We start from the raw sequence: 57,671 nt of genomic DNA on the forward strand, positions 1-57,671 counted from the left end.
CAGTTCGGCCAGCCGGTCCGCGACCGCCTCCAGGTCGCCGTCGGTGCGTAGGCCGACCATCGCCTGCCGGTTGAAGCCGAGCTGGAGCGGATCGGTCACCGCCACGATCTGCATCACGCCGGAGTCGAGCAGTCGCTGCACCCGCTGGCGGACCGCCGCCTCGGACAGCCCCACCGCCTTGCCGATCGTCGCGTACGGGCGGCGGCCGTCCTCCTGGAGCTGCTCGATGATCTGCTTGGCCACGTCATCCAGCAGAGCGTGATTGGCGCCTTCACGGACAGCGACGCGTCGACCGCCGTTGCTGTTCTCGTGCTGCCGGTTTGTCATTGACCGCTCCCCATGTCCCGAATCGTGATGTCGCGCGTGTATCCCCGCGTAGTCTGGCGTATTTCGTCGTACATCGCTATTCCCGCAACGGAATCCCTTGTAAGGGAGGTCACCTCATGTCAGGATCAGTCGTCCGTGGCACTTGACCCTCCCGACATTCCCGCCGGCGTGCCTCCCCCGTCCCGCCCGCCGACGATGACCCCTAGGAGTCGTCATGCGTACTCCCCTCCGGCCCCTCTCCCGGCGTGGACTGCTCACCGGCACTCTCGGTTCGGCCGCCCTGCTCACCATGGGCGGCAGCCTCGCGGGCTGCGGCACCAAGGGCGCACAGCAGACCGAGGCTGGTTGCGTCAGCGAGGACCTCTCCGGCACCGAGAAGAAACTCGCCTTCGCCAACTGGCCGCAGTACATGGACGTTGACGACGCTGACGAGTCCAAGCGGCCGAGCCTCGACGAGTTCATCACGAAGACCGGCATCCAGGTGACCTACACCGAGGACATCAACGACAACAACGAGTTCTTCGGCAAGGTACAGAACCAGCTTGCCGCCTGTCAGAGCACCGACCGCGACATCATCGTGCTGACCGACTGGATGGCGGCCCGGATGATCCGGCTCGGCTGGATCCAGAAGCTCGACCCGGCGAAGATCCCGAACGTGCAGGCCAACCTGCTTCCGTCGCTGCTCAACCGCCCCTTCGACACCGAGAACCGGATCTCCATCCCGTGGCAGTCCGGCCTCGCGGGCCTGGCGTACAACGGCAACGTCACGAAGGAACTGCGGACCGTCGACGAACTGCTCACCCGCGCCGACCTCAAGGGCAAGGTGACCGCGCTCAGCGAGATGCGCGACACCATGGGCCTGCTGCTCGGGTCGAACGGGCACGACCCGGCCAACTTCACCGCCGCCCAGTTCGACGACGCCCTCAACAAGCTCAAGAAGGCAGTCGACTCCGGGCAGATCCGCAAGTTCACCGGCAACGACTACGCGCCCGACCTGGCCAAGGGCGACATCGCCGCGTGCATCGGCTGGTCCGGTGACGTCATCCAACTGTCCGGTGAGGACGAGAAGGTGCGGTTCGTCGCGCCGGACTCGGGCGTGATGCTCTACAGCGACAACATGATGGTCCCCAACAAGGCCACCCACAAGGGCAACGCCGAAGCGCTGATCAACTACTACTACGAGCCGGCGGTCGCGGCGAAGCTCGCCGCGTACGTCAACTACATCTGCCCGGTCAAGGGCGCTCAGGCCGAGATGGAGAAGATCGACCCCGAGCTGGCCGCCAACCCGCTGATCTTTCCGGACGAGGCGCTGCTGTCGAAGTCCAAGGTGTTCATGGCCCTGGACGAGAAGCAGGAGAAGGAGTACGAGGGCAAGTTCCAACAGGTCATCGGGGCGTGATGAGGATGGCCCGCGAGACACCCGCCGGCGACCTGCGCCTGGCCGACCTCACCAAACGGTTCGGCGTCTTCACCGCCGTCGACGACCTGAGCCTGACCGTCGAGCAGGGCTCGTTCTTCGCGCTGCTCGGCGCGTCCGGCTGCGGCAAGACCACCACGTTGCGGATGATCGCCGGCCTGGAGGAGCCGACCAGCGGCCAGGTGCTGCTCGGTGACACCGACATCGCCCGACTGCGGCCGTACAAGCGGCCGGTGAACACCGTCTTCCAGAGCTACGCGCTCTTCCCGCACCTCAGCATCTTCGAGAACGTGGCCTTCGGGCTGCGCCGACGCGGCATCCGCTCGGTCGACGACGAGGTTGCCCGGATGCTGTCGCTGGTGCAGCTCGACGGCTATGGCAACCGCCGCCCGGCCCAGCTGTCCGGGGGTCAGCAGCAGCGGGTCGCGCTTGCCCGCGCCCTGATCAACCGGCCGCAGGTGCTGCTGCTCGACGAGCCGCTGGGCGCACTCGACCTCAAGCTGCGCCGACAGATGCAGATCGAGCTGAAGCGTATCCAGACCGAGGTCGGCATCACCTTCGTACACGTCACCCACGACCAGGAGGAGGCCATGACCATGGCCGACACCGTCGCGGTGATGAACGCCGGCCGGATCGAGCAGTTGGGTGCCCCGGCCGACATCTACGAGTTTCCCGCCACCGCCTTCGTGGCGAACTTCCTCGGCCAGTCCAATCTGCTCGCCGGCGAGGCCACCGGCGTCAGCGGCGGCGACGTCGCGGTGACGGCACACGGCACTCGCTTCTCCGTGCCCGTCGGCCGGGCACGGGCCGAGAGCGGTCCGGTCCACCTGGGGGTACGCCCGGAGAAGCTGATTCTGGTCGGCTCCGCCGACCAGGTGCCCGCCGGGCATCAGCACGTCACCGGGGTGGTCACCGACGCCTCCTACGTCGGAGTCAGCACGCAGTACCTGCTGCGTACCGGCTGGGGCACCGAGGTGTCGGTCTTCGCCGCCAACAGCGGGACGTCGACGACCGTGGCGGTCGGCGGCGAGGCCGTGGCGTACTGGGATCCACGGCACGCGTTTCTGTTGCCCCGCGCCGCCGCCGACACCGACCGGACCGCACCGGTGCTGGACGAGCCGGTGGGTGCGTCGTCGTGACCCTGCTGGCGCCCACCGGGTCGGGGCACCCGCCGCCCGCGCCACCGGCAGCCCGGTCGGGGCGACGCCGACTCCTGCCGTACCTCCTGTTGTTGCCGGGCGCGGCCTGGCTGCTCATCTTCTTCGGTGTGCCGCTCGTGCAGTTGGCGGCGGCCAGCCTGTACGACCCCAGCGGCTCGCTCTCCACCGGGTACGCGATGACCTGGGCGGTCGGCAACTACCCGGACGTGCTCCAGGCGTACTGGCCGCAGTTCCTGCGTTCGTTCGGCTACGCCGGGCTGGGCCTGGTGCTGGCGTTGCTGCTGGGCTACCCGCTGGCGTACGCCATCGCGCAGAAGGCCGGCCGCTGGAAGAATCTACTGCTGGTGTGCGTCGTCGCGCCGATGTTCACCAGCTTCCTGGTCCGCACGTTGGCCTGGAAGACGATCCTGTCGGACAACGGCGCGCTCGTCGGCCTGCTGCGCGACGTGAACCTGCTCGCCCCGGACGGTCGGCTGCTGGCCACCCCGTTCGCTGTGGTGCTCGGCCTGACGTACAACTTCCTGCCGTTTCTGGTGCTGCCGCTGTACGCGAGCCTGGAGCGGCTCGACCCCCGGTTGCTGGAGGCGGCCACCGACCTGTACGCGAGCCCGGTACAGGCGTTCCGTCGGGTGACGCTGCCGCTGTCCATGCCCGGTCTGGTCGCCGGCACGCTGCTGTTCTTCATCCCGGCCAGCGGCGACTACATCAACGCGGAGCTGCTCGGCACCCCGAACGAATACATGATCGGCAACGTCATCGACTCGGCGTTCCTGGTCCGACTGGACTACCCGCAGGGCGCCGCGCTGTCGTTCCTGCTGATGGCGGCGATCCTCGCGGTGGTCTTCGGCTACCTCCGTCGAGCCGGCACGGAGGAGGTCCTATGAGGGTGTCGCGCTGGTTGGCGGACCGCTGGGTGATGATCGTGGCGTTGCTGGTGCTCGGTTACCTGGCGCTGCCGATCCTGGTGGTGGCGGGACTGTCGTTCAACCGTCCGTCGAGCCGGCTGTCGTACGACTTCAACGAGTTCACTCTGGACAACTGGCGGCAGCCGTGCGCCACCTCAGACATGTGCGACGCGGTGGTCCGCAGCGTGCAGATCGGCTTTCTCGCCACTGTGGTCGCCACGGTGCTCGGCACCCTGATGGCGTTCGCGCTGGTCCGGCACCGCTTTCGCGGCCGGTCCGGGATCAACGTGCTGATCTTCCTGCCGATGGCCACCCCGGAACTGGTGATGGGCACGTCGCTGCTGGCCCTGTTCGTGTCGGCGGGAGTACCGCAGGGTTTCTGGACCGTCGTGATCGCGCATGTGATGTTCTGCGTGTCGTTCGTGGTGGTCACCGTGAAGGCGCGGCTCGCCGGCATGGACCGGCGGCTGGAGGAGGCCGCCATGGACCTCTACGCCAACGAGTGGCAGACCTTCCGGCGGATCACCCTGCCGCTGGTGCTGCCCGGCATCGGGGCCGCCGCCTTGCTGGCCTTCTCGCTGAGCTTCGACGACTTCATCATCACCAACTTCAACGCCGGCACCACCGTCACCTTCCCGATGTACGTCTGGGGCGCTGCCCAGCGTGGCATTCCACCGCAGGTCAACGTGATCGGCACGGCGATGTTCGGGCTCGCGCTGCTGCTCGTGGGCCTCAGCTCGCTGCGCGGTCGACGGGCCCGCCGCGCCAACCTGCTGGTCGGGTCGACACCGCAGGCGCGGCGGCCGTCATGACCACAGCCCGCCGCGCCGGTCGGGGAGGCCGTCCTACGGGTCACCCGCCCCGCGTGTGGGGTCTGCCCTCATGACGCCCGCGCATGCCGGCCGGGCTCTGGCCGACGCGGCACCCGTGCCGTACTGGCTCGACCGCCCGGACCGCCCGGACCCGCTACCGCCGCTGAGCGGTCGGCACTCCGCCGACCTGCTGGTGATCGGCGGCGGTTACAGCGGACTGTGGGCCGCGCTGTTGGCGAAACAGGCGGACCCGGACCGGGACGTGCTGCTCGTCGACGCCGGGACCTGCGGTTGGGCGGCTTCCGGGCGCAACGGCGGTTTCTGCGCGGCCTCGCTGACCCACGGCCTCGCCAACGGCGTCGACCGGTTCCCCGACGAGGTGGGCGAGTTGGAACGCCTCGGGCGCGACAACCTGGACGCCATCGCCGCCACCGTCGAGACGTTCGACATCGACTGCGACTTCGAGCGCACCGGTGAGCTGGCCGTCGCCGTCGAGCCGTACCAACTCGACGGGCTGGCCGCCGACGCGGACCTGGCCCGCCGGTACGGCCACCGGGTGCGGTTGCTCGACCGGGACGAGGTGCGCGCCGAGGTGCGCTCGCCGACGTACCTGGGTGGGATGTTCGACGCCGACCGGGTCGCCATGGTGGACCCGGCGAAGCTGGCCTGGGGGCTGCGCCGCGCCTGCCTCGACCTCGGCGTACGCGTGCACGAGCACACCCGGGTCACCGGACTGCGCGCCGACGGCGCGGCCCTGCACGCCGGCACCCGGGGCGCTGGCCCCGCCGCCCACCCGGCCGACAGTGGCCGGGCCGACACCATCGCCACCGGCCTGCCCGGCTCGATCCGGGCGCGCCGGGTCGTGCTGGCCACCAACGCCTTCCCGCCGCTGCTACGCCGGCTGCGGGCGTACCTGGTGCCGGTCTACGACCACGTGCTGATGACCGAGCCGCTCACCCCCGCCCAGCGCGACGCCATCGGGTGGCGCAACCGCCAGGGGCTCGCGGACACCGCCAACCAGTTCCACTACTACCGGATCACCACCGACGGACGGATCCTCTTCGGCGGCTACGACGCCGTCTACCACTACGGCAACCGGGTCGCGCCCGAGCTGGAACAACGACAGGCCACCTTCACCACCCTCGCCCGCCACTTCTTCACCACGTTCCCGCAGCTCGCCGACGTGCGGTTCAGCCACCGCTGGGGCGGGGTCATCGACACCTGCACCCGGTTCTGCCCGTTCTTCGGCACCGCCTACAACGGTCGGCTGGCGTACGCGGCCGGCTACACCGGCCTCGGCGTCGGGGCCACCCGCTTCGGGGCCCGGGTGCTGCTCGACCTGCTCGACGGCGGGAACACCCCGCTGACCCGGCTCGACCTGGTTCGCCGCAAGCCGCTGCCGTTCCCACCGGAACCCGTCCGCGCGGTCGGCATCAATCTCACCCGCTGGTCACTGGCCCGCGCCGACGCGCGCGAGGGCCGGCGCGACCTCTGGCTCCGTACTCTCGATCGTTTCGGTTTGGGGTTTGATTCCTGATGCGTGTCCTCCTCGTCGGCGCCGGTGGCGTCGGCTCCGCCGCCGTAGCCATCGCCGCCCGACGGACCTTCTTCGAGACCATCGTGGTGGCCGACCACGACCCCGTTCGGGCCCAACGGGCGGTCGCCGGGCACGACGACCGTTTCGTCGCCGCCCAGGTCGACGCCGCCTCGGCCGACGCGGTCACCGCACTGTGCCGGGAGCACCGGATCACACACGTGCTGAACGCCGTCGACCCGCGGTTCGTCATGCCGATCTTCGACGGCGCGTTCGCGGCCGGCGCGGACTACCTGGACATGGCGATGTCGCTGTCGCACGTCGAAACCGGCGTGAAGCTCGGCGACGAACAGTTCGCGGTGGCCGACACCTGGTCGGCGGCCGGTCGGCTGGCGCTGTGCGGCATCGGGGTCGAGCCCGGCCTCTCCGACGTCTTCGCCCGTTACGCCGCCGACGAACTGTTCAGTGAGATCGACGAGATCGGAGTCCGGGACGGGGCGAACCTCACCGTCGACGGGTACGACTTCGCGCCCTCGTTCTCCATCTGGACCACCATCGAGGAGTGCCTCAATCCGCCGGTCGTCTGGGAACGGGACCGGGGCTGGTTCACCACCGAACCGTTCTCCGAGCCGGAGGTCTTCCACTTCCCGGAGGGGATCGGGCCGGTCGAGTGCGTCAACGTGGAGCACGAGGAGGTGCTGCTCATCCCGCGCTGGGTCAAGGCCCGGCGGGTCACCTTCAAGTACGGCCTGGGCGACGAGTTCATCGAGGTGCTCAAGACGCTGCACAAGCTCGGTCTGGACGCCGTCTCCCCGGTGCGGGTACGCGGCGTCGACGTCTCCCCGCGCGACGTGGTGGCCGCGAGCCTGCCCGACCCGGCCACGCTCGGCGCCCGGATGCGCGGCAAGACCTGCGCCGGCACCTGGGTACGCGGCCTCGGCCCGGACGGGCAACCCCGCGAGGTCTACCTGTACCACGTGGTCGACAACGAGTGGTCGATGCGGGAGTACGGGCACCAGGCGGTGGTCTGGCAGACCGCCGTCAACCCGGTCGTCGCGTTGGAGTTGCTGGCCAGCGGCGCGTGGGCCGGCGTTGGGGTGCTCGGACCGGAGGCGTTACCCCCGACGCCCTTCCTCGACCTGCTGAACGGTTACGGCTCACCATGGGCGATGGAGGAGCGGTGAGCCCGCCCCGGTGACGGCATCGCGACAGTTCCGTCATGGTCGTTCGCTCTCCGACCGCTGTCGACGCGGTGCGTCAGGATCTGCGGCTTTTGTTGGTGCTGCTACCCGCACGATCGGCCCTGCCCGCCAGCCCGCAGGTTTGCCGCACCTGCCGACTCGTCGCCCGCCCACACGCCCACCGATCTTTCCCGCGAAGCGAAAGGCGCAGGTGACGAACGCGACGGGGGATATTGCACGCTGTGTTTGCGACGACACTCATCGCCGTGACGATGCAACCACCACAGCACCCGGGGCCGCCGTACCCGCCGTCGTTCGGCCAGACGCCCCGACCGAACTGGTTCCGCCGGGCCACTCCCGCCAGCCGCGTCGCCTGATCCTCGGCTCGGTGACGCTGTCGATCCTGCTGCTCTGCTGCGCCGGAACCGCCATCGTCGGCGCGTTGACCGGCGAGCCGGAGCCGACCAGGACCGGCACCGCGGCCGAGCAACCGCAACAGCCGATCCTGGCCGCACCCGGCGAGCCGACCGAGCAGGCCCCAACCCAGGAGGAGTCGCCGACCGACACGCCCTCCACGGTGTCCTCGTCGGCCCCGTCATCGGTCGCGCCCAGCCCGCCCAGCGCGGCGGCCGTGCCGGTGGTGCAGGTGACGACCGTGACGGAGAAGGCCACCATCCGGTACGGCGAGCGGACCGTCAAAGACTCGTCACTGGCCGAGGGCAAGCGGGTCGTCCGGACCAAGGGCGTCAACGGCGTCCGGACCATGACCTACGAGGTGACCACCACCGACGGCGTGCGGACGGCCAAGAAGCTGGTCAAATCCGCAGTGACGAAGCAGCCGGTGACTCAGGTCGTGGCCGTCGGCACGAAGAAGCCGCAGTCGTCGAAGTGCGACCCGAACTACAGCGGCTGCGTCCCGATCGCCAGCGACGTCGACTGCGCGGGTGGCAGTGGCAACGGCCCCGCCTACGTCAGAGGGCCGATCAGGGTCATCGGCGACGACATCTACGACCTGGACCGAGACGGCGACGGAATAGCCTGCGACTAACCCCGCCCCGCCCCGCCCCCGCGCCCCACCCCCACCCCCTCCCTCCCGCGATCTTGCACTTTCTGCGGTCATTTATGCCTCCTATCGGGCATATCGTCGACAGGAAGTGCAAGATCGCGGGAGCGAGGGGGTGCGCGAGGGGGTGGTGCTAGCACGGGTGAGGGGGGTTGTGGGGGTTGTCCACAGGGGGGTTGGTTTTCCACAGGTCGTTGTTGCGGGGTAGTGGCGGAGGCCCGGGTCGGTCAGCCTCCCCGCATGGCAACTCAGTTATGGCGTACGGACGCGCTGATGCGGCAGCTCACCGTTGGACGGATACGGACTCGGCTCGATCGCGAGGAGATCCTGCGTGTGCGCAGAGGGGTCTACGCCGACAAGCCATGCGACGACGACGACGAACTACGCGCCCTTATGCTCCGGCTGCCCGACGGAGCGATGTTGGCGAGGCAGAGTGCCGCCCGCCGATACGGCTTCGGGGTCCTGCGCGACGATCTGATCCACATCCAGTTGCCCGCCGAGGTGCCAAAGCCCCGTCTGCCCGGGGTGGTTGTTCACCGGACGGTTCTGCACGCGCGGCCGGTCTTCGTCGCAGGCCTGCCCTGTGTGCCGCCGGCGCGCTGCGCAGTCGACCTTGCGCGCGCCGCTCGTCGGGTCGACGCACTCCCAGTGCTCGACGCCGCCCTGCGATCCGGCTTGGTCACCCAGGATGACCTGCTGGCCGAGGTTGCGGCCCACAACGCGTTGCGGGGTGTCCGCCAGGCCCGCCAACTTGTACCGCTGGCAGACGCCAGGGCGGAGTGCCGGCAGGAAAGTCAGTTGCGACTGATCCTGATCGACGGAGGCCTGCCCCCGCCGGAGCCGCAACTATGGGTGACCGACCGCCACGGCATCCCTCAATACCGCCTCGATCTGGGCTACCGCGAACGCCGAATCGGCATCGAGTACGACGGACTGTCGCACCTGGACCGCGATCGACTCAGGCACGACCGTGAGCGGATCAACTGGCTGGCCGCAGCGGGTTGGCGGATGCGCTACTTCACCGACCGCGACCTCTACCGCCGCCCCGAACACATCAAAGCCACAATCCGCGCCGCCCTCTCCTAACCACCCCCCTGCCGAGCCCCGTACCCCCCGCCCTCGCTCACGCCCTCGCCCTCGCCCCCGCCGATCTTGCACTTTCTGCTCCGACAAAAAACGCCTTACGCCTATTTCGACAACACAAAGTGCAAGATCGACGGGCCGGGCCGGGGCGGGCCGGGGCGGGCCGGGGCGGGCCGGGCCGGGCCGGGCTGGGGCCGGGCTGGGGCGGGCGCGGGTGGGGTTGGGGTTGGGGGTCTTGTGGCGCGGGTCACTGTTGGGTGCCTGGGTGCGGGGGGCTTCGGGGACGGGGGGCTCAGGGGGCCCGACACGGGGACGAAGGGGGCGGGGGGCTGGGTTGTGGTGGTTTGCCTGCTGGACAGGCGCGTGGAGGATGGCTGCGGCGGGTGCTTACAGAACCCTTAACCCGGGCCTGCGACGGTATGCCGGGCAAGCCGAACTGGGGGAGCGGGAAACGTGCGGGTGCTGGTGGCGGACGACGAGCGGTTGTTGGCGGACACGGTGGCCGAAGGGCTGCGCCGCCTCTCGATGGCCGTGGACGTCTGCTACGACGGTGACGGTGCGCTGGAGCGGGTCGGGGTGAACCGGTACGACGTGGCGGTGCTGGACCGGGACATGCCTGGACACACCGGCGACGAGGTGTGCCGCAGCATCGCCGACTCGCATCTCGGCACCCGGGTGCTGCTGCTCACCGCAGCGGCGGGCATCCGGGACCGGGTGGAGGGCCTCGGCCTCGGCGCGGACGACTATCTGACCAAGCCGTTCGCCTTCGCCGAGTTGGTGGCTCGGGTGCAGGCCCTCGGGCGGCGGTCCACTCCGGCGCTGCCACCGGTGCTCGCTCAGGACGGCCTGACTTTGGACGTGGGTCGGCACCTGGCCGCCCGGGATGGTCGCCCCCTCGCGTTGAGTCCCAAGGAGTTCGCGGTGCTGCACGTGCTGCTGCGCGCGGACGGCCAGGTGGTCAGCGCCGAGGAGTTGCTGGAGCAGGCCTGGGACGAGTTCGCCGACCCCTTCACCAACGCCGTACGGGTCACCGTGATGACGCTGCGCAAGAAGCTCGGCGATCCCGCGATCATTCACACCGTTCCGAAGGCCGGCTACCGCATCGGTGGCACGGCGTGAGCTGGACGCCCCGACGCCGGGTGCTGCTGGTGGGGCTGTTGGCGCTGCTGGCCGGCCCGGTGCTGCCGGCGATGGGCAAGTTGCTGTCGCAGGTGACCTGGAACTGGGGGCAGCGGTTCTGTGACCTGCCCGTGCCGGGCATGTCGGCGGTGTGCCGCACGGTCCGGCCGGGGGGTTTCCTGCTGCCCCTGGTGGCTGTCCTGCTCGTGACCCTGGCTGTCCTGGTGGGGCTCTGGTTCGCCGCGGCGTGGTGCCTGCGTCCGGTCGCTGACCTGGCCGGGCCGATCGGGCAGCTCGGCCCGCAGAACCTCGGTCACCGGATCCGGCCCCGGGGCGGCGACGAGTTGGCCCGGCTGTCGAGGGCGATCGACGAGATGATGGAACGCGTCTCTGCCGGGTACGAGGGGCAGCGGCGGTTCGCCGCGAACGCCTCGCACGAGCTGCGTACACCCCTCGCCGTGCAGCGGACGCTCATCGAGGTCGGCATGGCCAGGGCGCTCACCGGCGAGCAGTTGGAGCTGCTGACCAATCAGCTGCTGGAGACCAACGAGCGCAACGAACGACTGATCGAGGGCCTGCTCGCGCTCAGCGAGAGCGACCAGGGTCTCCGTTCGCGGATACCGCAGCGGTTGGACGCGATCGTCGAGGCGGTGCTGGCGGGTTACCTGGACCGGGCCCGGGAGGCCGGCGTCACCGTGGAGACCCATCTCGAACCCCGGATGGTCGTCGGCGAGCGGGTGCTGCTGGAACGCCTGGTCACCAACCTGGTGGAGAACGGGATCAAGTACAACCGGCCGGGCGGTTCGCTGACCGTCGTGGTGGGCGGCGTGCCCGCGCTGTCAGTGGTCAACACCGGCCAGCCCGTGCCGGCCGAGGCGGTCGCCGGTCTGTTCGAGCCGTTCCGCCGACTCGCCCGGGACCGGACCTCGCAGGGCGGTGGGGCCGGGCTGGGCCTGGCCATCGCCCGTTCGATCACCCAGGCCCACGACGGCATCATCGCGGCCCGGCCCGCCGAGTACGGCGGCCTGCGGGTCGACGTCCAGCTACCCACCTTGAACTGACACTTCCACCCACGGTCACCGGGGTCCGCGTACCGCTGGACCCTGCCTGTGGCGTGCCCGAGAAGGAGAGACGATGACAGGCACAGTTGGTCAGGTCCGGGCCGACGTCGAGGAGGCCGGCCGCTGGCTGACCCGTCGCGTGGTCCGGACCCCCGTGCTGCGCTCCCCGGTGATCGACGAGCTTGCCGGGGCGCGGGTGCTGCTCAAGGCGGAGAACCTCCAGCACGGCGGCTCGTACAAGATGCGGGGTGCGCTGCGCGCGGTCGGCCGCCTCGCGATGGCCGGCCACACCGGGGTGATCGCGCAGAGCACCGGCAACCATGCGGTGGCGGTGGCGTTGGCGGCCCGGCAGCACGGGCTCGCGGCGACAGTGGTGCTGCCGGTCGACGCCGCGTCGACGAAGGTCGACCGGGCGCGCGCGGCGGGGGCGCGGGTGGTGTTCGCCGGCACCAGCGTCGAGGAGCGGGTGGCGGTGGCCAACGGGCTCAGCGACGAGAGCGGTCACCCCGTCGTCGACGCGTACGACCACCCGGACGTGATCGCCGGGCAGGGCACCGCGAGCCTGGAACTGATCGAGGACGCCGAGCGCGCGGGGACGCCGTTGGACGCGCTGGTCGTACCGGTGGGTGGTGGTGGCGGGGTTGCCGGCGCGTGCCTGGCCGCCGCCGGCTCCGGCATCGAGGTGTACGGCGTGGAGCCGGTGGGTTGCGACTCGCTCGCCCGCAGCCTGGCGGCGGGTGTACGCGTGCCGGTGGCGCCGACGCCCACCATCGCGGACGGGCTGCGGCCGTCCTGCGTGGGGGAGCTGCCGTTCGCCATCGTGCGGGACACGCTGCGGGGGGTCGTCCGGGTCGACGACGACGAGATCGCGGCGGCGTTCCGGCTGATCCTGACGGAGCTCAAGGTGCTCGCCGAGCCCTCCGGGGCGGCGGGCCTGGCCGGCGCCCTCCGGCTCCCACCGGCCGGCGCAAGCCGGAGGCTTCCACCGGCCGGCGGAGGCCGGAGCGCGTCGGCGATCGACCGGCAGCGCACGGTCGGCGTGGTGCTGACCGGCGGGAACGTGGAGGCGGCGCTGGTGGCCCGGTTGATGGCCTCGCGATCGGCCGACCTGGCGGAGGAAGGGGTGGCGGCGTGAGCGCACCATTTCGGATCGGCATCCTGTTCGGTGGGCCGTCGGCCGAGCACGAGGTCTCCTGTGCCTCCGCGCTCGGGGTGGCCCGGGCGCTCGCTGGCGGCGGCTATCGCACGGTGGCCATCGGTGTCACCCGCGGCGGCGGCTTCCGGCTGATGCCCGACGCGCTGCTGGCCGAGTTGCGCGACCGACCGGCCGGCGAGCGGGCCATCGACGACCAGTTGGTGGTCACCGGGCCGGCCGTCGAGTTGCGGGCCGGTCCGCGTCCGGGTGTCGTGCAGGTGTCCGCCGGCAACGCCCCCGGCGCGGTGCACGCCGAGCTGGACGTGGTCTTCCCGGTGCTGCACGGCCCGTACGGAGAGGACGGTGTGGTGCAGGGGCTGCTGGAGTCACTGAACGTGCCGTACGTCGGGTGCGGCATCCTCGCCTCGGCGGTCGGCATGAACAAGGTGGCGATGAAGCGGGCGCTGCGCGCCGAGGGCATCCCCGTCACCCCGTACGTGTCGTTCGACGCGCACACCTACCGGGAGGTCGACGACCCGGAGAAGTTGGTGACCGGACTGAGCCGGCCACTGTTCGTCAAGCCGGCCAGCATGGGCTCGTCGATTGGCATCTCCCGCGTCGACGAGGGCGACGACCTGGCTGCCGCCGTGGAGGAGGCGCTCCGCCACGACCAGCTCGTCCTGGTCGAGCAGGGGGTCGTCGGCCGGGAGTTGGAGTGCGCGGTGCTCGGTGGCTGGTGTCCCGAGGCGTCGGCGGTGGGCGAGGTGCAGGTCAGCGGCGGCTGGTTCGACTACCAGCAGAAGTACTTCGGCGACGCCGACCCGATGATCGTTCCCGCCGTGCTGCCGGACGAGGTGACCGCGCGGGTCCGCGAGCTGTCGCTGCGCGCGTTCGCCGCGATCGGCGGTTGGGGTCTGGCCCGGGTCGACTTCTTCTTTGACGAGGCGGCCGGCGAGCTGTACGTCAACGAGCTGAACACGATGCCCGGCTTCACCGCGCACTCGATGTACCCGAAGGTGTGGGCCGCCGTCGGGGTCGGCTACCGGGAGGTGGTGGACCGACTCGTCGAGCTGGCCCGGGTGCGGCACGCGGAACGGCCCACGGGCACCGTGGGGAGCGCCCGATGATCCTGCTCTCCGACCCTCGGGTGGCGGCGGTGCCCAGCGCGGACGACGGCGAGGAGTTCGTCGACCTGCGTGAGCTGCCGGAGTTGCGGCTCGACGGCCGGGCGGCCGACCCCGCCGGGGCGTACGCCCGGTTGCGGGCCGGTGTCGTGGACCGACTGTTGGCCGCGCAGCGTGCCCTGCCCGGTGGGCTGCGGTTGCTGGTGGTCGAGGGTTACCGGCCGTACCAGGCGCAACTGGCCATCTTCACCGGCTACCGCGACGAGCTGCGCCGACGGCACCCGGACTGGTCGCCGCAGCGGCTGCACCGGGAGACCACGAAGTTCGTGTCGCCGGTCGAGGTGGCCCCGCACAGCACGGGTGGCGCTGTGGACCTGACGCTCTGCACCGACGACGGTGTGGAGCTGGACCTGGGCACGGCCATCGACGCCACCCCGGAGGACAGCGCCGACGCCTGCTTCACCGACGCGCCGACGATCGGGGGCGCCGCGCGCCGGCACCGGCAGATCATGGTGGACGCCCTCGGCGGCGTGGGGATGGTCAACTACCCGACCGAGTGGTGGCACTGGTCGTACGGCGACCGTTACTGGGCGCTGATCACCGGAGCCCCGAGCGCCCGGTACGGGCCGGTCGACCTGGTCGCCACACGATCGATACCCGTGCCGGCTGAACGGTAGGACGCTCCGGTCCGTACCGGTGGGTGAACAAACACCACCGAGGACGGGAGTGACGGCGATGAGGGTGCAGCGCAGGCACGTGCTGGCAGCGAGTGTGGCGGTGCTCGCCGCGGTGGGCGTGTCGGTGGGGACCAGCTTCGGGTTCGCCGACACGTCCCCCGCACGGTCCTCGGTCTGCTCCGGCTCGGTCACCTTCTCGGCGGAGGGCGGGGCACCGGCGGCGACCAGCGACCGGTTCCCGGTGGGCACCCGGCTTCGGGTGACCAACCTGGACAACAACCGGGCGGCCACCGTGACGGTGACCGGCCCGTCGGGCAGTTGCGTGCTGCTCAACGCGGCGGCCATGGAGCTGGTCCGCGAGCCGGGCAAGAACGTCATCCGCCGCAACGTGGTGGAACGCGTCGACGGTGCGGCCCCGCCCGCCGGCGCTCCGGCCCCCGGCACCGTCCGTCCCGGTGCCGCGTCTCCCGGCGCGCCCGGCCCGGCGCCCCAGTCGGTGTGCTCCGGGGCGATCACCTTCTTCGAGGAGGCGGCCGGACCGGCGGCGACCAGTGGGCAGTTCCCGGTGGGCACCCGGCTTCGGGTGACCAACCTGGACAACAACCGGGCGACCACGGTGACGGTGACCGGCCCGTCGGGCAGCTGCGTGCTGCTCAACTCCGCCGCCATGGAGCAGATCCGCGAGCCGGGCAAGAACCTGGTGCGCCGCAACACCGTCGAGGTGCTCCGCTGACATCGGGGCAGGGGCCCGCACACCGGGCCCCTGCCCGCTCGGTCACGGCGTGCCCCTGCCCGCTCAGCCGAAGGCGGCGTCGAGGATGTCCGCCCCCCGGTTGAGCTGCTCGTCGGAGATCACCAGCGGGGGCAGGAAGCGCAGCACGTTGCCGTACGTGCCGCAGGTCAGGGTGAGCAGGCCGGCGGCGTGACAGGCCGCCGAGATCGCCGCCGTGGCCACCGGGTCGGGGGTGAGGGTGCCCGGCAGCACCAGCTCCACGGCGAGCATCGCGCCCCGGCCGCGTACCTCGGCGACCCGGGGGTCCCGCTCGGCGATGGCCCGCAGCCGGGGGACCAGCACCGACTCGATCCGTCGGGCCGCACCGGCCAGGTCCAGCTCGTGCATGGTCTCGATGGTGGCCAGCGCGGCGGCGCAGGCGATCGGGTTGCCGCCGTACGTGCCGCCGAGCCCACCGACGTGCACCGCGTCCATCAGCTCGGCCCGACCGGTCACCGCGGCCAGCGGCAGACCACCGGCGATGCCCTTGGCCAGGGTCACCAGGTCGGGTTCGACGCCCTCGTGCTGACAGGCGAACCAGTCACCGGTACGGCAGAAACCGGTCTGGATCTCGTCGGCGACGAAGACCACCCCGGCCGCCGTCGCCCACGCGCGCAGCGCGGGCAGGAAACCCGGCGCGGGTACGACGAAGCCACCCTCGCCCTGAATGGGCTCGATGAGCAGCGCGGCGACGTTCTCCGCGCCAACCTGCTTCTCGATCATCTCGATCGCCCGACCCGCCGCCTCCGCGCCGGAGAGCCCGCCGTCACGCAGCGGGTACGACATCGGCACCCGGTAGATCTCCCCGGCGAACGGCCCGAACCGGTGCTTGTACGGCATGTTCTTCGCGGTCAACGCCATGGTCAGGTTGGTCCGGCCGTGGTACGCGTGGTCGAACACCACGACCGCCGGCCGCCCGGTGGCGTGCCGGGCGACCTTGACGGCGTTCTCCACCGCCTCCGCGCCGGAGTTGAACAACGCCGAGCGCTTCGCGAACCCGCCGGGCGTCACCGCGTTGAGCTGCTCGCAGACCGCCACGTACGACTCGTACGGCGCGACCATGAAGCAGGTGTGGGTGAACCGCTCCACCTGCGCCCGGACCGCCTCGACCACCCTCGGGGCCGAGTTGCCCACGCTGGTCACGGCGATGCCGGCGGCGAAGTCGATCCACTCCCGGCCGTCCACGTCGGTGATCGTGCCGCCGGACGCGCTGTCCACGTAGGACGGGATCACACTGCCGACCCCCCGGGCCACGGCATTGCCGCGCCGCCTGTGCAGCTCCTCGGACGTTGGCGCGGCACCGCTCTCCGTTCGCGGCTGCGGGGCTCGCAGACCCGGCTCACTCCTCGCGCTCACCGCGCCGCCTTTCGTTCGCGGCTGCGGGGCTCGCAGACCCGGCTCACTCCTCGCGCTCACTGCGCCGCCTTTCGTTCGCGGCTGCGGGGCTCGCAGACCCGGCTCACTCCTCGCGCTCACCGGTCAGCCCTCGATGTTGTGCATGACGTGCTTGATCCGGGTGTAGTCCTCCAGGCTGTAGACCGAGAGGTCCTTGCCGTGACCGGAGTGCTTGAAGCCGCCGTGCGGCATCTCGGAGACGAACGGGATGTGCGTGTTGACCCAGACGCAGCCGAAGTCGAGTCGACGGGTCATCCGCATGGCCCGACCGTGGTCGCGCGTCCAGACCGACGCGGACAGGCCGTAGTCGACGCCGTTGGCCCAGCGCACCGCCTCGTCCTCGTCGGAGAAGCGCTGCACGGTGATGACCGGCCCGAACACCTCGTCCTGGATGATCTCGTCGGCCTGACGCAGCCCGGAGACCACCGTCGGAGCGTAGAAGTAGCCGCGTGCGCCCTGCCGGGACCCACCGGTCTGGATCGCCGCGTGGTCCGGCAGGCGGTCCACGAAGCCGCTGACCTGGGTGAGCTGGTTGGCGTTGTTCAGGGGGCCGTAGAGCACGTCGGCGTCGTCCGGTGCCCCGGTCTTCGTGGTGCGGGCCTGCTCGGTGAGCGCCGCCACGAAGTCGTCGTGGACGCCGGGGCCGGCCAGCACCCGGGTGGCCGCAGTGCAGTCCTGCCCGGCGTTGAAGTAGCCGCCCATCGCGATCGCCTCGGCGGCCGCCGCCACGTCCGCGTCGTCGAAGACCACCACCGGGGCCTTGCCGCCCAACTCCAGGTGGGTGCGCTTCAGGTCGGGGGCCGCCGCGGCGGCCACCTCCATGCCCGCGCGGGTCGAGCCGGTGATCGACACCAGCTGCGGGGTGGGGTGTGACACGAGGGTACGACCGGTGTCCCGATCGCCGCAGACCACGTTGAACACTCCCGGTGGGAAGAACTCGGCGGCGATCTCGGCCAGCAGCAGCGTCGACACCGGGGTGGTGTCCGACGGCTTGAGCACCACGGTGTTGCCGGCGGCGAGCGCGGGGGCGATCTTCCAGACCGCCATCATCAGCGGGTAGTTCCAGGGGGTGACCTGGGCGCAGACGCCGATCGGCTCACGCCGCACGTAGGAGGTGTGCCCGGCCAGGTACTCCCCGGCCGACCGCCCCTCCAACATCCGGGCGGCACCGGCGAAGAACCGGAACTGGTCCACCGCTGGGGGAAGCTCCTCCTCGGCGGTGAGCTGGCGGGGCTTGCCGGTGTTGCGTACCTCGGCGTCGACCAGCTCGGCGGCGCGCGCCTCCACGGCGTCGGCGAGCTTGAGCAGTGCCCGCTGCCGCTCGGCCGGGGTGACCTCCCGCCAGCTCTCGAAGGCGGTGGCGGCGGCGTTCAACGCCGCGTCCACGTCGGCGGCGCCGGAGACCGGGGCCTGGGCGAACACCTCACCCGTGCAGGGGTCGACCAGATCGGCGTAGCCGCCGTCGGACGGGTCGACATAGGAGCCGTTGACGAAGTTGCGCAGCTGCTGGTGGTCACTCATGAGGGATCACTCCGAGGGGGCCGGGGGCGCGGTTCTGCGGCGGTTATCGCAATCTCTCTGCCATCTTGGCTACTGAATTCGCGGCAGACAAGGGTTGTCGCGACTGTTTCCGTCGACCAGATGCTCGGCTGCTCTGCTCGCCACGGAGCCCGCGCCCTTCTTCGTCGCGTCCCGTCCCGGCGGCTCGGCGAGCGCGCGGGCGAGGTCGCTGCCCTGATCAGCGCCGAGAACGGCAAGGCGCTCGCGTGGGCCCGCGCCGAGGTCGGGCGTGCGGTGTCGAAGGGCGGTCGGCTCGTCCTTATGAACAGCCTCAGCTGGGGTCGGCCGGCCAGGTGCCGTCGTCGCGCACCCGGGCGGGTGCGCGGCCGAGCAGCAGGGTGGTCAGGGCGGCGTCGATGGTGTCGCCGAGGAACCAGTCGCCGGCCTGGTCGAGCGCGAAGACCCGGCCGCGTTCGTCCACCGCCAGGATGCTGTCCTGCTGCTCGGTGCCGATCGGGAAGAGGCGTACGCCCAGCACCGCGCCGAAGTCCGCGAGGGTGTCGGCGGTGTGCGCGATGGCGTGCGGGCGGATGTCGAAACGGGAGATCCACACCTGCTCGCCCCGGCCGCGTCGCGCACCGACCAGGCTGGGGAACGCGGTGAGCGCCTCCACCGCGGCGGGGAAGACCTCGTGCCGATGGTTGCGCCCCGGCACCGACGTGACATCCCGGACGGCGGCGGCGGCCATGATCTGATCCCCTATGTGCGGCTCCCAACCGGCCGCGACCAGCGCGTTCGCGACCTCCGCCGGGAACCGCCCAGGATCGGGGTCGGGTGCCTCCGGCGCGTTCCACGTCTCGGTCCAGGCGCGAGTCGACTCCGGCAGGACGTTCGCCCGGACGAGGAAGGAGATGCACGAGTCACAAGGCCGTTCGGCGGGCCCGCCGGCGGGGTCGCCCGGCTCACGGACCCGGAAGATCTCGAAGCGGGCCCCCTCCAGCAGCGCCGCCGCCTCGGCCCGCCCCATCGGCGCGATGCCCTCGGCGGCGCGGCGGTGGTCGTACTCGTGCAGGACGTCGGAGACCACGATCAGCTCGGCGTGCGCCGCCCCGCCGCGAACCAACTCACCGGGCGGCAGCTGGGCGAGATAGTCGCGGACCAGCGGGTGGTGGTTGAGTGGCACGTCGGCCTTCGTGCCCTGGGCCGTCCAGATCCGTCCGTCGATGGTCAGGTGCGCGGCGGTGTTCGGGGTGGCACCCCGATGGATCTCCCGGACCAGCAGGCTCGACGGGTCGAGGGTGCGGGGGGCTGTCGGCCCGGAGGGCCGGCTACGCCGGTAGAGCTCCGCCACCACAGTGCTCGGCACCCGGGGCCAGGTGGTGACAGTGCCGGTCTGCTTGTCGATGACTGTCGTCGGCAGGTCACCCGGCACCGTACGCACCTCGGTGGGCACGACGGACGTGACGACCCACCCCAGGTCGAACTCGTCGACCATCGCTGTGCACTCGTGGCCGAGACGCTGCGAGTCACGGCGGGCCCAGGTGGCGGCGAGCTGCTCGGCCTGTCGACGGTCGATCACGCTATGAAACTACCGGACTACGCGGATCGATGGCGGCCGGTATTGTTTCGCTCTACCGACGGTGACGGGAGGGCGGCGGTGGACGAACAGGCGGACCGGAGCGTCAATCGCGAGCTACGGGCCCGATTCGACGACGTCTATGGGCAATACCAGCAGCTCAGATCCAGTTTGGACACTCTCCAAACGCGACTCGCGGCGCTGCGGGTGACCCGCCGATCGGCCGACGGGCAGGTGACGGCGACCGTTGGCGCGCAGGGCCAGCTGATCGAGGTCGAGCTGACGCCGGCCATCTACCGGGACCGCGACGCCGACGCGCTCGGCCGAAAGGTCACCGAGACGATTCGGGCCGCCGCGACCGCCGCCGCCGACGCCACCCGCGACCTCGTCGCCGAGAGCATGCCGGGCGACTCCGGGGCGACGGACTTCCTCAAGACCGGCGACTACGCGACGCTGCTCGGTCGGGCCGACGCCGTCCTCGGCACAGGTGAGGCGAAGCCATGACCGACGGGCAGCTCTGGCTTGATCCGTCCCGAGCCCGCCGGGGCGGTGCCGATCTGGCGCTCGCCGGCGAGGCCGTGACGGCCCGCCGTGCGGCCGAGGGGGGCGCGATCGAGGCCGCCAGCGGTGCCCGGCCCTGGGGCCGCGACGACATCGGCGCCGCCTTCGAGCGCAACTACCGCGGGTTCGAGCAGACCGTGCTGCGGGCCTGGGCCGGCGTCGGGCACCGGCTCACCGAGCTGGGCGGCGACGTGGTCGAGGCCGTCGACGCGAGCGTGCAGACCGACGGGGCCAACGCCGCCCGGGTCGGTCGGACCGCCGACCGGCGCTGACGGCCGACGATCGAGATGAGCGTGCTGCCGAGCCCCATTCCGCACCCCCTGGACCTCGCCCCGTGGGACGTGCCCGGCTGGATCTACGAGGCTCTCGACTGGGTGGTCGGCGTGCAGTGGCCGGAGGGCAACGAGCGGGCCGTCTGGGACGTCGCCGACCAGTGGTACGCGGTCGCCTCCGTGCTGGCCGGGCCGCACGCCGACGCCGCCACGGCCGCTGTGGAGGTGCACAACGGGTACGGCGGTGTCGGAGCTGTCGACGCGGCGTTCGAGGCGGCCTGGCGGGGGATAGCCGAGGGCGCCGACGCCCCGCTGCCTGTGCTGCTCGCGGTCACGGCCGACCTGGGCCGACTGGTCGAGGAGTGCGGTTGCGACATCGAGGGCGCCAAGCTGGAAGTCTGGATCGAGCTGGGCATCCTGGTCATCGAGTTGCTCACCGTCGCGGTGGCGGCGGTGCTGACCGCCGGGGCGGCAACCCCGGCCGCCGGGGCGGCGATCACCGCAACCCGGCTGCTGGTTCAACAGATCTTCAAGCGGCTGATGGGCCAGCTGGCCAGCAAGTCCCTCAAGCACGGGCTCAAGGAGGCCGGCGAGCGGGCCGCCAAGGAGGTCGCCCGAGGTGGCGCACGCGGGCTCGCCAAGCGGGCCGCCCGGGGTGGGCTGGAGGAGGCCACCGAGGAGGCCGGGGTCACCCTGGCCACCCAGACGTACCAGAACTCCACCGGGCGGGCACACGGCCTGGACCTGACCGATCTCGGCGCGTCGGCGGTGGGCGGGTTGGCCGGCGGGGCGGTGGCACCGCTGGCCGGCCTGGGCCGGCACGCCACCGGGCGGGCGGCGAAGGTCGGCGAGCACCTGGGGCGGGAGATGACCGGGGAGGTGCTCGCCGACAGCGCGGCGAGCCTGGCCACCGGTCAGGGCCTGACCTCGATGGAGGACGTGGCGCGCGCCGCCGCGTCCGGAGCCACGGGTTCGGCGACCGCGCAGACCGACCACGCGCTACGCGCCCGGCTCGACGCGCAGGCCAACGCCCTCGCCGGAGCATCGTTCACGGGCCCGTCCCTTCCGCCCGTGTCGCCTGTCGCGGGGAGCGCTGCCTCCTCGGGGGTGTCCGCCTCCTCGGCGGCCGCGTCTGCTGCGGCCGCGTCTGCCGCGGTCCCGTCTGCGGCGGGGGCGGCTGGGGCGGCCGGTGGTGTGGCTTCGGGTGGTCTGGTCACGGCTGCGGGCATTCCGGTGCAGGCCACGGAGGCCGTCGCCGCGTCGAACCAGTTGGCTGCGCCGACGTCACCGGTTGTCGAGCAGTCGCGGGGCACCGGGCCGGCGACTCCGGTCGCGCCCGACGTGCACACCTCCTCGCCGACGTCGGTTGCTGCGGTGCCCGACATGGACTCAGCGGTGGGCGCTTCCGAGACCACACCGTCGACGGGCGGGCAGTTCTGGGACAGAGCGGCCGTACCGCACCCGGTCACGGCCGACCCCACGCTCCCGACGACCACCGACCCGGCCACGTCGGCGCCGGCTGCTGAACCGGGCCGGCCTGTGGTGGGTGCCGACCCGAGGCTGTCGTCGGCGTCCGCGCCCGTGGTCGGTCCCCTCGAATCCGGCAGCGGGCCGGCTGCCACCGGTGCACCGCCGACCCACTCCGGCAGTTCCCCGCACGTCACCACCTCCGGACCGACCGCCTGGTCTCCGGCGACCGGCCCCTCCGCGCCGACGACCGCCCCCGGCCCGGCGGCACCGATGACCTTCGGCGTCCCGACGACCACCAACGGGCCGCTGCCGGTCGCCTCCACCCCACCGGCGGTGGGTCGGTTCACCGTGCCGGCACGTGTCCCGACCCGGCAGACGCCCGCACCCGTGCGCGCCCCCGACCATCCCGCCCGGGGAAGGGCGTCGATCCCCGTCGACGTCGCCGCGTTCGGTGCCCCGTCGGTGCGCGAGCCCGAGACCAACGACGCGTACGCGGCGCAGTGGGCCGCAGCGGCGGAAGCCGCCGAGCGGCGGCGCTACCAGGACCACTACGAATCGCTGCGGATCGGGTTGGAGAACAACCGCCGCCAGGCCGAGGCCGCCCGACTGCGCACCCGTGCCGTGGAGCACGATCGCCGAGCCGTCGAGTACGCCACCTACGCCCGCCAACTGCACCAGGCCGGCAACCGGCAGTGGGCCGACGGCTGGCAGCGCGCCGCGAACGAGGAAGCTCGCGCGTACTCCCAATGGCGTGACCTGGCAGACGCGGTGCTGGCCGGCACCACGGCCCCGCCCGTCGTGGACATCAGCGCCACCTTTGAGCACGCCAACCGGGACGTGGGCGCGCTCGCGCTCGGCGCGGTGGAGACCACCGGCCCGTCCAGGCTCACCGGCGACGACGATCCGCCGCCGATCGACGACTCCCGGCCGTACGGGCAGCCCGGAGGACTCCGGCCACCGCTCGCCCTGCACCAGGTCGACGTCGAACGACAGATGCCCCGCGGACCCGACGGCACCGTCATCCGCACCGCCGACCCCCGACACGGGGGCTGGTTCGGGCTGCTCAACGACGGCGGTCCCGCGGCCGACGCCACCCGGGGCATCAACTGCCTGGACTGCACACTGTCGCTGTTCGAGACGTGGGTGCACGGGCGTCCCCGCGTGTCGGCACCGCGAACCTTCGACGGCTACCTCGACGGCGACATCCGGCGCCCCATCCGTGGCGAGGCGGGCGGCCCCGGCCGGGTGGAGGACGTGACCGGCGGGCGCTTCCAGAAACTCCTCGCCCCCGCGCCCGGCCAACAAACGGACTCCGCGCAGGCGCGGCAGGCCGCCGACCGGGGCTACCGCAACCTGCACGACCAACTGCTGCTGGGCGGGCACGGCAGCTACTCGTTCCTGGTCACCGAGTGGGCGCACGGCGGCTCACACGCCTGGGTGGCGCTCAACCAGAACGGCACAGTGCTCTACGTGGACCCGCAGAACGGCGTGGTCCGGGACCGGCCGCTCTACCCCGACGTGGTCGGCATCGACGCGCTGGTGCTCAGCGGAGACGGCCGACCGATGCCGCTCGGCGGACTGCCCCGGGGCCGGTTCAGCGAACGGCCCGACCTGCCGGATCACCCTCCGACGCGCGACGACGGCGGCCACGGCGACCCGTACATCAACCGGATGTACCTGCTCCTCGACGGCCCGGGCTCGGCCCCGCCGTCGTCGCCCGACGCTGACGTTCCAGCGAGCGCCACACCGGATGGCGGCAGTGCCCGCGCCGTTCTGTCGGCCAACAGCCTGGACGACGTCTTCGTGGCGGGGGTGACTCCCGTTGAGTTCGCGACGGCGGTCGACAGCCCCACCCTTCGTCGGCTGGTTCCGGGCCTGGACGAAGCGTCGGCACGGGATCTCGTGCGACTGTTCTCCGACGACCGGGTCCGGGACATGCTCGACGCCGCCCGACGAGAGCCGCCCCCGAACGAGCCCGACCTGGCCGAGCAGTTGGTGCGGCAGTTGGTGCAGCAGCCGGACCTGGCGCGCATGATCCAGTCCACGCCTGAACTCGCGGCGTCGCTGACGTCCCGTCCGCTGACCCTGTATCACCTGGCCAGCCATCAGCAGGCAATCGACGTCCTCGCCGAGGTACTGAACGACGTCGCCCAACAGGAGGCGACGCGACAGGATCCGGACCGCCGGGAAGTGCCCCCACCAGAGCCGACACCCCTCACCAGCGAGCAGTTGACGATCAGCGCAAGCATCCAGGTGCGTCGAGGGCCGGTGGCGCAGGCAGGGTTTGACGAGGCCAGACGTAACGACGCTGGCTACCGGAAGCGCTACCTCGACGGTCTCTATTCGGCGGCGGTAGAAGCGCAGGTCGATCTGAATCAGCTTGCGGTATCCCTAGCCCAGGTCGATGGTCTCCGTGTCGGTGAGCCCGGCTGGCGTCCTCAGCCCAAGGATCGTCGTCGAGCTGAGGACAAGGTGGCCAAACACCAGGGCGATGCGTCCAAGCTGCTGGACCTGGCCGCCGCGAAGGTCGAGTTCCGCAACCTCGACGACCTCTACGCAGCCCTCGGGCGGATACGTAGCCACCCTGACGTCATGATCGTGAGTTGCCAGGACCGGTTCGTGTCTCCCGAGGACAGCGGCTACCGCGATGTGCAGCTCGTACTGCGGACCCGGAACGGGCACCTCGCGGAGTTTCGCCTGCACCTGGCGGCACTCGACGAGATCGCGGTCTGGGAACATGCGCTGTATGAGGTGCGCCGCGATGTGGACGCCTTGGCCCGGATCGCAGGTCGAGCGTTGACGAGGCGCGAGGGAGCGATTGCCGACGGGATCCTCCGTCGCGAACAACAGCTGTTTTGGCAAGCGCTGCAGTCGACTTACGAGGGGAACGCTTGATGGCCCAAATGCCAGGTCTGGTGCTCCCGTCCTACTACCTGTACTACCAGTCGCCGGTGAAAATCGTGGAGACGCCCGACGGCGGCGCCAGGGTTTGGCGTGTCGCGATCGATACTGGCGCTTGGCAGGAGAAGAACGACTTGTTCAGCGAAATCGTCTTCGATGTCGGAGGTGACATATTCCGGCGCACCGCAGAGGACTTCGTGCAGGAGGTCGAGGCGTTCCGGGCGCACTATCTCAAGGGTGAAGGGCCGATCTTCGCGCTCTACGAGACGGTGCGTTCGATCGAGCTTCTGGCGGACGCTGAGGCGCGTCACGAGACGCCGAAGGAGCAGGCGCTCATTCGTGGGATTCGGCAGCGGACGTTTGTCATGTTCGAGGAGCAGCTTCGCGCGGCCGGTGATCCTGGCGCAGACCCCGACATCGGGAGAGCGAAGTAGGCGTGGGCTTGCCTGAGCGTCGGAGCGATCGGCGGGGCCTTGGCGGGGCCGCATAAGATCGACACATGGCGAAATCTGGTACGCAGGGCGTCAGGTCCACTCTCTGGGCCTGGCCGGTCGGCCTCCTGATCGGTCTGGCGATCGGCATTCCCGTGTTCGGTGCGAAGGGTGGCGTTGCCTTCGGTATCGCCTTCTGCACTGCCGTCGCCCTCGGCCTGGGTGCGATCAGGGGCCGGGCCGACGGTGGTCCTGCCCGGGGTGGCCAGGATGGCGGGGCCGCCGGGGATGGCCTCGGTGCCTCGGGTCGCGGGTGATCGGCTCCGGTTCATTGATGTCGGGGCATCCGGGGCGGTGGGACCGCCCGACTTCCGTGAAGTCGAGTGGATCACGGACGCGCGCCGCGCGCGCTGATTGGCTGGTCAGCCCGGCCGTCGGGAGGGGCGGTAAACCGTAACGCCGCACACATGCGGGGCGCTCTATGACCGGTGGGACAGGTGGGCCGGTAGTAGCCTGGCCGGCGGACCCCACCCGGGGAGAACGGCGAGGTAATCATGACAGTGCGTCGACGCGCGGCACGGCTCGCGGCGGTCTGCGGTCTTGCGGGCGGCCTGGTGATGCTCGGTGCGTCACCGGCGCTGGCCGATCAGGACTCGGTCCGGGTGGGCGCGGCCAGCAGCTTCGCCGCCGGTGGTTCCGCGCAGGGGGTGAACGTCGCGGTGCGCAAGCGCACCGACGGCTGCGTTCTGCTGCGTACCGCGCTGGGTTTCAGTCTGACGGGTCTCCAGCCGAACCAGGTGTCGGTCGAGGTCAACGCGGGCGGACGCTGGTTCCCGGTGGCCGTCACCGGCGGCACCGGCACCGTGTCGACCGCGCAGACGTCACCCGCGAAGCCGACGCTGTGCAAGGGCAAGGGCATCACGGTGCGCTACCGGGTGGCGTTCGCGGCGGGCTCGCCGGGCGGCCGTCTCGTGGTCACGGGCGCGGGCATCAGCGCCTCCGGCCAGACGCTGGGTCATGCCACCGACGCGGCGCGGCTGACCGGAGCGCGGGTCACTCCGTCGCCGACTCCGTCGCGGTCGAAGACGCCGTCGCCGACTCCGAGCCCGACCGAGGCCGCGACAGTCGACGAGGCGGTGAACCCGGCGGCGCAGACCGGCGTCTCCGCGGCGCCGAACACCACGGCGGCCGCCGCCGAGTCGTCCGGAGGAGGATCGCCGATCATGTACTTCGGCATCGTGCTGGTGGCGGTCGGACTGCTGCTCATCGTGCTGCTGTTCCGTCGCTCCCGGCAGGACCGCAAGCCCTCCGACGAGGCGCCCGAGACCCTGCCGGGCAACCCCGGCGGCACCACCTACCGGGCCGGGGGTGGGTTGCCGGCCGCGCCCGGTCGCCCCGGTCAGGTGTACGGCCAGCAGCCGCCGCCCGCCACCTGGGGTGGCGCGGTGCCGGCACCGCGTCCCGCCACCGGCGGTGTGTACGGTGCCCGCCCGGACACCCCCGCCCCGGAGGCCACCCAGCCGATGCCGGGCCGGCCCGACGGTCGCCCGAAGCCCGGTGACCCGCCCGCCGACGGTGACGGTCACACCGTGTTCATTCCCCGCCTCCCCGGCTGAGCGGAGGACGGCCCGGCCCTCCGTTAGGCTCAGGATCGGTGTCTAACCTGCGGCCAAGGAGTGGAACACGTGTCTGATCTGTCCCAGATTGTGAAGGCCTACGACGTCCGCGGGACGGTGCCGGACCAGTGGGACGAACGGGCCGCCGAGGCACTGGGCGCCGCCTTCACCCAACTGCTCAACTCCACCGACGAGCCGGGCGACGCCGTCGTCGTCGGGCACGACATGCGGGCCACCTCGCCCGGCCTGGCCGGCGCGTTCGCCGCCGGCGTACGCGCCGAGGGCCGCTCGGTGATCGAGATCGGCCTCGCCTCCACCGACCTGCTCTACTACGCGTCCGGCTCGCTCGACCTGCCCGGCGCGATGTTCACCGCCAGCCACAATCCCGCGCAGTACAACGGCATCAAGATGTGCCGCTCCGGCGCGCGCCCGATCGGCCAGGAGAGCGGTCTGACCGAGATCCGGGAGCGGGCCCAGGCCCTCCTGGACTCGGGCGACAGCCGTCCCGCCGGAGAGCCGACCCGGCCCGCCGAGCGGCGCGACCTGCTCCCCGATTACGCCGGCTACCTGCGCAAGCTGGTCGACCTCTCCGGCATCCGGCCGTTGAAGGTGGTCGTCGACGCCGGCAACGGCATGGGTGGCTTCACCGTTCCGACGGTGCTGGGCGACGCGGCCCTGTCGCCGCTGCCGCTGGAGATCGTTCCGCTCTACTTCGAGTTGGACGGCAGCTTCCCCAACCACGAGGCCAACCCACTCGACCCGGCGAACCTGGTCGACCTCCAGCGCGCCGTGGTCGAGCACGGGGCGGACATCGGGTTGGCCTTCGACGGTGACGCCGACCGGTGCTTCGTGGTGGACGAGCGCGGCGAACCGGTCTCACCGTCGGCGATCACCGCCCTCGTCGCCGCACGTGAGCTGGCCAAGCACCCGGGTTCCACGGTGATCCACGGCCTGATCACCTCCAGCGCCGTCGCGGAGATCATCCGGGAGCACGGTGGAAAGCCGGTCGTCGCCCGGGTGGGACACTCCTTCATCAAGGCGGAGATGGCCCGCACCAACGCCGTCTTCGGCGGGGAGCACTCCGCGCACTACTACTTCCGGGACTTCTGGTTCGCCGACACCGGGATGCTCGCGGCGATGCACACGTTGGCCGCGCTGGGTGAGCAGTCGCTGCCGCTGTCCGTGCTGGCCGGTGAGTACGAGCGCTACATCGCCTCCGGCGAGATCAACTCGACGGTGACCGACCAGGCGGCGGCGGTGGCCGAGGTGCGGGCCGCGTACCCCGATGCTGTCGCTGACGAGATGGACGGACTCACCCTGCGTTTCCCCGACGGCGCCTGGTTCAACCTGCGCGCCTCCAACACCGAGCCGCTGCTGCGGCTCAACGTCGAGGCGCCCACCCGGGATCGGATGGTCTCGCTCCGGGACGACGTGCTCGGCCGCGTTCGCCGATAAGATCACCTGCGCCGGTCGGCACCGCCGTCGGTCAAGCCGTACACGTGGAAGGAGCCGTGCCATGGCCCTGGATCCGCAGTTGCTGGAGATCCTTGCCTGTCCGGACACGCACCACGCCCCGCTCACCTATGACGCCGAGGCGCAGACGTTGACCTGCACGGAGTGCGGCCGGATCTTCGAGGTCCGCGACGACGTGCCGGTGCTGCTGCTCGACGAGGCGCGCGGCGGCCCCGGGCAGTCCTCATGATCGACGGTACGGCCGGGGTCAGCGGGCGTCGTGACGCCGACGAGGCCCTGCTCGACAACCCGCAGGCGTTGGCCGAGGCCGACCCGGGCGGCATGCTCCGGCACACGGCGTCGGCCGGTGCGCAGGTTCGCGAGAGCGCCGCGCTGGCGGCCGAGGCGAACCTCGCGGTGCTCGCCGACGACGGGCGGCCCCGGGCCGTCGTGATCGCCGGCATCGGCACCGCCGGGCGTACCGGGGACGTGCTGGCCACTGTCGCCGGGCCCCGCTGCCCGGTCCCGATCATCGGGCACCGATCCGCCGGCGTGCCCGGTTGGGTGGGCGCGGCCGACGTGGTGATCGCGGTGAGCGCGTCCGGACGTAGCCCGGAGGCACTCGGCGCCGCCGAGGCGGCCCACCGCCGTGGTGCCCGGCTCGTCGCCGTGGGTGCCCCGGACTCGCGGTTGCAGTCGATCGCCGAGCAGGCCCGGGCGCCGTTCATCCCGGTGCCCCGGCGTGCCCCGGCCCGGGCCAGTCTCTGGGCGCTCACGGTGCCGGTCCTGCTGGCCGCCCGTTCCCTCGGGCTCGTGAAGGTCAACGAGGCGGACCTGGCCGAGACCGCGGCCCGGCTCGACGCGGACGCCGACCGCTGCCGATCGGCGGCCGAGTCCTTCGTCAACCCGGCGAAGTCACTGGCGCTGGGCCTGGCCGGCTCGATCCCCATCGTCTGGGGTTCGTCCCCGCTGGCCACGGTGGCGGCCCGCCGGTTCGGCGACACCCTGTCGGCGAACGCCCGCTACCCGGTGGTCACCGGAGCGCTGGGTGAGGCCGGGCGGGGTCGGGTCGGGCTGCTCGACGGCGTGTTCGGTGGCCTGGCCGAGGGGGAGCGGGACATCTTCGCCGACCCGGCCGAGGACGACGGCGAGGGCACCCGGCTGCGGCTGGTGCTGCTGCGCGACGGCGGTCTCAACGCCGAGGACGACACCGACGAGCCGCTCGCCGTCGAGGAGCGCCGTGCGGACGCGGTGCAGACCCTCGCGGAGCGCCGTGGCGTGCGGTGCGACGTGGTGACCGCCGAGGGCGGCTCCGCTCTGGAGCGGCTGGCGTCGCTGATCGCCGTTCCGGACTTCGCCTCGATCTACCTTGCTCTGGCACACGGGTTGGACCCGATGGCCGTTCCGGCCATCACCGAGATGAAGGAACTGTCGAACCAGTGAACGAACGTAGGGGGCGGCGCGTCATGCGCAAACCGGTCGGCTTCGCGGGGCGAAGCGGAGCGGTGGCATGAGCGCCAACGGTGGGACGAAGGCGATCATCGCCGCCCTCCTGGCCAACATCGGCATCGCCGTCACCAAGTTCGTCGCGTTCCTGCTCTCCGGCTCGTCGTCGATGTTGGCCGAGGCGGTCCACTCGGTCGCCGACTCCGGTAACCAGGGCCTGCTGCTGCTCGGCGGCAAGCGGGCCAAGCGCGCGGCCACCCCGGAACACCCGTTCGGGTACGGCCGGGAGCGCTACATCTACGCGTTCATCGTGTCCATCGTGCTGTTCAGCATCGGTGGCCTGTTCGCGCTGTACGAGGCGTACCACAAGTGGGATCACGCGGAGGGCATCACGTCCTGGCACTGGCTGCCGGTCGTGGTCCTGGTGGTGGCGATCGTCCTGGAGTCGTTCTCGTTCCGGACCGCCATCAAGGAGTCCAACCACAGTCGGGGCACGCAGTCCTGGGTGCGTTTCATCCGTCGGGCCAAGGCCCCGGAGCTGCCGGTGGTGCTCCTGGAGGACTTCGGCGCGCTGATCGGTCTGGTGTTCGCGCTCTTCGGTGTCAGCATGACGCTGATCACCGGCAACGGCCGGTGGGACGCCGCCGGCACCGCGATGATCGGCATCCTGCTGGTGGTCATCGCCATCGTGCTGGCCATCGAGACGAAGAGCCTGCTGCTCGGTGAGGGTGCCGAGGCGTCCGAGTTGGCCGCCATCGAGCGGGCCGTCACCGACGGCCCCGAGGTGGAGCGGATCATCCACATGAAGACGCTCTACCTGGGCCCGGAAGAGCTGATGGTGGCCGCCAAGATCGGTGTTCCGGAGTGGGAGAGCGCCCACGACCTGGCCCGTGGCATCAACGCCGTCGAGGCCCGGATCCGCGCCGCGGTGCCGATCGCCCGGGTGATCTATCTGGAGCCGGACGTCTACAGCACCGCTGCCGCCGAGGCCGGCACCGGTGCCGCGGCCGACACCGCGGTGCCGCAGCCGCAGGACACGTCGGGCGACCCGGCCGGGCGGCCCGGGGGCTGACGGGTGGAGCCACTGTACGGTCCGATCCGGGACTACGCCTGGGGCTCGCGCTCAGCCATCGCCCTCCTGCAGGGGCGAGCGGTGCCGAGCGCGGGCCCGGAGGCGGAGCTGTGGTTGGGGGCCCACCCGGGCGCCCCGGCCCACGTGGATCGTGCCGGTCTGCGGGTCAGCCTCTGTGACCTGGTGCGGGACGAACCAGGGCAGTGGCTCGGTCAGCGGGTGTCCGAGCGGTTCGGCAACCGGCTGCCGTTCCTGCTCAAGGTGCTCGCGGCCGACGCTCCGCTGAGCCTGCAGGCCCACCCGGACGCCGAGCAGGCGCAGGCCGGCTACGCCGCGGAGGCGGGACGCACCGACGGGCATCGGAACTACTCCGACCCGCACCACAAGCCGGAGTTGCTGGTCGCGCTCACCCCGTTCGAGGCGCTGTGCGGTTTCCGGGATCCGGCGGAGTCGGCCGAGGCGCTCGCGGCGTTCGGCGTACCGGCGTTGGCGCCTGTGGTCGCCGCGTTGCGGTCCGGGCCGGCGGGGTTGCGGACGGCGGTGCGGACGCTGCTCGGCTGGCCGGTCGCCAGGCGTCACGACCTGCTGGCCGCTGTCGTGGCGGCGCCGGTCGACGGCCCGGACGCGGAGCTGACCCGTCGACTGGCCACGGCGTACCCGGGGGATCCGGGTGCGCTGGTCGCGCTGCTGTTGCACCACCTGCGGTTGGAGGCGGGGGAGGCGATCTGGATGCCCGCCGGCAACCTGCACGCCTACCTGAGCGGCTGCGGCGTGGAGATCATGGCGGCCAGCGACAACGTGCTGCGCGGCGGTCTGACCCCGAAGCGGGTGGACGTCGACGAGTTGTTGCGGGTGCTGCGCTTCGAGGTGCTCGCCGATCCGGTCCGGGCCGCGGAGCCGGTCGGCCCGGGGGTGGACTGGTGGCCGGTGCCGGTGGACGATTTCGCGCTGCACCGGGTCCGGGTCGACGCGGCGGTGCCGTCGGTGACCCTGTCGCTGCCCGGCCCCCGGGTGGTGCTCTGCGCTGGGGGTTCGATCACCGTGGACGACGGTGCCGGCACGTTGACGCTGGCCTCCGGCGAGGCGGCCATCGGTACGGCGTTGGAAGCGCCGCTGCGGATCGACGGCGCCGGTGTGGCGTTCGTGGCGACGTCCGGGCTGCGCTGACCCTGACCCGGGCCAACGACACAAGTCCGACTTTCCCGGAATAGCTTGACGTTGCCCTGCCTCAGTGTGACTCTATGAGTACGCAGCGTTATCGCGACGACGGTCCGAGAACGTGCGGGGGAACCAAACCGGGGGGATGCACGGGGCGGGCGGGACGTGGGCGGGAAGGTCCGTTCATCACCGACCGCCCCGTGCGCTGTCCGCCGACCGTGCCCGATGCCCGTCGCCGACACGCGTAAGGTGGAAGGTCGGCGCAGACATCGTTCGACAGGAGCTTTCATGACCAGCACCCTCCCGGCGTCCGCCAGCGGCACGCCGTCCGAGGCCCGGCCGAGCACGCTCGCCGACGGCGACTTCAAGGTGGCGGATCTGTCGCTCGCCGAGTTCGGGCGTAAGGAGATCCAGCTCGCCGAGCACGAGATGCCCGGCCTGATGGCGATCCGTCGCGAGTTCGCCGAGGCGCAGCCGCTCGCCGGCGCGCGGATCACCGGCTCTCTGCACATGACCATCCAGACCGCCGTCCTGATCGAGACGTTGGTCGCGCTCGGCGCGCAGGTGCGCTGGGCGTCCTGCAACATCTTCTCCACCCAGGACCACGCCGCCGCGGCGATCGTCGTCGGCCCGGACGGCACCCCCGAGGCTCCGGCCGGGGTTCCGGTGTACGCCTGGAAGGGCGAGACCCTTCCGGAGTACTGGTGGTGCACCGAGCAGGTGCTCGCCTGGCCGGACGGGCAGGGCCCCAACATGATCCTCGACGACGGCGGCGACGCCACCCTGCTGGTGCACAAGGGCGCCGAGTTCGAGAAGGCCGGGGTGGTTCCGCCGGTCGAGTCGGCCGACTCCGAGGAGTACGCGGTCATCCTCGAGCTGCTGCACCGCTCGCTCGGCGAGGACGGCCAGCGGTGGACCCGGATCGCCGGCGGCATCAAGGGCGTGACCGAGGAGACCACCACCGGCGTGCACCGGCTCTACGAGATGCACCGGGCCGGCACCCTGCTCTTCCCGGCCATCAACGTCAACGACTCGGTGACCAAGAGCAAGTTCGACAACAAGTACGGCTGCCGGCACTCGCTCATCGACGGCATCAACCGCGCCACCGACGTGCTGATCGGCGGCAAGATGGCGGTCGTCCTGGGCTACGGCGACGTGGGCAAGGGCTGCGCCGAGTCGCTGCGCGGCCAGGGTGCCCGGGTCGTGGTGACCGAGGTGGACCCGATCTGCGCGTTGCAGGCCGCCATGGACGGCTACCAGGTCGCCACCCTGGACGACGTTGTCGAGCAGGCCGACATCTTCATCACCGCCACCGGCTGCTTCGACGTCATCACCAACGAGCACATGGCCCGGATGAAGCACCAGGCCATCGTCGGCAACATCGGCCACTTCGACAACGAGATCGACATGGCCGGGCTGGCCAAGCGGTCCGACGTCGAGCGGATCAACATCAAGCCGCAGGTCGACCTGTGGCGCTTCACCGACGGGCACGCCATCATCGTGCTCTCCGAGGGTCGCCTGCTGAACCTGGGCAACGCGACCGGGCACCCGAGCTTCGTCATGTCGAACTCGTTCGCCAACCAGACGATCGCCCAGATCGAGCTCTTCACCAAGACCGAGGAGTACCCGATCGGCGTCTACGTGCTGCCCAAGCACCTGGACGAGAAGGTGGCCCGACTGCACCTCGGCGCACTCGGCGCCAAGCTGAGCACGCTGACCAAGGAGCAGGCCGCCTACCTCGGCGTCTCCACGGAGGGTCCGTTCAAGCCGGATCACTACCGCTACTGATCGACATCTCCGAACCGGGCCGGCTGTTCACAGCCGGCCCGGTTCGTCGTCCCCGCCCTGCCCCGCCCTGCCCCGCCCCGCCCTGCCCCGCCCCGCCCTGCCCCGCCCTGCGCTCCCGCGATCTTGCACTTTCGGTTGGAGATTCACGGCTTTAGGTGCGATATGTCGCCGCAGAAAGTGCAAGATCGCGGGGCGCGGGGTGCGGGGTGCGGGGTGCGGGGTGCGGGGCGCGGGGCGCGGGGCCGGGGTGGGGGTTGGTTAGGGGCGGCGGGTGGGGCGGAACCAGGTCCAGATGCACCAGGCCAGCCAGCCGAGCGAGACGATGGTGGCCAGTGCCCGTAGGCGTAGTGCGCTGAGCAGCAGCACCACGGCCAGAACCGTCAACCACGGCAGGAATCCCCTCACGGCGCGATCTTCGCACAGTGGAGTTCGCCGGAGACAGAGTGAGCTTGTCGTGAACGACTTGACGACGGCTCTGACCAGGAGGAAGGTGAGCCTGCCCTAAGCCAGCCAAGGCGTGCCTAACCTACTCGGAGCCCGGATGTTCGCCACCTACCTGATCGGTCTGCGGGAAGGGCTGGAAGCCACCCTGGTGGTCAGCATCCTGGTCGCCTTCCTGGTGAAATCGCAGCGGCGAGACCGGCTGCCGCAGGTGTGGGCGGGCGTCGGCCTGGCCGTGGCGCTCTCGGTGCTCTTCGGTTGGCTGATCGAGTACACGTCGACCTCGCTGCTGTCCCGATCCGAGGATCGGGAGTTGTTCGAGGCGATCACCTCGGTGGCCGCCGTCGTCTTCGTGACCTGGATGATCTTCTGGATGCGCCGGGCTGCCCGGACCATCGCCGGCGAGCTGCGGGGCAAGCTCACCGAGGCGCTGGCGGTCGGGTCTCTCGCCGTCGCCGGGATGGCGTTCCTCGCGGTGATCCGCGAGGGTCTGGAGACGGCGCTGATCTTCTACTCGGCCGCCCAGGGCGCGGCCGGCGACAGTGGCCCGCTGCTCGCGTTGACCGGCGGCATCGTCACCGCCGTGGTCCTCGGCGTGCTGCTCTACGCCAGCGCCCTGCGGATCAACCTCAGCAAGTTCTTCACCTGGACCGGCGCGCTGCTGATCCTGGTCGCCGCCGGCATCCTCAAGTACGGCGTGCACGACTTCCAGGAGGCCGGCGTCCTGCCCGGCCTGAACGACCTGGCCTTCGACATCACCAGCGTGCTCGACCCGAGCACCTGGTACGCGGCCCTGCTCGCCGGCATGTTCAACGTGACCCCCGCGCCCACGGTGCTGGAGACGATCGCCTGGGTCGCGTACGCCGTACCGGTGCTCCTGCTCTTCCTGCGACCGGCCCGGCGTCAGCCGGCACCCACCGCGACCACCACCACCGTCACCGAGCGCGGGGCCGACGCCGGCGCCGAGGTCGAGGCGGCGTCCACGCCGCAGCGTGCCTGACCCACGAGGAGAGACAGCTCAGATGCGTACCACCCAGTTCTTCGCGCTGGCCGCCGCCGGCGTGCTGGCCACGGCCGGTCTGGCCGCCTGCTCCGACTCCGACAAGGTCGACTCGGCCGGGTCCGGCGGACCGATCGTGGTCAAGGCCAGCGACACCGCCTGTGAGGTCGGCTCGACCGACCTGGGCGCCGGCACCGCCACCTTCAAGATCACCAATTCGGGCGCGAAGGTGACCGAGTTCTACGTGTACGCCGACGGCGACCGGGTGATGGGCGAGGTGGAGAACATCGCGCCGGGGCTGAGCCGCGAGCTGCACGTGGAGCTGCCGGCCGGCACGTACCAGACGGCCTGCAAGCCGGGGATGAGCGGCAAGGGCATCCGGGGCGCGCTCAAGGTCAGCGGGTCGGCGCAGCCGCTCACCGCCGACGCCGCGCTGGGTGACGCCACGGACAACTACCAGCGGTACGTGAAGAGCCAGACCAGCGCGCTGTTGGACAAGACCGAGGAGTTCGTCGGCGCGGTCAAGGCCGGTGACGTGGCGAGGTCCAAGGCGCTCTACCCGGTCGCCCGCACCTACTGGGAGCGGATCGAGCCGGTGGCGGAGATCTTCGGCGACCTCGACCCCAAGATCGACGGCCGCGAGGAGGTCCTCGAGGAGGGGATGGAGTTCACCGGCTTCCACCGGATCGAGAAGGACCTCTGGCAGTCCGGCGACATCAGCAAGGACGGCCCGATCGCCGACCGCCTGCTGGTGGACGTCAAGGAGATCGTGGCCAAGGCGAACGCCGAGAAGCTCTCCCCGCTCCAGCTCGCCAACGGTGCCAAGGAGCTGCTCGACGAGGTGGCCAGCGGCAAGATCACCGGCGAGGAGGACCGCTACTCGCACACCGACCTGTGGGACTTCGCCGCCAACCTCGAAGGTTCCAAGGCCGCCGTGTCCGCCCTGCGGCCCGCGTTGCAGCAGCGCTCGCCGGAGCTGGTCACTCAGCTGGACGCCGAGTTCACGAACGTCGAGGGTCTGCTCGGCAAGCACCGCGACGGCGACGGGTGGAAGCTGCACACCGCGCTGAGCAAGGCCGAGCTCAAGGAACTCTCCGACGGGATCAACGCGCTCGCCGAGCCGATCAGCAAGGTCGCCGCGGCCGTCGCGAAGTGACCGGACCTCAGGGGGACGGATGAGCGGGAGCAGGTTGACCCGGCGGCGGGCGATCACGCTCGCCGGCGCCGGGGTGGCCGGGGTCGCCGGTGCGGCGGTCGGCGTGGGGGCGATGGTGAACGGTTCCCACGGCCCGGCCGCGGCGAGCGACCACCCGGCCGGGGCGGTGCCGTTCCACGGAGAGCACCAGGCCGGCATCGTCACCCCGGCACAGGACCGGCTGCACTTCGTGGCCTTCGACGTGATCACCAAGGACCGGGCCCGGCTCGTCGAACTGCTCGAAGAGTGGACGGCCGCCGCCGCCCGGATGACCGCGGGGCGCGACGCCGGGGTGCTGGGTGCGGTCGGCGGGATGCCGGAGGCCCCACCGGACGACACCGGTGAAGCGCTCGGTCTGCCTCCCTCCCAGCTCACCCTCACCATCGGTTTCGGGCCGACGCTGTTCCGCGATGCCGACGGACGGGACCGCTTCGGCCTCGCCGAGCGTCGTCCTGCCGCCCTCGCCGAGCTGCCGAAATTTCCCGGCGACGCGGTGCAGCCGCAGCTTTCCGGCGGCGACCTCTGCGTCCAGGCCTGCTCCAACGACCCGCAGGTGGCGGTGCACGCGATCCGCAACCTGGCCCGGCTGGGCATGGGTGTGGTGAGCGTCCGCTGGTCGCAGCTCGGCTTCGGCCGCACCTCGTCGACGACGCGGGAGCAGGCCACCGCGCGCAATCTCTTCGGGTTCAAGGACGGCACGGCCAATCTCAAGGCCGAGGACACCGACCTGCTGCGCGACCAGTTGTGGGTGCAGCCGGGCGATGGGCCGGACTGGATGGCCGGCGGCTCGTACCTGGTGACCCGCAAGATCCGGATGCTGGTGGAGACCTGGGACCGGACCTCCCTCGCCGAGCAGGAGGAGATCGTCGGCCGGGCCAAGGGCAGCGGCGCGCCGTTGGGTCGCGGCGACGAGTTCGACGAGCCCGACTTCGCCGCCCGTGGCGCGGACGGGAAGCCGGTGATCGCCGAGCACGCCCATGTCACGCTGGCCCACCCGAGCCGCAACGGCGGGGCCCAACTGCTCCGCCGGGGTTACAACTTCGTCGACGGCTCGGACGGCCTCGGCCGGCTCGACGCGGGCCTCTTCTTCATCGCCTACCAGCGTGATCCACGCCGTCAGTTCGTGCCGATCCAGACGCAGTTGGCCCGGCACGACGTGATGAACGAGTACCTGCGACACGTCTCCAGCGGGGTGTTCGCCTGCCCGCCCGGGGTGCGCGACGGCGGGGAACACTGGGGGAGTGGGCTGTTCGGCTGACCGCCGTCCGGATGGCGACAGCCGGATCGCTCCGGCTTGCGGTGGCGCCGGGCGGCGCCGAAGGGGGATCATGGTGGCAGCCTGGCCCTGCGGCCATCCGTGCGCCCAGGCTCCGCAGCACGTGGCGCCGCCGCCGCGGGCCGTGGCCACCCGGTTCGACGGCGGCGCGGAGCGTTGCCGGCGACGCCGGTCCCACCGAATTGAATGAGGATGCAATATTAATCCCATGAGAGCCCGCGTACTGGTGGTCGACGATGACCCCGCGCTCGCCGAGATGCTCGGCATCGTGCTGCGCAGTGAGGGTTTCCTGCCTTCCTTTGTGGCGGACGGCGAGCGGGCGTTGGCCGCTTTTCGCGACAGTCGTCCCGATATAGTGCTGCTTGACCTGATGCTTCCCGGAATGAGCGGGATCGACGTCGCCAGGTCGATCCGGGCGGAGTCGGGCGTGCCCATCGTCATGCTGACCGCCAAGAGCGACACCGTCGACGTCGTGCTCGGCCTGGAATCCGGCGCCGACGACTACGTGGTCAAGCCGTTCAAGCCCAAGGAGCTGGTGGCCCGGATGCGGGCCCGACTGCGCCGAGGCGAGGACGTGGCCCCGGAGATGCTGACCATCGGGCCGCCGGACAACCAGATCACCATCGACGTGCCCGCGCACACGGTGAGTCGCAACGACGAGGAGGTGAAGCTGACGCCGCTGGAGTTCGACCTGCTGGTCGCGCTCGCCCGCAAGCCACGTCAGGTCTTCACCCGCGAGGTGCTGCTCGAACAGGTCTGGGGCTACCGCCACGCGGCCGACACCCGTCTGGTCAACGTGCACGTCCAGCGGTTGCGGGCCAAGATCGAACCAGACCCGGAGCGACCGGAAATCATCCTCACCGTGCGGGGCGTGGGTTACAAGGCGGGGACCGGATAGCCTGGTCGCACTGTGTCGACCTCGCCGCCCCCACCCTCCCCGAGTACGGCTGCCCGCCGGCCCAGCGCCGGCGGGGAGTTCTGGCGTGCGGTGAGTGGGCGGGTCGCTCGCGCGGTGGGTCGGGCACATCAGACCTGGCGGCGCTCGCTCCAGGTTCGGGTCGTGACCATCACGCTGGTCGCGTCCAGTCTGCTGGTCGGCGGGTTCGCGGTCCTGATCGCTGACAAGATCACCACGATCCTGCTCGACAGCGCGCGCAGCGACGTCCGGCAGCGGGTGACGAGCGGCGCCAGCTACGCGGCCAAGCAGGTCTCCTTCTACGGGCAGCCGCAGGAGGCCCAGCTCCAGGAGACCATCGACGGCACTGTCAACTACCTGGCCGGCGGCGACCCCCAGCAGACCAGCGGGGTGGTGGTGGCGATCACCGCCGACGACTACCCCAACGACATCCAGACGCGCACCTCCCCGTCGGCGAACGTCCAGTCGCTGATCAGCCCCGAGCTGCGGGCCGCGATCGCAGACGGCAAGGTGGCCAGTCAGATCCGCACCGGGCGACTCACCGGCGAGACCACCAAATACCTGGTGTACGGCTCGCCGGTGCCCACCCGCTTCGGCCAGATCGAGCTCTACTACCTGGTCCCGCTGGGCCGGCAGGACGTCACCGCCGCCGACGCCCGCGCCACGGTGGTGGCCACCGGGGTCGCGCTGGTGATCCTGCTCGGGTTGCTCGCGGCGCTTGTCACCCGGCTGGTGGTCAACCCGGTCCGGGTCGCCGCGCGAACCGCCCAGCGGCTCTCCGCCGGCCTTCTCGACCAGCGGATGGTGGTCAACGGCGAGGACGACCTGGCCCTGCTCGCCGCGTCGTTCAACCAGATGGCCACCAACCTGCAACGGCAGATCCTGCGCCTGGAAGAGATGTCCCGGTTGCAGCGCCGCTTCACCTCGGACGTCTCCCACGAGCTGCGTACCCCGTTGACCACGGTGCGGATGGCCGCCGACCTCATCTTCGCTGAGCGCGACGAGTTCGATCCGGCGGTCGCCCGCAGCGCCGAGCTGCTCCAGGCCGAGTTGGACCGCTTCGAGGAGCTGCTCACCGACCTGCTGGAGATCAGTCGGTTCGACGCGGGCTTCGCCATGCTGGATTCCGAGCCGACCGATCTGGTGCCGGTGGTGCACCGGGTGGTCGACCGGCTGTCGGGCCTGGCCGAGCGGGTGGGCGTACCGATCGAACTCGACCTGCCGGGCACCCCGGTCATCGCCGAGGTCGACCCGCGCCGGGTCGAGCGGGTGTTGCGCAACCTGGTCGGCAACGCCGTCGAGCACGGCGAGGCCCGCCCGGTGCTGATCACGCTCGGCATCGACGAGACCGCCGTGGCGATCACGGTCCGCGACCACGGTGTGGGGCTGAAGGTGGGCGAGGAGAAGCTGGTGTTCAACCGGTTCTGGCGGGCCGACCCGTCGCGGGCCCGGCAGACCGGGGGCACCGGGCTGGGCCTGTCGATCAGCCTGGAGGACGCACGGCTGCACGGCGGCTGGCTGGAGGCGTGGGGTGCTCCCGGGCAGGGCGCGCAGTTCCGACTCACCCTGCCGGCCCGCGCGGGCGATCGGCTGACCACCTCACCGCTGCGGCTGGTGCCGGCCGACGCCGCCCTGCCGTTCGGCGGACCCCGCGACGGTGGGCCACTGGCCATCGGTCCCGGCACCGGCGGGGCACTGGCGATCGGCCCGGCTCCGGCCGGGGACGGGCAGCGGACGGAGGTGCGCTCGTGAGACGGCCGACTCTGCTCGGAACTTTCGGCGTGATGGTGCTGCTGGGCGCCGGCTGTGGCATTCCGGCGGCATCCGACGTGCGGGTGGACGGCAAGGGCAGCGCCGCGACCGAGGCCGGTGTGATCAGCCGGGGCAGTGAGCCACCGACGCGGACGGCCAGCGGCAGCGTCAACGAGACGTTCGTCCGCAACTTCCTGTCCGCCGCCGCCGGCGAGCCGGATCGGGCGTACGAGCGGGTCAAGGCGTTCGTCGCCCCGGAGGACAAGACTCGCCTACAGGACAAGAAGGGCAGCGAGGTCGCGCTGAACGTGGTCCGGCTGCGCGAGGCGGTCTACACCCTCAACAGCGACTCGACCACGACCGTCAAGATCGCCGTGCAGCAGCTCGGGGTGCTGCGGACCAACGGCATCCTGGCTCCACCGGTGGCGACCGAGACGGAGTACGAGTTCGGCCTGCGCAGCGCGTCCTTCAACGGCGGTGTGAACGACGACCGGGCCGGCCTCTACGTCATCAACCCGCCCAACGTGCTGCTGCTCAGCGACACCGCCCTGCGGGAGTACTACCAGGACGAGACGATCTACTTCTGGAGTTCGGACCGCAGCCGCCTGGTGCCTGACCAGCGCTACCGACCGCAGGCGGTGCCGGTCGAGCGGCAGGTCAACGAGGTGGTGAAGTGGCTGGTCGGTGGCCCCTCCGACTGGTTGCGCCCGGGAGTCGTCGGGCTACCGGACCGCACCGAGCTGATCAACAATGCCACCGGCGGCAACGGTCGGTGGGAGGTCAACCTGGACATGTCCGGGGACGACCAGAGCGGGATCGATCAGTTGATCACGCAGATCGCCTGGTCGCTGGGGGACCTCACCGGTCAGCTCGAGGTGAAGATCCGCAACAACGCGCAGCCCGTGGTGGACCTGGGCGAGCGCCGAGACGCCCGGGTGCTCTACCCGTACGCCGCCAGCCCGCAGCGGTTCGGCGTCTACGACGGCGCGATCCACCCACTCGACTTCGACGGCGAGCCCAGCGGCACGGTGCCGTTGACGCCCGAGGCCAACCGTAACGTCGTCTCCGCCAGCCTCGGGCTGGCCAAGGACCGCCGGATCCTCGCCGCGATGGTGGTCGCCGGCAGCGGCAAGAACCGGTACCGACTCGCCGTGGGCACGGGTGCCGACCCGGTCTCCGTGGTCAGCCGCAGCGGCGCCGAATTCTCCTCGATCGGGCGGCCGGTCTGGCTGCGTACTGTCGACAACCGTCCCAGCCGCGGTCTGGTGGTTGCCGACGGGCAGCTCTACCGGTTCGACGAGGCGGCCCGGATGTATCCGGTGCCGCTCAACCTGCCCTCCGCCGCGGTCACCGCGGTGGCCGCCGCGTTGGACGGCCAGCGGGTGGCGCTGATCGCCGGCGGCCGCCTCTACGTCGCCGCGGTCAACCTCGACGGCGGCGGAGCCTCCGTCGGCCCGCCCCGAGAGTTGGTCACCTCGCTGACCAACCCGACGGCGGTCGACTGGGGCAGGGAGGACCAGTTGGTGGTGGCGGGGTCGGTCGGCCAGCCGGCGATCTACGAGATCAGTGTCGACGGCGCCCTGGAGACGCCGCTACGGACCGACCTCGGCGCCAAGGTCAGCCACCTGACCGCGTACCCGACCAACCGCAGTGTGCGGACGCCCAGCGGGGCGTACATGTACGAGGCGAACGGGGTGGCCTACCGCAGCAGCCCGTTCGAACGGATCGAGCCCGGCCGGGTACGCGACATCGCCCCGGTGCCGGCCGGTGTCCGGCCGAGCAACCCGTCGGCGCCCTTCTTCCTCTACTGACACGGTGAGCGGGCTCTGGGCGGACCTCGCCGACCTGGTGCTGCCCGCCGACTGCGCCGGTTGTCGGGAGCGCCGACCCGGCCTGCGGCACGGGGTCTGCCCAGCCTGTGTCGTGGCGCTGGACGCCCTGCGGCCACGAACGGTCCGCCCCACCCCCGCACCGCCGGGCCTGCCGTCCTGCGTCGCTCTCGGCCCGTACGCGGGACCGCTGCGCGAGGCCCTGCTGGCGTACAAGGAACATGGCCGACACGGGCTTGCCCGCCCGCTCGGCGCGCTGCTCGCCGAGGTCGTCGCGGCGGCCGTCGGTGGGGCCCGTCCGGTGGCGTTGGTTCCGGTCCCGGACACCGCGGCGGCGGCCCGGTCCCGCTACGGAGACCACCTCGACCGGCTGGCCCGGCACTGCGCGGCCCGGCTCAACCGCAGCGGTTGGGCGGCGCGGGTGCACCGTCCGCTGCGGGCGTCGCCCCGGCCCGACTCGGTCACCCTGGACAGCGCCGGGCGCGCGGCGGCGGCCGAGGCGGCCTTCCAGCCCCGCCCGACGGGGCCGGTCCGGGGTCGTGCCGGGGCTGCGGCACCGGTCGTGGTGCTGCTCGACGACATCGTCACCACCGGCGTGACCCTCGCCGCCGCGACCCGGGTGCTGACCGCGACCGGATGGGCACCGGGTGTCGCGGCGGTGCTCGCGGCGACCGAGAAAAGACACCAGTCGTAACCCATTGTGTTTCCGTTTCACCCGTTGGTGTACGAGCTGCGAAAAATCCTGGGTCGTCTCGGCAACATGGGGTGACTGCCGGGCAAACAGGAGTTAGCGTTTCGCTGTCGGGGGTAGGAGGTCGTTCCCACCACCCTCGGCGGTGAGAGGAGGCGTAGCCGTACCAACCGGTCGACGCCAGCGGGTCTCCCCACGGCGCGCGGCCGGGCAACCGGATCGAAGACCGTCCGAACAAGGGAGGTCACGTGGACATCGTGGTCAAGGGCCGGAACGTCGAAGTGCCGGACCATTACCGGGTACACGTAGCCGAGAAACTCGCGAAGATCGAACGCTACGACCACAAACTTATTCGCGTTGATGTCGAGCTGTTTCACGAGCGCAATCCGCGCCAAGCCGACCACTGCCAGCGGGTGGAGATCACCTGCGTTTCCCGGGGCCCGGTGATTCGGGCCGAAGCCTGCACCAACGACTTCTACAGCGCGCTCGACGCGGCCATCGCGAAGCTCGACACCCGGCTGCGCCGCGCGGCCGACCGTCGCCGCGTACACCGGGGGCGGCACGCGCCGATCTCCGTCGCCGAGGCGACAGCGGGCCTGCCGGTCGCGGACCTGGTGCCCAACGCGCTGAGCGCGCCGAGCGACGGCGCCCGCGCCGGCACCGCCGTCGCCGAGCGGGTCGAAGAGGAGCAGGACGACCAGCCGTGGCACATCGCCCGGGAGAAGGTCCACCCGGCTGAGCCGATGACCATCGACGACGCATTGTTCGAGATGGAACTGGTCGGCCACGACTTCTACCTTTTCCAGGACAAGGAGTCCGGCCGCCCCAGCGTCGTCTACCGACGCCACGCGTACGACTACGGCATCATCTCCCTCGCCACCTGACCGGCAGCTCGTGGGGTTGTGGTGGGACTCCCCATCACAACCCCACGGTACCGGTCAGCGAAGGTCGGCGGGCAGCAACCCGAAGGTCAGGTCGTCCAGGCGGGCACCGGCCAGTCCGGGCAGTCGGCCGCGCTGCACTGCCTCGCGCCGAAAACCGACCCGCTCCAGCACCCGGTGCGACGCGGTGTTGTCCGGCACCGTGCCGGCCGACAGCCGGGCGATACCGGCCGAGCCGAACGCCCAGCCCGCGAGCAACCGGACTGCCCGGGTCGCGTACCCCCGGCCGCGCCAGTCCGGCAGCAACGCGTAGCCGACCGACGCCTCGCCGGCGGCCACGTCGGTGTACGACAAGCCGCAACTGCCCACGGGCTCGCCGCTGGCCACGTCAGTGATCATCAGCCTGGCGATCTCGCCGGTCAGCCAGCCGCTCTGCGCGAGACGACAGCGCCGCTCGATCGCCTCGCGGGTCGGCGGCACCGGCGGCGCCTGGTTCGCCACCACCTCGGGTCGGCTGTGCAACCGGTACATCAGCGCCGCGTCGTCCGGCGCGAGCGGGCGCAGCGCCACCACCTGGTCGGTGAGCACCCCGCCGGGCAGGTCGGGCAGCAGCCGGGCGGCCGGGCCGGGCGGATCACCGGCGAGGCGTACCCAGGCCAGCAGATCGTGCCGGCCCGCGTCGCGGGAGGCACCGGCCGACCGGCGCAGACCCTCGTACCGGAAGCCGGCGGCCAGCGCGACCCGTTGGCTCGGACCGTTCTCCGGTTCGGTGAGCAGTTCCAGCCGGGCCGCCCCTTCGGCGAACGCGTGCTCGCTCAGCACGCGGGTCGCGGCGGTGGCCAGCCCCCGACCGCGGGCCGCCGGCCGCATCCAGTAGCCGATCTCCAGCTGACCCCGGGCGGGCACCGGATTGTTCAGCCCCACCGCGCCGAGCAGCCGATCGGTCGTGGGGTCCGCGACGGCGTACGCCGTGCCGCCGCCGGTCCAGGCCGCCGGGGCGCCGACGTCGATCCACCAGCGGGCGTCGGCCTCGGTGTACGGCGTCGGGAGGTTCGACACGAACCGCTGGGTCAGCGCATCCGCGCAGCCGTCGACGACGTCGGCGCTGTCCTGCGGGCGGAAGGGACGCAGCCGCACACCGTGCGCCTCGACCACCGGCCGCATGGTCATCCCAGATCCTTCGCGAGCAGCGCCCCGATCCACACGTCCACCCGCTCGCCCCGGTGCTGCACGCCACCCCGGGCGGTCCCCTCGATCACGAAGCCCGCCTTCTCCGCTGCTCGCCGGGAGGCGGTGTTGCCCACGTTCGCCTTCCACTCGATCCGCGCCAGGCCCAACGTGCTGAAGCCCCAGGCGCTGAGCGCGACCAGCGCGGCGGGCAGGTAGCCCCGGCCCCGGACCGCCGGCGCGATCATGAAGCCGGTGTCGGCCACCAGCGGGTCGGTGGGGGACAGCCGCAGGTCGAGCGTCCCCACGTACCGGTCGTCGGCGTCGGCGATCATGAAGCAGGCGGCGTCCCCCCGAGCCCAGGAGTCGCGGCCGTACGCCTGGTAGCCCTCCGCGTCGGCGCGGTCGTACGGGTCCGGCACGGTCGTCCAGCGGATGGTCTCCGGGTCCCGGCAGGTCTGCACCACCGCGTCCAGGTCCTTCTCCTCCATGGGCCGCAGCCGCAGTTCGCCGGCCCCGGTCTCGGCGAACAGAACGGGCTGCGGGCGGCCGAAGACGGCGGCCCGCCGGGCGGCGAGGGTGCCCGGTCCGGCCGGACCGGTCGACCCGGCGGCCGGCACCTCGCCGGGCAGCAGCGAGCCGATCCAGCCGTCCGCGCTGCCGTCCGCGCTGCCGGCCAGCGCCGGGTCGGCCAGCCGCAACCGGCCGTCGATCCGGAAGCCCGCCCGGAGGGCCACCAGCCGGGAGGCGTGGTTGCCCACCTCGGCCTGCCAGATGAGCCGGCGAAGCCCGAGGGTGTCGAAGGACCAGCGGGCCACCGCCCGGGTGGCCCGGACCGTCACGCCTCGACCACGCGCCCACGGCGCCGTCCAATAGCCGATCTCACCGGTACCGTTCCCGTCGATCGAGACGAGCCCGTTGGAGCCCAGCAGCTCCCCGGTGTCTGGGTCGCACACCGCGAACGGTGCTCCGGTGCCCTCGGCCCAGGCCTTCCGGCTCATCTCGGTGACAAATCCGTGAGCGTGTTCCGGCCGGTACGGGCGCGGTACGGTGGTCCAACGCTGAATGTCCGGGTCCTGGCAGGCCCGGTGCACGGCCTCGGCATCCGTCTCCCGCCAGGGCCGCAGCAGCACGCCGTCCTCGATGATCTCCACGAGCTCCACCCGTGCATCCTGCCGTAGCGTTCGCCGACGGCGTAACCGGATAACGTTTGGGGCGTGTGCAGGACGCGAGTTATGTCGGGTTCGGCGGGGTCGAGCACCGCCACCAGTGACCATCGCGCCGATGGAGCGCCTACGATGGGTCGAGACTGTCTAGGGGAGCGTTGATCCGTGTCGATTCTGGAAAAGGTCCTTAACGCGGGCGAGGGCCGCATGGTGCGCCGCCTCAAGGCGATCGCCAATGCCGTCAGCTCGATCGAGGACGACTACATCAACCTCACCGACGAGGAACTGGCCGGCATGACCGAACAGTTCCGAGAGCGGCTCGAGGAGGGTGAGACCCTCGACGACCTGCTGCCGGAGGCGTTCGCGGTGGCCCGAGAGGCGGCTGCGAGGGTGCTCGGCCAGCGCCCGTACGACGTCCAGGTGATGGGCGGCGCGGCGCTGCACTTCGGCAACATCGCCGAGATGAAGACCGGTGAGGGTAAGACGCTGACCTCGGTCATGGCCGTCTACCTCAACGCGCTTTCCGGCAAGGGCGTCCACGTGATCACGGTCAACGACTACCTCGCCCAGCGTGACGCGGCGTGGATGGGCCGGGTGCACGAGTTCCTCGGGCTGACTGTCGGCGTGGTGCTGCCCAACCGGCCGGCGAGTGAGCACAAGGCCGCCTACGAGTGCGACATCACCTACGGCACCAACAACGAGTTCGGCTTCGACTACCTGCGCGACAACATGGCCTGGTCGAAGGAAGAGTTGGTGCAGCGCGGGCACAACTTCGCGGTGGTCGACGAGGTCGACTCCATCCTGATCGACGAGGCCCGCACCCCGCTGATCATCTCCGGCCCGGCCGAGCACTCCGCCCGCTGGTACGGCGAGTTCGCCGGCGTGGTGGCCCGACTCCAGCCCGGCACCGACGGCGAGGGCGACTACGAGGTCGACCACTCCAAGCGCACCATCGCGGTGACCGAACGAGGTGTCGCCAAGGTCGAGGACCGGCTCGGCATCGACAACCTGTACGAGTCGGTGAACACCCCGCTGGTCGGCTACCTCAACAACGCCATCAAGGCCAAGGAGCTCTACAAGCGCGACAAGGACTACATCGTCAGCGACGGTGAGGTCCTGATCGTCGATGAGTTCACCGGTCGCATCCTGCACGGCCGTCGCTACAACGAGGGCATGCACCAGGCGATCGAGGCCAAGGAGGGGGTGGAGATCAAGCAGGAGAACCAGACCCTGGCCACCATCACCCTCCAGAACTACTTCCGCCTCTACGAGAAGCTGTCCGGGATGACCGGTACGGCGCAGACCGAGGCGAGCGAGTTCAACAAGGTCTACAAGGTCGGCGTCGTGACCATCCCGACCCACCGCCCGATGGTTCGCGAGGACCGTCCGGACGTGATCTACAAGACCGAGAAGGCCAAGTTCAACGCCGTCATCGAGGACATCGCCGAGCGGCACCAGCTGGGTCAGCCGGTGCTGGTGGGCACCGTCTCGGTGGAAAACTCCGAGATCCTCTCCCAGCTGCTGCGCCGTCGTGGCATCCCGCACAACGTGTTGAACGCCAAGTTCCACGCCCGGGAGGCCGAGATCGTCGCCCAGGCCGGGCGTAAGGGCGCGGTCACCGTCGCCACCAACATGGCCGGCCGCGGCACCGACATCCTGCTCGGTGGCAACGCCGAGTTCCTCGCCGCGAGCGAGCTGCGCCAGCGCGGCCTCGACCCGCTGGAAAACGAGGAAGAGTACGCCAAGGCGATGGAGGAGGTCCTTCCGACCTGGAAGCAGGCCTGCGACACCGAGGCGGAAGAGGTCTCGGCCGCCGGTGGCCTCTACGTGCTGGGCACCGAGCGGCACGAGTCCCGGCGGATCGACAACCAGCTGCGTGGTCGTGCCGGCCGGCAGGGCGACCCGGGCGAGTCCCGCTTCTACCTGTCCCTTCAGGACGAGCTGATGCGGCGCTTCCGGGCCGGAGCGGTCGAGGCGGTGATGGAGCGCTTCAACATCCCGGAGGACGTGCCCATCGAGTCGAAGATGGTCACCCGGCAGATCAAGAGCGCCCAGGCCCAGATCGAGGGTCAGAACGCCGAGATCCGCAAGAACGTGCTCAAGTACGACGAGGTGCTCAACAAGCAGCGCCAGGTCGTCTACGCCGAGCGGCTCCGGGTGCTCAACGGTGAAGACCTCTCCGACCAGGTCCGCAACATGATCGACGAGACCGTCGAGGCGTACGTGCGGGGCGCCACCTCTGACGGCTACGGCGAAGACTGGGACCTTGAGCAGCTCTGGTCCAGCCTCAAGCAGCTCTACCCGGTCGGCGTGACGATCGAGGAGTTGGAAGAGGAAGCCGGTGGCTCCCGGGCCGGCATGGACGCCGACTTCCTGGTCGCCCGCCTCAAGGACGACGCCAACGCCGCGTACGACCGGCGTGAGGAGCAGCTCGGCACCGAGGGTGTGCGCCAGCTCGAGCGGATGGTGCTGCTCCAGGTCATCGACCGCAAGTGGCGCGAGCACCTCTACGAGATGGACTACCTCCAGGAGGGCATCAACCTCCGGGCGTACGCCCAGCGCGACCCGGTGGTGGAATACCAGCGCGAGGGCTTCGACATGTTCGCCAGCATGATGGACGGCATCAAGGAGGAGACCGTCGGTTTCCTCTACAACATCGACGTCCAGGTGACCGAACCGGAGCCGGAGGAGGGGGCCGACGAGGTCACCCTGCTCGACAAGCCGGTGGAGATCCGGGCCAAGGGCCTCAACCAGGCGCCGCGGCGGCAGGGCCTGCAATACTCCGCGCCCACCATCGACGGTGAGGCCAGCCCGGGCGCGGTCGCCGTGGAGCAGGCCGAGCAGCAGGCACCGGCGCTCGGTGTGGGCCGACCGGCTCCGGGTGCTCCGGCGGCACCGGGGCGGAGCGCGCCGTCCGCGCCGCAGCGGCCGGCATCCGGGCTGCGTGGCCCGGCTGTTCCGTCGGCTGCTGCCCGTCGGCCGGCACCGAACCAGGCGGAGGCCAGCAACGGCCCGTCCCGCAACGCGCCGTGCCCGTGTGGCTCGGGCCGCAAGTACAAGCGCTGCCACGGCGCGCCCAACGGCGGCAACTGACCAACAGCAGCTGCACCGACAGCGTCTGACCGACGGGTCCCGGCCGACCAGGCCGGGGCCCGTCGGTGTCTTGTGAGCCTCGCCACCGACCGGGGCAGGTTGGGTCAGAGCACGTGCAGGGCGACGCAGAGCCAGCGGCCCCGCCGATGTTCGAGGCGCAGGGCCATCGCCCAGCTGCGGCCGGCCGCGCCGGTGAGGACGGCTGCCGCCTCCACTGCGGCCTCCCGCGGCTCGCAGACCCGCAGGCGTAGCAGTCGGACCAGCGGTCGGCCGCTCCGGCGGCGCGATGTCCCGGCCCGGCCGGACGCGCGGGCGAGCTCGGTCAGCAGGTCGCCCGCCCGGGCCGGGTCGAGCAGCGCTCGCACCTGGGTCGGCGAACGGTAGCCGTTGACCACCTCCAGGCAGGTGCCGACGAAGCGGTGCGCGGCCCGGGTGGTTTCCGGTGCGGTCGACGGCGGCAACGACGCGATCGGGTGGGTGGTGGACCGGTCGGGCACCGGGCGCAGGGCTGCTCGCCGCTCCGCCGGCCGGACCGGGCTGGGCCGGCTGGAGGCGAAGAGGTCGAGGGCGAGCTGACCATCGGTCGGCCCCGGCCAGTACGACCCGTCGCTCTCGTCCAGGTAGGGCGGGTCGAAGGGCGGAACGGGGCGTAGCCGCACTGGTGGTCGGGAAGGACCGGGTCGCGCTCCGCTCATCTTGGCCCCTTTTGATCTTGCGTTTGCCTACGTTTGCCTCCGACAAGCTTGATTCTGAGCGGCGGAGTGGCCCCGGTCAATGGCTCCACGCTGACTTCGGCCCAACAAAGGGCATGATCCACTCGGGTTCCGTGACAACGCGGTGTCCGAGCGGCCCCAACGCCCCGACTTCCGCGAAACCGAGTCGATCATGCCCGCAGCGGGCGCAGCGGGCGCAGCGGGCGCAGCGGGCGCAGCGGGCTCCAGCGGGGCTCGGCGCGCGGGATGGACGGGTGGGCCAGGGGCTCTGCTACTCGGGGTCGCGGTCGACGAGTGGGTTGCTCTGCACCCAGTCTGCCGTCTCGTCGTATTTGCGGGCTATGTACTCCTCCAGCCGAGCGCGCTCGACGCGCCACTGGCCTCGCCCGCCGATCTTGATCGCCGGCAGTTCACCGCTGCGCACCATGTGGTAGACCTGCGAATCCGACACGTTGAGCTCGGCGGCCACGTCGGAGAGCAGCAGGAACCTGGGCTCCACAGAGACTCCCGGGGTTGATGTCGTTTGGCTCAGTTTGCCACCGACAGACCCCGCCGCCCAGCGCCGCACCGGTTCGGTGGCGGATCAACCCGCGCGGGACACACCGGTTGGAAACTTCCTCCGGCCGGAGGCGGGGTGTATGACGGTCACGGCGTGCGGCATGATCTGCGCCCGTGCCGGCGGCCGCCGGTGGAGGACGATGCGGGGAGACGACCGGTGACCGACGAGCTTGTCCGGGTGTACGTGCCGGCGACCGTACCGATGCTGGCCCGCCTTCGCGAGGAGGGGCTGGCCGCCGACGAGGCGCACGCCGTGACTCCGGCGCTTCGCGAGTGGTACGCCGAGGGCGACGAGGAGGAGTTGGAGTACGTCGCCTTCACCCGTGCGGCCCAGGATGCCCTGCACCTGCTTCGGGCTGATCCGACCGCTCCCCGCCGTCGGGTCGTCGTCTCGGTCGACCTGCCGTCGGCTGCGGTCGGGCGCGGCGACGGTGAGCTGGGCTCCAGCTCGGTGACGTTGACCGACGCCGTGCCGGTGCGTGCCGTCGCGGCCATCCACGTGGACGGCGCGGACGCGGCCGAGGAGGTCGGTGCGGCTGCCGACGTGGTGGCCGAGGCGGCGGCTGGTGACCCGGACGCCCAGTTCACCGTCGACAGCGCCGAAGATCACGAGCTGGAGTGGTACGACGTGACCGAGCTGGACCAGCTTCTCCGCGCCACCGACTGACCGGGTACCCCAGCCCAGACGGCCCGAGCTGCCCCCCGGCCCTCGATCATGCAGTTGTGGTGGTGGACACAAGCCGCAAAAGCGGGTGAACCGCCCACCACAACTCCATGATCGACCGGGGAGGAGGGCTGCGACCGGGGAAGAAACGGCCTAGGCAGTGTCTTCAAAGGATCTTGGTGTCGGATGATGTAGCGCGTGGGTCGTCGCTACGAGTTGTCTGACGTCGAGTGGGAAACGCTGTCGAGGTATCTGCCGTCGGCGGTGACTGGTGGTCGGCCGCGTGCCGATGACCGGCGGGTCCTCAACGGGATCGTGTGGAAGATCCGGGCCGGGGCGGCGTGGCGGGACGTGCCTTCCCGCTACGGTTCGTGGCAGTCGATCTATACCCGTTTCCGCAGGTGGGCCCTTGATGGCACGTTCGAGCGGATGCTCGCCGGGGTCCAGGCCGACGCGGACGCCGCCGGGGACATCGACTGGCTGGTCTCGGTCGACTCGACGATCGTGCGGGCCCACCAGCATGCCGCTGGCGCTAAAGGGGGCGCCGAGAAACGGACGAACCACAAGATCACGCCCTCGGTCGAAGTCGAGGTGGACTGACCACCAAGATTCACCTCGCCTGCGACGGCCTGGGTCGGACACTGGCGTTCGTGCTCACCGGCGGCAACGTCAACGACTGCACCCGCTTCACCCACGTCATGGCCGCCATCCGGGTCGAGCGGTCGGGACCCGGCCGACCTCGGGTCCGCCCAGACCATGTCATCGCCGACAAGGGCTACAGCTCGAAGGCCATCCGCGATTGCCTGCGCCGACGCGGCATCGGACACACGATCCCTGAGCGCGCCGACCAGCAGGCCAACCGCCACCGACGCGGTAGCCGTGGCGGCAGGCCACCGGTGTTCGACAAGCAGCTCTACAAACAGCGCAACGTCGTCGAACGGTGCTTCAACCGGCTCAAGCAGTGCCGCAGCGTCGCGACCCGCTACGACAAGACCGCAACGTCGTTCCAGGCCACCGTCACCATCGCCGCGCTACTTCAATGGTTGTGAACCTTTGAAGACACGGCCTAGCGCGCCGGGTCTGCCTTTGCCGGGTCGGCGTCGGCGTCGGGCGTTTCCGGTGCGTCGAAGGTCTCGGCTGGGTCGGCGTCGAACGCCGTGGCGTAGCCCGGCTTGTCGTCCGCCGGGTCGGCCTGGTCCGCGACGCGGTTCGGGGCGGGCTCGTCGTCGTCGCTGTGGGCGGGGCCGAGCGTGCGGCCGAACGCGATGAGCGCGGTCAGCGCCCCCACGAAGAGCACCCAGATGCCGTTGTCGACCCGCGAGGTGCCCAGCGAGGTCTGGGCTACCGCGTCCGCCTCACTGAGCGCGCTGGCGAGGTCGAGCAGCGACCGGCCGCCGACCCTGATGATCACCTCGGCCAGCAGCAGGAGGAGCCCCGGGCCGGCGCCGGCCAACAGGTAGGCCGGCCAGCGCAGCGTCGGTGCCTCGGGGTCGCGGCGGACGGCTCGACGCCGCGCCCAGGTCAGGTAGCCGAAGGCCAGGAGCCCGGCGAGCAGCCCGGCGACGAGCGATTCGGTACGGGACACCCACTTGGCTGCGTTGATCAGCGACTCCTGGCTGTCGCCGGAGCTGAAGAGGTCGAACAGCGGGTCCCGGGCGCGGCTGAACGCGACCACGAAGATCAGCGTGCCCAGCGCGGCGGTGACCACGGCACCGATCGCCGGGGCGTTCCGCGCGCCGGCCAGCGCGCCGCCGATGATCGCCGCGGCCGCCGTGGTGCCCGCGATCACGTTGGTGGTGGACGTGTCGAAGTAGGTCAGGTTGATGGCCACCGCGGCGGCGAGCCCGACCAGCATGCCGCCGCCGATCGCACCGGCGAAGCGCAGGGTGGCCCAGTCGCCGTACCGGCGGGCCAGCAGGTTGCCGGCGGCCAGCGCGACGGCCGCCCCGGCCACCAGCGCGGCCGAGATCACGCCGGGCAGGGCGAACGCGGAGAGACTGATCGCGGTGACTCCGGCCGCCGCCGAGGTGATGGCCTCCCGGGTGGACCAGAGCATGGCGGCCAGCCAGCCGAGCGCCAGCAGCGCGAGCACTGCGGCGCCGGGGGCGGGCAGCGGCCGACTGCCCGCGCTGGCCGCGTCGACCGCCGGCTCGTCCGACTCGGCGGCCGGGACGCGGCCGGGCTGCTTGGTCATCGTCTCCCCTTCGAGGCGGCAGGTCACCGGCCATTCAGGGTACGCGGGCCCGCTGGGCTGCCTGTCGCCCCGGGACGGTGGGACGGATCGAGGCCGGTCGGTAAGGAGAGGAGGGGTGGGGCGGTCCTTGGCTCAGGGCGGTGGCGGAAGTGGGTCGCGTGGCCCGCCGTGGGAGAATCAGGGGAGGTCCCGCCGCTGCTCGGCCCTCCCGTGCGGCGTCCGGTGTCCGGCCATCCGGTCGGTGCCTGCGGGTCCGGTTTCGCCACTGCTGTCGAGATCGCCAGGAGCCTTGATGGATGCCGTGTTCTCCGTTCCCGAGCCGCGCAACGAGCCGGTTCGTAACTACGAGCCGGGCAGCCCCGACCGGGACCGGCTCCAACGGCGGCTGACCGAGCTCGCTGCCGAGCGCATCGACCTGCCGATGACCATCGGCGGTGAGCAGCGGATGGCCGGCGGTGACCCGATCAACGTGGTGCAGCCGCACAAGCACGCCCACGTGCTGGGGGTGACCGGGCACGCCACCCACGACGACGCGCGCGCCGCGACCAGGGCGGCCAAGGACGCCGCGCCGATGTGGCGGGCGCTGCCCTTCGAGGAGCGCGCCGCGATCTTCCTGCGCGCCGCCGAGCTGCTGGCCGGCCCCTGGCGGGACACGCTCAACGCCGCCACCATGCTCGGTCAGTCGAAGACCGCGATCCAGGCGGAGATCGACGCGGCGTGCGAGTTCATCGACTTCCTGCGGTTCAACGTGCACTTCGCGCGTCGCCTGATCGAGGAGCAGCCGGCATCGTCGCCCGGCGTCTGGAACCGCTTCGACCACCGCCCGCTGGAGGGCTTCGTCTACGCGGTGACCCCGTTCAACTTCACCGCCATCGCCGGCAACCTGCCGTCGGCGCCGGCCCTGCTGGGCAACACCGTGGTCTGGAAGCCGGGCCCGACCCAGCAGTTCGCCGCGCACTTCACGATGCGGCTGTTCGAGGCCGCCGGCCTGCCGCCCGGCGTGATCAACATGGTCACCGGCCGGGGCGAGGAGGTCTCGGACGTCGTGCTCGCCGACCCGGATCTGGCGGGCATCCACTTCACCGGTTCGACGAAGGTCTTCCAGCAGCTGTGGCGGACCGTGGGCGACAACATCTCGCGTTACCGGGGCTACCCACGCCTGGTCGGCGAGACCGGCGGCAAGGACTTCGTCGTCGCGCACACCAGCGCCGACGTGGACGCGCTGCACACCGCGCTGATCCGTGGCGCGTACGAGTACCAGGGTCAGAAGTGCTCGGCGGCCTCGCGGGCGTACGTGCCGCGCTCGATCTGGGAGGGTGGGCTGCGGGACCGGCTGGCCGCCACCGCCGACTCGCTGACCTACGGTGACGTGGCCGACTTCGGCAACTTCGGCGGCGCGGTCATCGACGACAAGGCGTTTGCCCGGCACACCGCCGCGCTGGAGCTGATCGCCGGTGACGACAGCTGCCGGGTGCTGGCCGGTGGCACGGCCGACGACTCGGTCGGCTACTTCGTGCGACCGACGCTCTTCGAGTGCGGCGACGCCGCTCACGAGACCTTCACCACGGAGTACTTCGGCCCGATCCTGGGCGTGCACGTGTTCGACGACGCCCGCTTCGACGAGGTCGTCGCGCAGGCGGAGTCGATCGCCCCGTACGCGCTGACCGGATCGGTGTTCGCCACCGACCGCCGGGTCGTCGAGTCGGTCGGTGAGCGGATGCGGTACGCGGCCGGCAACTTCTACATCAACGACAAGCCGACCGGCGCGGTGGTCGGGCAGCAGCCCTTCGGTGGCGCCCGCGCCAGCGGCACCAACGACAAGGCCGGCTCCTGGCTGAACCTGGTCCGCTGGGTCTCCCCGCGGACGATCAAGGAGACCTTCGTGCCGCCGACCGACCACACGTACCCCCACATGGGCTGACCGGCGACGACCGCCGGCGGCGCGTGGGCGCCGCCGGCGGGATGGCCGGAATGTGGCAATCCATCGATAGTCCTCAACGGACAGTCTGCCGCCGACAGTGCACTTAGGAAGTCCTGTCGGGTGGCAAACCGGCAAATCCTGGACGCCGGGTGCGCAAAGTGGCAGCGTAGTGGCCATGGCGGATTCCGGAGTCAACCCTACGGCGGCGGCCCTGCTCGGCCTCCTCCACGAGGGCCCGATGACAGGCGGTCAGTTGATGGCCGCCGCTGAGCGCCGATTGGCGCCGTACTGGTCGATGACCCGCAGTCAGGTGTACCGCGAGTTGCCGGTGCTGGCTGAGCGGGGTTTCGTGCGGCTCGGCAAGCCGGGCCCGCGGATGAGCCAGCCCTACGCACTCACCGCCAGCGGAAAACGGACGTTTTCCCGCTGGCTCGCGGAGAACCCGGGGCGGGACACCATCCGCAACCCGATAGCGCTCCGGATGGCGTTCGGCAACCTGCACTCCGCCAGCCAGCTCAAGGGCCTGTACGCCTCGGCCAACGAATACCACACCGAGGCCCTCGCCCAGGTCCGGGAGCAGGTGAAGAACGCCAAACGGGACGGCGAGACGTACGACGCCAGCGCGCTGGAGTTCGCCGTCGCCTACCACCGCGCGGCCCTGTCGTGGTTGAAGTCCGCCCCCGTCGGGTGACGAACAGCGGGTTCACGCCCAGGCGACGAGCTGCACCCCCTGCGGCACAGTACCCTTGTCTGTCGTGACCGCTGCCGATTACGCCGAACAGCTCAAGGAACTCGACGCGACCCTGCGAAACATCGAGGCCGTCCTCAACCTCGACCGGCTCCACGAGGACAAGGCTCGCTTGGAGCAGGAGGCCTCCGCCCCCGATCTGTGGGACGACCAGGCCAAGGCCCAGCAGGTGACCTCGCAGCTGTCGTACGTCAACGGCGAGATCAGCAAGTTGGGCAGCCTGCGCTCCGGCCTCGACGACGCCCAGGTGCTGCTGGAACTGGCCGAGGCCGAGGCCGACCCGGGTGTGCTGACCGAGGTCGAGTCGGAGATCACCGGGCTGACCAAGGCCATCCAGGAGATGGAGGTCCGCACCCTGCTCTCCGGCGAGTACGACTCCCGGGAGGCGCTGGTCGCCATCCGGGCCGGCGCGGGCGGTGTGGACGCCGCGGACTTCGCCGAGATGCTGCTGCGGATGTACCTGCGCTGGGCGGAGCGGCACGGCTACCCCACCGAGGTCTACGAGACGTCGTACGCCGAGGAGGCGGGCCTGAAGTCGGCCACCTTCGCGGTCAAGGTGCCGTACGCGTACGGCACGCTCAGCGTCGAGTCGGGCACGCACCGTCTGGTCCGGATCAGCCCGTTCGACAACCAGGGGCGTCGGCAGACCAGCTTCGCGGGCGTCGAGGTTCTGCCGGTCACCGAGCAGACCGACCACATCGACATCCCCGAGAACGAGGTTCGGGTCGATGTCTACCGTTCCTCCGGGCCGGGTGGGCAGAGCGTCAACACCACCGACTCGGCGGTGCGCCTGACGCACATCCCGACCGGCATCGTGGTGACCTGCCAGAACGAGAAGTCCCAGTTGCAGAACAAGGCCTCCGCCCTGCGGGTGCTCCAGGCCCGGCTCCTGGAGCGCAAGCGCCAGGAGGAGGAAGAGAAGATGGCCGGCCTGAAGAGCGGCGGCACGAGCTCGTGGGGCGACCAGATGCGCTCCTACGTCCTGCACCCGTATCAGATGGTGAAGGATCTCCGAACCGAGCAGGAGACCGGCAATCCGAGCGGGGTCTTCGACGGCGACCTCGACGATTTCATCGAGGCCGGCATCCGTTGGCGTAAGCAGCGTCAACTTGCCGACGACGCTGCGTGACGGCTCGCGGGCGGAGCGCGTCATCGATCTCCAGGTAGAGGCCTGATTCGACGACGCGCGCTGGATCTGTGGGGCGTGGGGCTTGGCTCAGTTGTTACACCGCGTAGACTCACCACCCGTGATTCAGCTTGAGCAAGTGACGAAGACGTACCCGAAGGCGTCCCGGCCTTCGCTCGACAACGTGTCCGTCTCGATCGAGAAGGGCGAGTTCGTCTTCTTCATCGGTCCATCCGGCTCCGGCAAGTCCACGATCATCAAGATGCTGCTGCACGAGGTGGCCCCCAACAAGGGGCGCGTCGTCGTCAACGGCAAGGACGTCACGTCGATGC

The 57,671-nt window shown here is 71.0% G+C and carries 50 protein-coding genes and 1 pseudogene (2 of these 51 cut by a window edge); 41 read left to right on the plus strand and 10 right to left on the minus strand.

Annotated features, from left to right (window positions below; genetic code table 11):
* Positions 1–327, minus strand: the 5' portion of a protein-coding gene (locus AB0877_RS19485; RefSeq protein ID WP_366610401.1) for an Lrp/AsnC family transcriptional regulator. It extends 186 nt beyond the left edge of the window; only the first 327 of its 513 coding nucleotides appear in the window; the start codon lies at positions 325–327; its stop codon lies off the left edge, out of view.
* A 214-nt stretch (positions 328–541) separates the two neighbouring features.
* Between AB0877_RS19485 and AB0877_RS19490 the strand changes: the two genes are divergently transcribed.
* From AB0877_RS19490 to AB0877_RS19555, 14 genes are all read left to right on the plus strand, one after another.
* Positions 542–1,726, plus strand: a complete 1,185-nt coding sequence (locus AB0877_RS19490; protein WP_366610403.1) for a spermidine/putrescine ABC transporter substrate-binding protein — start codon at positions 542–544, stop codon at positions 1,724–1,726.
* Positions 1,726–2,883: an ABC transporter ATP-binding protein gene (locus tag AB0877_RS19495; protein WP_366610404.1), complete on the plus strand. Its 1,158-nt coding sequence runs from the start codon at positions 1,726–1,728 to the stop codon at positions 2,881–2,883. The genes AB0877_RS19490 and AB0877_RS19495 overlap by 1 nt, the downstream gene beginning before the upstream one ends.
* The gene (locus tag AB0877_RS19500; RefSeq protein ID WP_366610405.1) at positions 2,880–3,788 is read left to right on the plus strand and encodes an ABC transporter permease; all 909 of its coding nucleotides are present in this window, start codon (positions 2,880–2,882) and stop codon (positions 3,786–3,788) included. Before AB0877_RS19495 ends, AB0877_RS19500 begins: the two co-directional genes overlap by 4 nt.
* Complete coding sequence (locus AB0877_RS19505; protein WP_366610406.1) at positions 3,785–4,621, plus strand: ABC transporter permease; 837 nt, start codon at positions 3,785–3,787, stop codon at positions 4,619–4,621. The genes AB0877_RS19500 and AB0877_RS19505 overlap by 4 nt, the downstream gene beginning before the upstream one ends.
* Positions 4,622–4,691: 70 nt before the next feature.
* Positions 4,692–6,158 (plus strand): FAD-dependent oxidoreductase, encoded by a 1,467-nt coding sequence (locus AB0877_RS19510; RefSeq protein ID WP_366610407.1) that lies wholly within the window; start codon positions 4,692–4,694, stop codon positions 6,156–6,158.
* The gene (locus AB0877_RS19515; RefSeq protein WP_366610408.1) at positions 6,158–7,339 is read left to right on the plus strand and encodes a saccharopine dehydrogenase C-terminal domain-containing protein; all 1,182 of its coding nucleotides are present in this window, start codon (positions 6,158–6,160) and stop codon (positions 7,337–7,339) included. The genes AB0877_RS19510 and AB0877_RS19515 overlap by 1 nt, the downstream gene beginning before the upstream one ends.
* A gap of 385 nt (positions 7,340–7,724) precedes the next feature.
* Positions 7,725–8,384, plus strand: a complete 660-nt coding sequence (locus AB0877_RS19520; RefSeq protein ID WP_366610409.1) for a G5 domain-containing protein — start codon at positions 7,725–7,727, stop codon at positions 8,382–8,384.
* A 255-nt stretch (positions 8,385–8,639) separates the two neighbouring features.
* Positions 8,640–9,485: a DUF559 domain-containing protein gene (locus tag AB0877_RS19525; RefSeq protein ID WP_366610411.1), complete on the plus strand. Its 846-nt coding sequence runs from the start codon at positions 8,640–8,642 to the stop codon at positions 9,483–9,485.
* 450 nt (positions 9,486–9,935) lie between these two features.
* Complete coding sequence (locus tag AB0877_RS19530; protein WP_366610413.1) at positions 9,936–10,601, plus strand: response regulator transcription factor; 666 nt, start codon at positions 9,936–9,938, stop codon at positions 10,599–10,601.
* Positions 10,598–11,662 (plus strand): HAMP domain-containing sensor histidine kinase, encoded by a 1,065-nt coding sequence (locus tag AB0877_RS19535; RefSeq protein WP_366610414.1) that lies wholly within the window; start codon positions 10,598–10,600, stop codon positions 11,660–11,662. Before AB0877_RS19530 ends, AB0877_RS19535 begins: the two co-directional genes overlap by 4 nt.
* A gap of 73 nt (positions 11,663–11,735) precedes the next feature.
* Positions 11,736–12,797, plus strand: coding sequence for a pyridoxal-phosphate dependent enzyme (locus AB0877_RS19540; protein ID WP_366610415.1), 1,062 nt, complete (start codon positions 11,736–11,738; stop codon positions 12,795–12,797).
* A complete protein-coding gene (locus tag AB0877_RS19545; RefSeq protein ID WP_366610417.1) occupies positions 12,794–13,924 on the plus strand; it encodes a D-alanine--D-alanine ligase family protein in 1,131 nt (376 codons plus the stop codon). Before AB0877_RS19540 ends, AB0877_RS19545 begins: the two co-directional genes overlap by 4 nt.
* Positions 13,921–14,598 (plus strand): M15 family metallopeptidase, encoded by a 678-nt coding sequence (locus AB0877_RS19550; RefSeq protein WP_366610418.1) that lies wholly within the window; start codon positions 13,921–13,923, stop codon positions 14,596–14,598. Before AB0877_RS19545 ends, AB0877_RS19550 begins: the two co-directional genes overlap by 4 nt.
* Before the next feature lie 58 nt (positions 14,599–14,656).
* Positions 14,657–15,331, plus strand: coding sequence for a hypothetical protein (locus AB0877_RS19555; protein WP_366610419.1), 675 nt, complete (start codon positions 14,657–14,659; stop codon positions 15,329–15,331).
* Between the two features lie 63 nt (positions 15,332–15,394).
* Here the strand turns inward: AB0877_RS19555 and gabT are convergent, their stop codons facing one another.
* The 3 genes from gabT to AB0877_RS19570 form a co-directional block, all read right to left on the minus strand.
* Positions 15,395–16,702 (minus strand): 4-aminobutyrate--2-oxoglutarate transaminase, encoded by a 1,308-nt coding sequence (gene gabT, locus AB0877_RS19560; protein WP_366610620.1) that lies wholly within the window; start codon positions 16,700–16,702, stop codon positions 15,395–15,397.
* 147 nt (positions 16,703–16,849) lie between these two features.
* A complete protein-coding gene (locus AB0877_RS19565; protein ID WP_366610420.1) occupies positions 16,850–18,286 on the minus strand; it encodes a gamma-aminobutyraldehyde dehydrogenase in 1,437 nt (478 codons plus the stop codon).
* A 310-nt stretch (positions 18,287–18,596) separates the two neighbouring features.
* On the minus strand, positions 18,597–19,844 hold the full coding sequence (locus AB0877_RS19570) for an SUKH-3 domain-containing protein (protein ID WP_366610422.1): 1,248 nt from the start codon (positions 19,842–19,844) through the stop codon (positions 18,597–18,599).
* Between the two features lie 78 nt (positions 19,845–19,922).
* Here AB0877_RS19570 and AB0877_RS19575 point away from each other — a divergent pair, with 78 nt between their 5' ends.
* From AB0877_RS19575 to ahcY, 12 genes are all read left to right on the plus strand, one after another.
* Positions 19,923–20,345 carry a YbaB/EbfC family nucleoid-associated protein gene (locus tag AB0877_RS19575; protein ID WP_366610423.1) on the plus strand — a complete coding sequence of 141 codons (423 nt, stop codon included), beginning with the start codon at positions 19,923–19,925 and terminating at the stop codon, positions 20,343–20,345.
* The gene (locus tag AB0877_RS19580) at positions 20,342–20,674 is read left to right on the plus strand and encodes a hypothetical protein (protein WP_366610425.1); all 333 of its coding nucleotides are present in this window, start codon (positions 20,342–20,344) and stop codon (positions 20,672–20,674) included. Before AB0877_RS19575 ends, AB0877_RS19580 begins: the two co-directional genes overlap by 4 nt.
* A gap of 15 nt (positions 20,675–20,689) precedes the next feature.
* Positions 20,690–25,039, plus strand: a complete 4,350-nt coding sequence (locus AB0877_RS19585; protein WP_366610426.1) for a toxin glutamine deamidase domain-containing protein — start codon at positions 20,690–20,692, stop codon at positions 25,037–25,039.
* A complete protein-coding gene (locus tag AB0877_RS19590; protein ID WP_366610428.1) occupies positions 25,039–25,479 on the plus strand; it encodes a hypothetical protein in 441 nt (146 codons plus the stop codon). The genes AB0877_RS19585 and AB0877_RS19590 overlap by 1 nt, the downstream gene beginning before the upstream one ends.
* Before the next feature lie 65 nt (positions 25,480–25,544).
* A complete protein-coding gene (locus AB0877_RS19595) occupies positions 25,545–25,793 on the plus strand; it encodes a hypothetical protein (RefSeq protein ID WP_366610430.1) in 249 nt (82 codons plus the stop codon).
* Between the two features lie 237 nt (positions 25,794–26,030).
* The gene (locus AB0877_RS19600; RefSeq protein ID WP_366610431.1) at positions 26,031–27,092 is read left to right on the plus strand and encodes a hypothetical protein; all 1,062 of its coding nucleotides are present in this window, start codon (positions 26,031–26,033) and stop codon (positions 27,090–27,092) included.
* A 69-nt stretch (positions 27,093–27,161) separates the two neighbouring features.
* A complete protein-coding gene (locus AB0877_RS19605) occupies positions 27,162–28,547 on the plus strand; it encodes a phosphomannomutase/phosphoglucomutase (protein WP_366610433.1) in 1,386 nt (461 codons plus the stop codon).
* A gap of 61 nt (positions 28,548–28,608) precedes the next feature.
* Complete coding sequence (locus AB0877_RS19610) at positions 28,609–28,794, plus strand: Trm112 family protein (protein ID WP_091394023.1); 186 nt, start codon at positions 28,609–28,611, stop codon at positions 28,792–28,794.
* Entirely contained in the window at positions 28,791–29,987 is a 1,197-nt protein-coding gene (locus tag AB0877_RS19615) for an SIS domain-containing protein (protein WP_366610435.1), read from the plus strand. The genes AB0877_RS19610 and AB0877_RS19615 overlap by 4 nt, the downstream gene beginning before the upstream one ends.
* Positions 29,988–30,054: 67 nt before the next feature.
* A complete protein-coding gene (locus tag AB0877_RS19620) occupies positions 30,055–31,062 on the plus strand; it encodes a cation diffusion facilitator family transporter (RefSeq protein ID WP_366610436.1) in 1,008 nt (335 codons plus the stop codon).
* A gap of 3 nt (positions 31,063–31,065) precedes the next feature.
* Complete coding sequence (gene manA, locus AB0877_RS19625; RefSeq protein ID WP_366610438.1) at positions 31,066–32,229, plus strand: mannose-6-phosphate isomerase, class I; 1,164 nt, start codon at positions 31,066–31,068, stop codon at positions 32,227–32,229.
* A gap of 279 nt (positions 32,230–32,508) precedes the next feature.
* Positions 32,509–34,008 (plus strand): adenosylhomocysteinase, encoded by a 1,500-nt coding sequence (gene ahcY, locus AB0877_RS19630; RefSeq protein WP_366610439.1) that lies wholly within the window; start codon positions 32,509–32,511, stop codon positions 34,006–34,008.
* Between the two features lie 258 nt (positions 34,009–34,266).
* Here the strand turns inward: ahcY and AB0877_RS19635 are convergent, their stop codons facing one another.
* Entirely contained in the window at positions 34,267–34,413 is a 147-nt protein-coding gene (locus AB0877_RS19635; RefSeq protein ID WP_366610441.1) for a hypothetical protein, read from the minus strand.
* 136 nt (positions 34,414–34,549) lie between these two features.
* Between AB0877_RS19635 and efeU the strand changes: the two genes are divergently transcribed.
* From efeU to raiA, 8 genes are all read left to right on the plus strand, one after another.
* Positions 34,550–35,449 (plus strand): iron uptake transporter permease EfeU, encoded by a 900-nt coding sequence (gene efeU / locus AB0877_RS19640; protein ID WP_366610442.1) that lies wholly within the window; start codon positions 34,550–34,552, stop codon positions 35,447–35,449.
* A 22-nt stretch (positions 35,450–35,471) separates the two neighbouring features.
* On the plus strand, positions 35,472–36,605 hold the full coding sequence (gene efeO / locus AB0877_RS19645) for an iron uptake system protein EfeO (protein ID WP_366610444.1): 1,134 nt from the start codon (positions 35,472–35,474) through the stop codon (positions 36,603–36,605).
* A gap of 19 nt (positions 36,606–36,624) precedes the next feature.
* Positions 36,625–37,902: an iron uptake transporter deferrochelatase/peroxidase subunit gene (efeB, locus tag AB0877_RS19650; protein ID WP_366610446.1), complete on the plus strand. Its 1,278-nt coding sequence runs from the start codon at positions 36,625–36,627 to the stop codon at positions 37,900–37,902.
* Positions 37,903–38,128: 226 nt separating this feature from the next.
* Positions 38,129–38,818, plus strand: coding sequence for an MtrAB system response regulator MtrA (gene mtrA, locus AB0877_RS19655; protein WP_030331519.1), 690 nt, complete (start codon positions 38,129–38,131; stop codon positions 38,816–38,818).
* Positions 38,819–38,830: 12 nt separating this feature from the next.
* Complete coding sequence (gene mtrB, locus AB0877_RS19660) at positions 38,831–40,588, plus strand: MtrAB system histidine kinase MtrB (protein WP_366610447.1); 1,758 nt, start codon at positions 38,831–38,833, stop codon at positions 40,586–40,588.
* Positions 40,589–40,620: 32 nt separating this feature from the next.
* Complete coding sequence (locus AB0877_RS19665) at positions 40,621–42,399, plus strand: LpqB family beta-propeller domain-containing protein (protein ID WP_366610622.1); 1,779 nt, start codon at positions 40,621–40,623, stop codon at positions 42,397–42,399.
* 37 nt (positions 42,400–42,436) lie between these two features.
* The gene (locus tag AB0877_RS19670; RefSeq protein WP_366610624.1) at positions 42,437–43,111 is read left to right on the plus strand and encodes a ComF family protein; all 675 of its coding nucleotides are present in this window, start codon (positions 42,437–42,439) and stop codon (positions 43,109–43,111) included.
* A 245-nt stretch (positions 43,112–43,356) separates the two neighbouring features.
* On the plus strand, positions 43,357–43,992 hold the full coding sequence (raiA, locus tag AB0877_RS19675) for a ribosome-associated translation inhibitor RaiA (protein WP_366610449.1): 636 nt from the start codon (positions 43,357–43,359) through the stop codon (positions 43,990–43,992).
* Positions 43,993–44,046: 54 nt separating this feature from the next.
* Here raiA and AB0877_RS19680 read toward each other — a convergent pair whose 3' ends face one another.
* The gene (locus AB0877_RS19680; RefSeq protein ID WP_366610626.1) at positions 44,047–45,153 is read right to left on the minus strand and encodes a GNAT family N-acetyltransferase; all 1,107 of its coding nucleotides are present in this window, start codon (positions 45,151–45,153) and stop codon (positions 44,047–44,049) included.
* A 2-nt stretch (positions 45,154–45,155) separates the two neighbouring features.
* Positions 45,156–46,319 (minus strand): GNAT family N-acetyltransferase, encoded by a 1,164-nt coding sequence (locus tag AB0877_RS19685; RefSeq protein WP_366610450.1) that lies wholly within the window; start codon positions 46,317–46,319, stop codon positions 45,156–45,158.
* A gap of 168 nt (positions 46,320–46,487) precedes the next feature.
* Here AB0877_RS19685 and secA point away from each other — a divergent pair, with 168 nt between their 5' ends.
* The gene (secA, locus tag AB0877_RS19690) at positions 46,488–49,415 is read left to right on the plus strand and encodes a preprotein translocase subunit SecA (RefSeq protein WP_366610451.1); all 2,928 of its coding nucleotides are present in this window, start codon (positions 46,488–46,490) and stop codon (positions 49,413–49,415) included.
* Between the two features lie 104 nt (positions 49,416–49,519).
* Here the strand turns inward: secA and AB0877_RS19695 are convergent, their stop codons facing one another.
* Positions 49,520–50,110 (minus strand): Rv3235 family protein, encoded by a 591-nt coding sequence (locus AB0877_RS19695; RefSeq protein ID WP_366610452.1) that lies wholly within the window; start codon positions 50,108–50,110, stop codon positions 49,520–49,522.
* Between the two features lie 289 nt (positions 50,111–50,399).
* On the minus strand, positions 50,400–50,627 hold the full coding sequence (locus AB0877_RS19700) for a helix-turn-helix domain-containing protein (protein ID WP_030490852.1): 228 nt from the start codon (positions 50,625–50,627) through the stop codon (positions 50,400–50,402).
* Positions 50,628–50,843: 216 nt separating this feature from the next.
* Here AB0877_RS19700 and AB0877_RS19705 point away from each other — a divergent pair, with 216 nt between their 5' ends.
* Positions 50,844–51,353: a hypothetical protein gene (locus tag AB0877_RS19705; RefSeq protein WP_366610454.1), complete on the plus strand. Its 510-nt coding sequence runs from the start codon at positions 50,844–50,846 to the stop codon at positions 51,351–51,353.
* Positions 51,354–51,548: 195 nt separating this feature from the next.
* Positions 51,549–52,399 (plus strand): annotated as a pseudogene (locus tag AB0877_RS19710) (IS5 family transposase).
* A gap of 17 nt (positions 52,400–52,416) precedes the next feature.
* Here the strand turns inward: AB0877_RS19710 and AB0877_RS19715 are convergent.
* Complete coding sequence (locus AB0877_RS19715; RefSeq protein WP_366610456.1) at positions 52,417–53,544, minus strand: hypothetical protein; 1,128 nt, start codon at positions 53,542–53,544, stop codon at positions 52,417–52,419.
* 292 nt (positions 53,545–53,836) lie between these two features.
* On the opposite strand from AB0877_RS19715, the gene pruA reads away from it, so the two are divergent.
* The 4 genes from pruA to ftsE all read left to right on the plus strand — a co-directional run.
* Complete coding sequence (gene pruA, locus AB0877_RS19720) at positions 53,837–55,465, plus strand: L-glutamate gamma-semialdehyde dehydrogenase (RefSeq protein ID WP_366610457.1); 1,629 nt, start codon at positions 53,837–53,839, stop codon at positions 55,463–55,465.
* Positions 55,466–55,640: 175 nt separating this feature from the next.
* Complete coding sequence (locus tag AB0877_RS19725) at positions 55,641–56,156, plus strand: PadR family transcriptional regulator (protein ID WP_091393967.1); 516 nt, start codon at positions 55,641–55,643, stop codon at positions 56,154–56,156.
* Positions 56,157–56,220: 64 nt separating this feature from the next.
* Positions 56,221–57,342 (plus strand): peptide chain release factor 2, encoded by a 1,122-nt coding sequence (gene prfB, locus AB0877_RS19730; protein ID WP_366610458.1) that lies wholly within the window; start codon positions 56,221–56,223, stop codon positions 57,340–57,342.
* Positions 57,343–57,460: 118 nt separating this feature from the next.
* Positions 57,461–57,671: the 5' portion of a cell division ATP-binding protein FtsE gene (ftsE, locus tag AB0877_RS19735; RefSeq protein ID WP_030331491.1), read on the plus strand. Its footprint extends 470 nt past the window's final position; only the first 211 of its 681 coding nucleotides appear in the window; it begins with the start codon at positions 57,461–57,463; its stop codon lies off the right edge, out of view.

It is taken from the genome of Micromonospora sp. NPDC047644 (genome assembly GCF_040704315.1).
Lineage (GTDB): Bacteria > Actinomycetota > Actinomycetes > Mycobacteriales > Micromonosporaceae > Micromonospora.

Excerpts from the sequence above, each read along its gene's own strand:
- AB0877_RS19490 (WP_366610403.1), top strand. The coding sequence starts at position 542 with ATGCGTACTCCCCTCCGGCCCCTCTCCCGGCGTGGACTGCTCACCGGC.
- AB0877_RS19495 (WP_366610404.1), top strand. The coding sequence starts at position 1,726 with ATGAGGATGGCCCGCGAGACACCCGCCGGCGACCTGCGCCTGGCCGAC.
- AB0877_RS19505 (WP_366610406.1), top strand. The coding sequence starts at position 3,785 with ATGAGGGTGTCGCGCTGGTTGGCGGACCGCTGGGTGATGATCGTGGCG.
- AB0877_RS19510 (WP_366610407.1), top strand. The coding sequence starts at position 4,692 with ATGACGCCCGCGCATGCCGGCCGGGCTCTGGCCGACGCGGCACCCGTG.
- AB0877_RS19515 (WP_366610408.1), top strand. The coding sequence starts at position 6,158 with ATGCGTGTCCTCCTCGTCGGCGCCGGTGGCGTCGGCTCCGCCGCCGTA.
- AB0877_RS19525 (WP_366610411.1), top strand. The coding sequence starts at position 8,640 with ATGGCAACTCAGTTATGGCGTACGGACGCGCTGATGCGGCAGCTCACC.
- AB0877_RS19540 (WP_366610415.1), top strand. The coding sequence starts at position 11,736 with ATGACAGGCACAGTTGGTCAGGTCCGGGCCGACGTCGAGGAGGCCGGC.
- AB0877_RS19550 (WP_366610418.1), top strand. The coding sequence starts at position 13,921 with ATGATCCTGCTCTCCGACCCTCGGGTGGCGGCGGTGCCCAGCGCGGAC.
- AB0877_RS19555 (WP_366610419.1), top strand. The coding sequence starts at position 14,657 with ATGAGGGTGCAGCGCAGGCACGTGCTGGCAGCGAGTGTGGCGGTGCTC.
- AB0877_RS19565 (WP_366610420.1), bottom strand. The coding sequence starts at position 18,286 with ATGAGTGACCACCAGCAGCTGCGCAACTTCGTCAACGGCTCCTATGTC.
- AB0877_RS19580 (WP_366610425.1), top strand. The coding sequence starts at position 20,342 with ATGACCGACGGGCAGCTCTGGCTTGATCCGTCCCGAGCCCGCCGGGGC.
- AB0877_RS19585 (WP_366610426.1), top strand. The coding sequence starts at position 20,690 with ATGAGCGTGCTGCCGAGCCCCATTCCGCACCCCCTGGACCTCGCCCCG.
- AB0877_RS19590 (WP_366610428.1), top strand. The coding sequence starts at position 25,039 with ATGGCCCAAATGCCAGGTCTGGTGCTCCCGTCCTACTACCTGTACTAC.
- AB0877_RS19595 (WP_366610430.1), top strand. The coding sequence starts at position 25,545 with ATGGCGAAATCTGGTACGCAGGGCGTCAGGTCCACTCTCTGGGCCTGG.
- AB0877_RS19600 (WP_366610431.1), top strand. The coding sequence starts at position 26,031 with ATGACAGTGCGTCGACGCGCGGCACGGCTCGCGGCGGTCTGCGGTCTT.
- AB0877_RS19610 (WP_091394023.1), top strand. The coding sequence starts at position 28,609 with ATGGCCCTGGATCCGCAGTTGCTGGAGATCCTTGCCTGTCCGGACACG.
- AB0877_RS19615 (WP_366610435.1), top strand. The coding sequence starts at position 28,791 with ATGATCGACGGTACGGCCGGGGTCAGCGGGCGTCGTGACGCCGACGAG.
- AB0877_RS19620 (WP_366610436.1), top strand. The coding sequence starts at position 30,055 with ATGAGCGCCAACGGTGGGACGAAGGCGATCATCGCCGCCCTCCTGGCC.
- ahcY (WP_366610439.1), top strand. The coding sequence starts at position 32,509 with ATGACCAGCACCCTCCCGGCGTCCGCCAGCGGCACGCCGTCCGAGGCC.
- efeU (WP_366610442.1), top strand. The coding sequence starts at position 34,550 with ATGTTCGCCACCTACCTGATCGGTCTGCGGGAAGGGCTGGAAGCCACC.
- efeO (WP_366610444.1), top strand. The coding sequence starts at position 35,472 with ATGCGTACCACCCAGTTCTTCGCGCTGGCCGCCGCCGGCGTGCTGGCC.
- efeB (WP_366610446.1), top strand. The coding sequence starts at position 36,625 with ATGAGCGGGAGCAGGTTGACCCGGCGGCGGGCGATCACGCTCGCCGGC.
- mtrA (WP_030331519.1), top strand. The coding sequence starts at position 38,129 with ATGAGAGCCCGCGTACTGGTGGTCGACGATGACCCCGCGCTCGCCGAG.
- AB0877_RS19665 (WP_366610622.1), top strand. The coding sequence starts at position 40,621 with ATGGTGCTGCTGGGCGCCGGCTGTGGCATTCCGGCGGCATCCGACGTG.
- AB0877_RS19680 (WP_366610626.1), bottom strand. The coding sequence starts at position 45,153 with ATGCGGCCGGTGGTCGAGGCGCACGGTGTGCGGCTGCGTCCCTTCCGC.
- AB0877_RS19695 (WP_366610452.1), bottom strand. The coding sequence starts at position 50,110 with ATGAGCGGAGCGCGACCCGGTCCTTCCCGACCACCAGTGCGGCTACGC.
- AB0877_RS19715 (WP_366610456.1), bottom strand. The coding sequence starts at position 53,544 with ATGACCAAGCAGCCCGGCCGCGTCCCGGCCGCCGAGTCGGACGAGCCG.
- pruA (WP_366610457.1), top strand. The coding sequence starts at position 53,837 with ATGGATGCCGTGTTCTCCGTTCCCGAGCCGCGCAACGAGCCGGTTCGT.
- AB0877_RS19725 (WP_091393967.1), top strand. The coding sequence starts at position 55,641 with ATGGCGGATTCCGGAGTCAACCCTACGGCGGCGGCCCTGCTCGGCCTC.